Raw genomic sequence first — 57671 nt, 5'->3', positions numbered from 1 at the left:
TCTCACTAAGGGTCTATTGGAAACGGTACTGCAACAACAGATAAAAATAGTTGCGGAGATGCCATCGTTGATAAAAAAAACATTATACAGCATTCCATCGGATTCTGTTTATAAAAGAATGATGTTAGAGAGTGATAATTTTTTAGCAGAACAACTGTTAATTCTGTCCTCCTCTACGTTATCTGATACATTAAACAGTGGGACCGCAAGAAGATATGTATTGGAGCATTATTTGTCCGATTTAAAACAAGCACCTCGCTGGGTAGATGGATCGGGCCTTTCCCGATATAACTTATTTTCACCAGAATCCATGGTAGCGGTTCTCACCAAAATGGTAGAGGAGTTTCCACAAGATCGGATCTTACATCTTTTTCCTTTAGGAGGCGTTTCTGGAACACTAGAGGAAAGATTTCCTGGAAATCCAGGTCCCTATATTTACGCCAAATCGGGTTCCTTGGGAAATAATTATTGTTTAAGCGGCTATTTGATCACCAATTCTGGTAAAACCTTGATTTTTAGTTTTATGAACAATCATTTCATTAAAAGTGGTGCAGCAGTAAGGAGATCCATGCAACATATTTTTGAGCATCTAAGGGATAATTACTAATTGCTTATTTTGAATGATCCACAAAATTTTTGAATTTCTCTTGTAGCAATTTTAATTTAGGTGCGATATAAAGTTGACAAAAGGGTTTTTCTTTATCTCTTAGGTAGTAATTATGAAACATAGGATCCGAACTTTTAAACGCTACAAAAGGTAGTACTTTAGTAATTAGTTTGGCTTCAAAATGGATTTGAAAACGCTGAAGGGCTTTTGTAGCTCTATCGGCGTCCGCCACATTAAAAGTATAGATTGCAGACCTATATTTTTTACGCATACTATGGGAGCTAGTGGCATTATGGGTATGCAAATGGATTAGGATTAAATCTTCCAAATTTATTTTAGTATTAGAATACGCTACTATTACGGCTTCAGAAAATGTATTGGCCTCCCCTGCCGAGGCTACAAATCCCTGCTTTACGTAGGCGACACCTTTTAAGGCTTGGAATACAGCTTCAGTACACCAATGACAGCCACCACCAAAAGCAATTTCACTTGTTTTCGCCATACTATATTGGTCGTATTATCAATAAGGACATAACGAATTAATTTGGGCGTACTGCAGCAATAAGATAGTTTTTGCGTCTTTTATCTCCCCTGAGGCTATCATTTCTAAGGCGGTATTAAAAGGCACTTCTAAGACCTCAATATTCTCGGTTTCATCTTCGGCTCCTCCCCCTTCACCTACTTTCATATCCTCATCATATTCACCTATAAAATAGTGAAGAATTTCTGTAACAGAACCAGGTGACATATAGGATTCAAAGACCTTTTCTACCTTTTTTAACTTATAACCCGTTTCTTCCTCCGCCTCTTTCTTACTACAGGTTTCTGGAGAATCCCCTTCTAAAACTCCAGCACAGACTTCTATCATCATACCATCATCGTTGCCATTTAAATAGGTAGGCATCCTAAACTGTTTGGTTAGGATTACTGTTCCTTTTTTGGGGTTATACAAAAGTATGGCAGCACCATTTCCTCTATCGTAAGCTTCTCTTATTTGCTTTTCCCATGTGCCGTCCTTTTTTTTATATTCAAAGGTTAATTTATTTAGGGTATACCAATTGTCGGAAAGAACTTCCTTTTTTATATTTCTTACGTTCTCGTTTTTCAAAATATTTCTGTATTGTGGTCCAACACAAAACTATAAAATATAAGGCGATATTTCTGTATTCCTTTTCTAGACCGTAATTGCTTTGTTTAAGTACCTCCTGAAGGGTAGCATTTCTTGGTAGACTTTAACGAGTTTCTCCTTAAAGTCTGGCGCCAAAATGTCTTCCCGATTTAGCGGATGCATTACAGCAAAAGTTTTATTCCTAAGCAATTCTATATGAGGATGAGCCTTAGAAAACCCTTTGGGCGCTGTTTTAAGTCGGCCATCCTCTACAAGCCCCCCAAATGTTTGCATAAAACTGCTTTTATTTAATATTTTTTGCAATTCCTCTCCATCGTAGTCTATGGCTTCCCTAATACTTCGCAAGGTATTTGCATTTGGCCTCCATATACCCCCAGCTAGCATGGATTGACTCCATCCTATTTCTATATAAAAGTCGCCGCTATTTGGAGCTTTGTCCAAACCGGCGCCAAAATGATCCTTATAAATGGGCTTATTGGGATGAAACATCAAATTATTATTAATACGATTTATAGCCTTCTTTCCAGATGTTGGGTAGTAACCATTATCTAGACTAGCCAAAAGGTGATCTATTTCATCCAGCCATTTTATATATTGATCCCTAACTTCTTTATACCATTTCCTATTTTGATCCATCCACTCCTTGGAGTTATTTTGGTTAAGCTCTGTAAGAAATTGAAAGAGTGCATTAAAATCCATAGTTAAAATATATGTATAATTGAATTTGAGGTAGTTACAACAGAAAGCATCATATTAAATACTGATATCCCTGATTTAGAAATTAAAAATAGTTATCCAATAATATATAATAAGTTAAAAACGATTATCCCCATCCAAAAGGTCTCCTAATCCGCCCAGAACACTTCCTTCTCCTTTTTTCTTCCCTCCTCTTGGTATGGATGCCAAAACGCGGCCTGCTAGTCGACTAAAAGGTAGGGATTGGATGTAGACGGTGCCAGGGCCTCTAAGTGTCGCATAAAAGAGCCCTTCCCCACCAAAGACCGTATTTTTAATGCCTCCAACAAATTCTATATCATAATCTACATCCTGCGTAAAGCCAATAATACACCCAGTATCTACTTTTAGAACTTCTCCTGCAGCAAGTGTTTTCTTAGCAGTGGTTCCACCAGCGTGGACAAAAGCAATCCCATCACCTTCCAGCTTTTGCATTATAAACCCCTCTCCTCCAAAGAGTCCGCGGCCCAATTTTTTTGAAAATTCTATCCCTACGGAAACGCCTTTGGCAGCACATAAGAAGGCATCTTTTTGACAGATAAATTTCCCTCTAAATTCAGTGAGGTCAATGGGGATAATCTTTCCTGGATAGGGAGATGCAAAACTCACATGTTTTTTACCTTGTCCAACATTTAAAAAAACGGTCATAAACAAACTCTCCCCAGTTAGCAAACGCTTCCCCGCAGAAAACAACTTTCCCAAAACTCCCGTATCCTGATTAGAACCATCACCAAATATAGTATCCATTTTTATATCGGTTTCCATCATCATAAAGCTACCTGCCTCAGCTACGACCGCTTCTTGAGGATCCAATTCGATTTCTACATATTGCATTTCTTCCCCGTAAATGTGATAATCTATTTCATTTGCATTCATAATATCTGGATTTATTGGTTTTATTGTTTTATGGTTTTTATCTTATAAGCAAGTGCAAATAATATTGCTTACCCTAAAGTAAATTACCATTTGATCTTTTGATTAGGGCATTATAATTCTTGAAATAAGTAATAAAAAAGTACTATTTGTTACAATTTAATTTAAGAAAAAGTGAATTTATAGATTCAAGGTCTTGAACCATTGGCTGTATGCTACAGGCAAAAACACCTATTGTGAAATTAACACATTTTAAAATTATCAAATTAATTTTTCACCTTTACAGTCCACTCAAAATTAAAGGTAGACACCACTATTCCCTCCTCATTTACACCTATTGATTTCATCCATACTGTCTGCCCCTCCCCTGAAGACAAAGTTTTACTTATGGCTTCTTTAATAAGATGACCGTCCTCACAAGTAAAAGTGATTTTACCTGTAGCCTTTTTAGAGAAATTGGCATTGTTATTGGCTACCAACATGGAAATTTTTTTTCCACTTTTCCTAATCTGACCCATTACCATGGCTCCTGTAGATAATTCTGCTGCCATACCCTGTACCGCCCAAAACATGGATTTAAATGGATTTTGGTTAACCCATCGATATCTTACGGTAACCACCGCCTTTTGCTCATCAATGTACCGTAAACGTACTCCCGTCCACCATGCAGCTGGCAATTTAAAAAAACAAAATGTATTTATTTTACTAGTCTCAGATGCCATATGGGAAGGTTTAATTTGAGCTAAAGTAACTAAAAATGATGAATCAACGAATGTTAAAGTTTTCTTAATATATAGTACTTTGCTTTGCATAGTACCTTCCTTTAGACATATATTTGCATAAGAAACTAGTATGCCATGACAGAAACACTCAGCAAACACCAGAAAAATATATCGGCAATTATCCATGCTTCCACATTTTCCAAATATTGTATCCCCTTTGGTAATCTTATTTTACCATTAGTTCTTTGGACGTTGAAGAGATCCGATCATCCATTTATAGACTCAAATGGGAAACAAGCGCTTAACTTTCAGATCAGCCTATTATTATACTCTATTTGTATTGGCATTTTAACGATACCGTTTGTCCTTGTTTTTATACCTGATATATTCCATATGGGATTATTAAACTTCTCCTCTATAAATGACTTTAATGGCATTGATCTGGGTTTTACGTTCAATCCCGTGAAGTTGGGGAGGATATTATGGCCCATCCTTTTAGCAGGTTCAGCACAGATTGTGCTTTTTATAGTGAATATTGTTTATACCATATTGGCTACCATTCGTACTAGCGAAGGGAATAATTTTAAATATCCATTAACCATCAATTTTATAACTTAAAAGGAACAGAAGTGCTCATCACACTAATTCTGGAGTTTATTCATCAATCAAATCAATCCTCCGTCTGTAGAGAATCAGCGGGAAAAACGTACAGTTAACTTATTATAATCATGCGACTATGAACGTTGAAAATACAAAAGCGCAAATGCGAAAGGGCGTTTTGGAATATTGTATCCTTTCTATTTTAGATGGAAAGGACAAATACACCTCCGAAATCCTGGACACCTTAAAAGACGCTAAAATGCTAGTGGTAGAGGGTACAATTTATCCTTTACTAACAAGATTAAAGAATGCGGGACTCCTCAATTATCGTTGGGAAGAATCTCCCTCTGGCCCCCCAAGAAAATATTATACGCTAACCGAGAAAGGCAAATTATTCCTCAAGGAACTAGATACTACCTGGGAAGAATTAAGAAATGCGACAAACCTCGTAACCAAATCAAAAAACAACTAAAATGAACAAGACAATAAATATAAATCTGGCCAATTTATTCTTTCATATAGACGAAGAAGCCTACTCTAAACTAAAACTATATTTAGAGGCCATAAAACGCTCCTTTGCCAATACCCATGGTAGTGATGAAATTATAGCGGATATAGAAGCTAGGATTGCCGAACTATTCCATGAAAAAATGGAAAATGATCGTCAGGTGATTACCCAAAAAGAAGTGGACGAGGTTATTAGCATCATGGGACAGCCCGAAGATTATATGGTGGATGAGGATATTTTTGAGGACCAACCCAAATCTACCCCTAAATCCAGTAGTGTAAAGAAGTTATATAGGGACACGGACAATAAATACATTGGTGGTGTCTCCTCCGGATTGGGCCATTATTTTAGAATAGATGCATTATGGGTACGATCTTTATGGGTCTTATTGACCATATTTAGCTGGGGCGGCTTTATCTTTATATATGTACTGTTATGGATACTGACCCCAGAAGCTGTTACAACTGCCCAAAAACTAGCAATGAGAGGGGAAACCATCAATATTAGTAATATTGAAAAAAAAGTTAAAGAAGGATTTGATGATGTAGCCGAAAAAGTTAAGAATGTCAACTATGAAAAAGTAGGCAATCGTGTAAAGAACGGTAGCAAAAGTATTTTTAACTCCATTGCCGACATCATTATGTTCCTTTTTAAAATTATAGGGAAGATTATCGGTATTATTCTAATTATCACAGGAGCAGCGGGAATCGTTTCTCTTATTATCGGACTCTTTACGGTAGGCATTTTGGATATCATCCATATACCTGGCATGGAATATTACCATATGGTAAACGCTACCGATATCCCTGTGTGGTTGGTTTCTCTATTTGTATTCTTCGCCATAGGCATTCCCTTTTTCTTTTTAATGTATCTAGGCTTAAAAATATTAGTGAACAATCTAAAATCTATTGGGAAAGTTGCGAAGTTCAGTTTACTAGGGCTTTGGTTAATCTCTATTATTCTATTAAGCGTATTTGGCATTAGTCAAGCAGCTGCCCATGCTTACACTGGCAATGTTACCGTTGAAAAAGTCCTGCCATTGGAAAACCCCAATCAACTTATTAACGTAAAGTTGAAATCTTCTAAATGGCAGGAACAAGATAATACTTTAGGGTTTAACGGGTTAATTTTAGATTACACTGAAGATGGAGAGGAAGTTTTAATATTTGATGATATTCGATTTTATATTAAAAGCTCAAAAGATTCCCTAGCGCATATAGAAATACGCAAAAAAGCGAACGGCAGCTCCTTGCGGGATGCTACGGAAACTGCAGGGAAAATAAACTATTCCTATTTGTTGCAGGATAACACCCTTTTATTGGATGATTTTTTAACCACTGCAAAAAATAATAAGTTTAGGGACCAAGAGATTAGGATAAACCTTTTTTTGCCCATTGGAGCTATGGTAAAATTTGAAAACTTTCCTAAGCGCTGTTGGATGTTGAGAACGGATAATGATCAAGATATGAACGGATGTGAAATAACAGAACACCTGTGGATTATGGCTAAAAATGGAGTGTTGGAATGCCAAGATTGTGAACACAACAAGAATAAGGAAGAAAATTCTGATAGAGACGGAAAAATAATAATCAATCAGAATGGAGTGGATATCGATATTAAGGATGGTGAAGATTCCTTTAAAATGAAGATAGGAAAAGAGGGAGTACAAATTAAATCCGGAGAAAATAAATCGGAGAATACAGCGGTAGATACAATTCAGTAGTAGATAGGCACAGTTGAGTAATAGCGAGAATAACAATTTAAGTGAAAACGTATACTTTTAAGCAATAAACCAATTCAGTTAAATCAGATTCAGATCCTTTTCTTTTAAAATTAGGTGCTATTGGATCACAACAACAACCATCATGACAACACTGGCAAGAATAACGATTACACTAATCCTTGTCCTTCTATTTTCATCCTGCGGTTTTGATATTAATATCGGCCAAGGCGAAAAGGGTAACGGGAATGTACAGGAAGATATGCGAACAGTTAAAGGGGATTTTTCCGCTATCTCGGCTTCAGAGGGCTTAAACGTATATGTTACACAAGGTGAAGATTATGACATTTTGGTAGAAGCGGATGAGAACATTATAGAGCTAATTGCTACCGATTTAAGAAGTGGGGTTTTACGGATCCACACTGTTGAAAATATTGGAAGGGCTACAAAGAAGATCTACGTAACCTTGCCTAAAATCACTGTTTTAAAAACTTCTAGTGGAGCAGACCTTATAGCAAACAGCGTTATTAAATCAGAAACCATTGAATTAAATGCCAGTAGTGGATCTAATCTAACTATAGAAGACCTAAATGCGGATAAGGTAAGTGCGAATACTAGTAGCGGGGCAAACATTTCAATAGCTGGTCAGTCTAACACATTTAATGGTAATGCCAGCAGTGGTTCAGGCATAAAAGCTCACAACCTTACTACTGCTGTTTGCAGGGCCAATGCCAGTAGCGGCGCCAACATTTCCATAAATGTCACAGAATCTCTTTTTGCAGAAGCAAGCAGTGGAGCGGATATAAAATATTCGGGCAACCCTAAAGTAGAGGGTAAAAAATCTAGCTCTGGAAGCGTTAGTCAATTATAAGTTTTCGCTTCAAAGCATTTTATTTCATTCCTAATAGCCAAGGTCCATTGTAATTTCAATGGGCCTTAGCTTATTATATACCACATCTTTCTTTATATTCGTCTAACTAATTACCTACTAAAATAAACATCAGAATAACCTTATGAAATTAAATATTAAAAAATATATTCTCCCACTGAAGCACACCTTTAGCATTTCGCGGGAATCCCGCGATTTTCAAGACTCTATGATTATTAGTCTAGAATTGGATGGGAAAATTGGCTATGGAGAAGCCACCGCTAATCCTTACTACGGCGTTACTTTTGAGACTATGCAGTGCGAGATAGAGGATATTAGACAGGAGATAGAACAGTTTAATTTACAAACACCCGAGGCTTTTCATGCTTTTTTATCTTCTAAAAACTTGAGCAATTTTGCTGTATGTGCCTTAGATCTGGCTGCCAACGACCTTTATGGAAAACTAATGGGCAAACCATTGTACCAGTTATGGCAAACGGATAATAGTACTTATCCCATTACCAACTACACCATAGGTATTGGAACCATTGAAAAAATGGTAGCTAAAATGAAGGAGGTTCCATGGCCCATCTACAAAATAAAACTGGGTACTGAGCACGATGTTGAAATAGTTCGCGAACTACGCAAGCATACCGATGCTATTTTTAGGGTGGATGCCAATTGTGCGTGGAATGCAGATCAGACTATTGAGTACGCACCTCAATTGAAGGAATTGGGAGTGGAATTTCTTGAGCAACCCCTTAAAGCTGAAGACTGGGTGGGTATGAAGAAAGTACTCCAGCACAGTGTACTGCCCACTATAGCGGATGAAAGTTGTATTGTGGAGGGCGATGTAGAAAAATGTGGATCGCATTTTTCCGGAATCAATATAAAACTGACAAAGTGCGGCGGCTTAACCCCGGCCAGACGAATGATCACTAAAGCCAAGTCTATGGGATTGAAAGTTATGGTAGGCTGTATGACAGAATCTACTGTGGGCATCTCTGCCATTGCACAGCTTATCCCACAGTTAGATTATGTAGATATGGATGGGGCCATGTTATTAAGGGAAGATATTGCTGACGGAGTAATTATAGGAGAACATGGAAAGGTAATTTTCCCAAGTTTAGGTGGAAGCGGAATAACATTACGTTAATGAATTATTATGTAGATCATTTTCCTGGAAGGGAAATAGAATTAAATGGGGAAAAATTCTTGTATTTTGGTGGAACATCTTATTTAGGTCTTCAGACGGATACGGTTTTTCAGCAACTCTATATTTCCAACATCCTAAGATATGGAACCAACTACGGAGCTTCTAGAAAAGCCAATCTTAAACTCGCTGTTTATGAAGAAGCAGAAGGCTTATTGACCCAATGGGTAGGTACTGAAAGTAGTACTACGGTTTCTTCAGGGTATTTAGCAGGACAACTAGTAAGGCAAGCATTGGATTCTAAGGAGCATAAATTATTCTATGCCCCTAACACCCATTCTGCTTTATATGTAATGCAACATGGTACACGTTTAAAACCGTTTATCTCCTTTACCGCTCTGGATATTGCTATTAGAGATCATTTAAGGAAAAATAAGGAGGTAACCCCGGTGGTTTTCTTGGATGCGATTGATTTTTCGGGTTACAACTACCCCGATTTTGTGGGACTAAAAAAATTACCGTTAGAGAAGATTATTTTAGTGGTAGACGATTCCCATGGTATCGGTATAGTTGGGGATAATGGTAGCGGGGTATATAAAAGCCTACAACTATTAAATCCAAAAGAGTTGATAATTTGTTGCTCTTTAGGAAAAGGTTATGGAATCCAAGCCGGAGCTATTTTTGGTTCCAATAAACGTATAACACAATTAACCGATACCGCTTTCTTTGGTGGAGCTAGTCCCGCCGCCCCTGCCGCCATGGCCTCACTCACAAAAGGAGGTGAAATTTTCGCAGAAAAAAGGGCTATCCTCAAAGACAACATTGCGTTATTTAGAGCCAATAATAATCTAGAAAAGTTTAAGTGGATGGATGGACATCCCTCCTTTAGCTTTAGAGATGCTAGTCTCACCCAATACTTAGAGCAACATAAAATAGTGGTGACCAGCTTTAAGTACCCCGATGAGGATTCGCCATTAATGAGCAGAATAGTTCTAAGCGCACACCACACCAAAGAAGATGTTTTATATCTCACACATGCCTTAAATTCATATTCTCAATAATTGCATGTGAATTATTCATAACCTTGTATTTTTTAACATTTTAATTGACCATGTCCTTTTTATTTCGTAACTTTTTTGTAATCATTTAATTTAATGTATTACCCCTAAACACCAGCACTATTATGAAAAAATTATTAGGATTGGTTTTCTTGATGTTAATTTTGGTAGCAGGTACTGAACTTTCATCACCTGAGCCACAAAACAATAACACGCTTGAAGGAACTTGGGAACTAGTTAGCTTTAACAACTACGATGGCAACAATGAGGTAACCACCTTACCCGCTACAGAGGGTTATCGGCAGATTAAGATGTACTATAATGGAAAAGTGATGTGGACAAGATATGTTCCTACAGATTCTATTGAATGGTTTGGATATGGCTCCTACATTGCTACCGACAGTACACTCACCGAAAAACTGGAGTACATGTCCGCCTCTATGCGTAAAATCGCAAATGAAAATATGGAATGGCAAATGGAACTCGTATTTGATGGAGACAAATACAGTCAGATTTTTACTGATGAAGAAGGAAACCGGATCAATTCGGAAAATTATAAGCGTATTGATTAAGCTCTTCCTCTAAAAAAAACTCAAAATTATTTCCTGAACAAAAATATAGCCCGATAGTGTATTCACCATCGGGCTATAGTATATTGAGTAAATAATACGTAAAAGCTCCTCCCAATGAAATACGTGGAATTTAAGTAATTGGGAATACTTTTTTATTGGGTAGATACCTCTTCCGGAGATTCTATAGTTGCCAAATATCGCTCTGCATCCAAAGCTGCCATACATCCTGTTCCTGCAGCTGTAACAGCCTGCCTATATTCTTTATCCTGTACGTCTCCACTTGCGAAGACACCTGGCTTACTAGTTTTGGTAGACTTCCCTTTGGTTATTAAATAACCAGTATCATCCATTTCCAATTGCCCTTTAAAGATATCTGTATTAGGCTTATGTCCTATGGCAACAAATAGACCGGTTATAGCGATCTCTTCTTTTTCCCCAGTAAGATTGTTAACCATACGTAAACCTTCTACTACTAGGTCTCCTAATACCTCATCTACCTCCGTATTATAACGAATCTCGATATTCTTAAGGCTGTTTACCCTATGTTGCATTGCTTTGGAGGCACGCATATGGTCTTTTCTTACTAACATGGTAACCTTGCTACAGATATTAGCCAAATAAGACGCTTCTTCAGCAGCGGTATCCCCTGCTCCAACGATAGCCACATCCTGACCTTTGTAAAAAAACCCATCACATACAGCACATGCTGACACACCACCTCCTCGAAGCTTCTGCTCACTAGGTATCCCGAGGTATTTTGCCGTAGCTCCTGTTGAAATAATAACAGTCTCTGCCTCTATAACCTTATCATTATCAATAGTTACCTTGTGTATTCCGCCAACCTCATCACTAAATTCAACTGCAGTTGCCATCCCCATTCTAACATCAGTCCCAAATCTTTCGGCCTGCTTCTGCAAATCTATCATCATGGATGGTCCATCTACACCTTCTGGATATCCAGGAAAGTTATCAACTTCGGTTGTAGTAGTCAACTGACCACCAGGTTCCATTCCAGTATATACAACGGGTTTCAAATCGGCTCTTGCCGCATATATAGCTGCTGTATAACCAGCAGGTCCCGAACCAATAATCAATGTCTTTAATCGTTCTACTTTATCTGCCATAATCAAAATCTTCAATACATTTTATAAAACAAAAGTAGGATTTTAACCAAAACCATCCCTTCAAAAGTTATAAAAAGTTATTATGGGGCAAGTTACCAAAACTATTGCATATAATTCTGCATTTCTATACACAGTGCATACATCTAACAATAGCGTGTACAATTTAAACACACAACCTCTCTAACACCTAAATTACAAGGAAATACTCTCTATTCCAAAAGATGGTACGGTAATACCAAAAAAGGAATTGTAGTGTGAAAACCTATTTGGTTAATCACGGGTTTTAAAAATAGGTTTTCCAAAAAGCTGTGCTTATTCTTAACCATAACTAAAAAGTTGGTCTTAAAATCAGCTTGTTTGTTATTTATTGCCTCAATAATGCCTTGATCGGGAACCTCATGAAAATGATGGTTAGTTCCACTGAGCAATTTTTCCAATTTAGTTTTATTAGCTTCTTGTAGTGGACTCAACTCTTGACTATTGGAAATATGCATCACATCTATCTTTGCACTATAGCTCTTTGCCATAATAAGAAGTTCTTTAACAAGCGCGTTATTATATTCTATTTCATAGTCTGTAGGAAAGAGTATATTCTTGGGCGACTCAAACTTATAATCAAATGGAACAACCAATATTGGACCTTTCGAACGCTTTATGGCGTGCACCGTATTACTTCCTAAAAATATTTCTTTGGCACCAGTTGCCCCTTGGGTTCCCATAATAATTAAATCTATATTCTTCTCCTCTAGCAGTTCATCTATAGCTTCCATAAGAATATTAAAGGCACTATGGGTTTCAAAGTGATGTTTTGGATTTTGATATTCCACTAAAATAGTTTGCTTTAATTCATTTAAGCGTTTTTCGGAATCTAATCTATAGATATCACCAAGACCTACTTGTCCTGGACTATGTAGTAAAAACTCCGACTGATATATAGCAGGGGTATAGGTATGCAGTAAGTGAAATGTGCATTCCTCATTCTCCAACATTTGTACTGCATAAGCTATGGCACCGTAGGAGTTATCAGAAAAATCGGTAGGTATAAGAACACTTTTCATATCTTGTAATTTAAGTGATTGCGATAAGAGGATTTAAAAAATTACCTTAAATTTAAGGAATTAAACTGGCAATCATTATAATGGATGTCAGCTAAAAAAGTGATCATAAAACTTATATTTTTATTCACCACTTTAATAAAAATTAAAAAAAAAGAAAATGAAAAGTAGCTTCAACGATATTATAAATTCCGAAACTCCTGTATTAATCGACTTTTTCGCCACATGGTGCGGACCCTGTAAAATGCTGGCTCCTATTTTGGAATCGGTAAAGAAAGAACTGGGAGATGCGGTGAAAATCATTAAGATAGACGTGGACACCAATGCTCCTTTAGCGGCCCAATATCAAGTTCGCGGGGTACCTACCATGATATTATTTAAAAATGGAAAACAACTTTGGAGAGAATCCGGTGTTTTACAGCAGGCAGAAATTGTTAGCGTCATCCGTACCCATTCCTAGTCTTAGGACTGCTCACAAGACGTAGGATACCTAATCGTGAGACGCACATACAGAGCAAGTTATCAAATTCATTAACAATGCATAAATATTATTCAAGTGAAGTTTATTGATTATTATAAAATTCTGGGATTGGATAAAAACGCGGACCAGAGCCAAGTTAAAAAGGCATACCGTAAGATGGCCCGTAAATACCATCCGGATATTAATCCTAACGACAAGGAGGCGGAGCATAAATTTAAGGAGGTTAATGAGGCCAATGAAGTATTGGGCGACCCAGAAAAGCGCAAAAAATATGACAAATACGGTAAGGATTGGGAACATGCCGAAGAGTTTGAAAAAGCCCAACGATCTGGTCGTACATCCTCTGGCCATAGAAGGCAATCCCGTTCGCAACAATTTGAAGGAGCTGATTTTTCGGAATTTTTCGAATCCATGTTTGGTGGCAGTGGTGGTTTCCATAGTGCAAGAGGCACTCGATTTAGAGGACAGGATTATAATGCCGAACTAAAATTGCACTTGCGCGATGTATATAACACGCACAAACAAACACTTACCGTAAACAACAAAAACATCCGGATAACAGTCCCCGCTGGAATTGAAAATGGGCAGACCATTAAAATTAGCGGACATGGGGGTCCGGGACAACAAGGGGGGCCAAATGGAGATCTCTATATTACTTTTTCCATTGTAAATGATACTCCGTTTAAGCGAGATGGAAATGACCTCTACTCCACCGTAGATTTGGATCTGTACACCGCTTTGTTAGGGGGTGATATTACGGTTGATACATTTGATGGTCAGGTTAAACTAAAAATAAAACCAGAAACCCAAAATGGCACCAAGGTAAAGCTTAGAAGTAAGGGCTTTCCCGTGTACAAAAAAGAGGGGACTTATGGTGATTTGTTTATTACCTATAATATTAAGACCCCTACCGGATTAACAACAAAAGAAAAAGAACTGCTTAAAGAGCTTGCAGAATTAAGAAAGTAAAAATAAACCCTATGAAACAGGATAAGTATATCGCCATAGAAGACTTTTGTACTTCCCACAATATTGCATCCGATTTTATGATGGAACTTTATGAAATGGGCCTTGTAGATGTAGTGTTCCAAGAAAACTTACAGTATTTACCCATTAAACAATTGCCCAAGGCAGAGAAGATAGTCCGACTCCACCTGGATCTTGATATTAATTTAGAGGGTATTGGGGTAGTTACGGAACTATTAGATCGCATACAGACGATGCAGGATGAAATAACCGCTTTACACAATAAGCTTAGGCGCTACGAATGATCTAAAAGGGAATGGAATGCCAATGCAGCCGGACCTAATATTGCATGGGCACTTGGTGCTGTGGATATCTTCACCTTTATTTTCCCCTTATACGCTATAAATAAATTTTTCTCCATACTGGCAATGGTAGGATTTAGTAAAAGATCTCCTGCCTTCCCTAGTCCGCCTGCAAGGATAAATGCCTCCGGGTCTAGATGTGCGGCTGAATCAGCCATTTTACTACCTAGCACCTCACCAGTCAATTCAAATGCCTTTAAAGCAATAGGATCACCATTGTGTGCCGCTTCGGCAATCATTACTCCTGTTAGGTGATTAAAACTAATATCTTTAAGAGATGATGCTTCAGGCATTTCGGAAATAAGCTCAAAAACAGTACGTTTTAAACCGGTTACCGAAGCGTAATTCTCCAAACAACCTGTTAATCCACAATTGCATTTACGCCCGTAGGGATCTACGTTTACGTGACCTAATTCACCGGCCATGCCATTCTCCCCAGTCAGAAGCTTTCCGTTAATTACAATTCCACTCCCCAAGCCAGTCCCTAAGGTAAGTACCACGAAATTCTTCATTCCCTTAGCCATTCCATAGGTCATTTCTCCAATTGCAGCAGCATTTGCATCATTTGCTATAGTAGTTGGCAAGTTGCAGATCTCTTCTATGGATTTGGCCAAAGGCACTCTCTCTCCCCAACTAAAATTAGGCGGATTTTCCATTTCTCCGGTGTTCACATTGGCATTAGGGGCTCCTACCCCAGCCGCAACAACATCAATATCTTTACCATGGGTACGTAACAATTCACCTACCACATTTTCCAATTTAGTTAAGAAATTTTTATAGGGCAGTTTAGCACCGGTATCATATACTTTTTCACCTATAATATCACCTGTCCTATTCACCAAACCGACTTTGGTAAAGGTTCCTCCTAAATCTATTGCTAACACCCATTTTTCCATGTTTAAACAAGTTTAAAATTTACAACAAAATAATACAAATTTTATCTAATATCCCATGATGCTTCCAACTAATCAGTTGCTAATAAAAGATGGGAGGCTTTCATACGTGGGTTGGCAATAGGCTGAAGATAAGTAACAGTGAACAATTAGCAATTAACATTGTGCATCTTTTAAATTAGACTTCATTGGTCCTACTACGCTTCATTGACTCTAGCAGATAGATGTATTAGCGGAGTTGAAGTCACTTAACAGATTAGCACTAATACTCATTCTTCGAAAGAAATATAGGTTCCCGAACTCGGTCGGACTTCAAAAGCATCTAAGGCTATATTAAAACGGGATTTATATGCTTTGGTCACTTCCGTAATATAGTGATCAACATCATCTTCGTGCACTATATGCAATACACATCCTCCAAATCCACCACCCACTTGCCTTGCCCCAAGAACAGAATCGTACTGTTTAGAAAAATCGACCATGAAATCGGACTCTGGACAGCTAACCTCGTATAGCTCACTTATTCCTTGGTGCGCCTCATACAAGAGCTTCCCAAATAGCTCAAGGTTGTTTTCTTGCAATGCTTTAGCAGTAGCTAGCACCCTCTCATTTTCACTAATGATAAACAAACACCTATTATAAATGGTCTTAGACATTTCTGTGGCAGATGCCTCTAACATAGAAAGTGTAGCGTCTCTTAGGGACATTACTTCTGGATACTTTTTTTGGAATATACGCACCCCATCTTCACATTCCTTTTTTCGGGTATTGTATTCGCTCGATGCCAGATTATGGGATACCTTGGTATTAAGCATAATCATTTTATAAGGAGCAATAGAAATAGGAATTTGAGTATGTTTCAATGTCTTACAATCCAAAAGGAGCACATGGCCCTTTTGACTCATAACCGATGCAAATTGATCCATTATACCGCATTGAGTTCCCACATAAGTATGTTCTGCGGTTTGAGACAGCTGAACAATATCCATATTGGAAATACCAAGATCAAATAGCTTATTTAACCCAAATGCAAGTCCACATTCCAGTGCTGCCGAAGAGCTCAATCCAGAGCCAATAGGCAATTTACTTTCTATAATACAATCGAATCCACGTAATTTATCGGTCCTTTTTAAAAGTTCGTTTAAAACCCCAAGGAGGTAATTTTCCCATTCCACCTCACTTCTGGAAATAGTATTCAGGTCTAGCTTAAATCCTACATTATATCCAAGACTGTAAAGATTACATTGTGTAGAAGAGTTGTTCTTTCTAAATTTAAAGGTGATTCTTTTTTCTATCGCCGTCGGCAAAACATAACCAAGATTATAATCTGTATGTTCCCCTATAAGATTAATTCTCCCTGGGGATTCTACTATAAGCTCTGGCGTAAAATTCTCTATAAACAACATAGGTAGCTATTGATACCTCAAAAATAACAATTCTCAGTTAATAAACGTAAAAAATACGCTTATAGAGAAGATAGTGTTCAGTGAACAGTTAGCAATAAACAATGTACGTCACTGATATAGGTTGACCACTGTTAAGTAAACTACCTCGGAGCAAGCCCGCCTGAATTCTACGGGCAGGCCTCGGAGCATTGCAATCTCGATTATCCCCTAGAAAAAATTAATCACCTCCTTTCAATAGAGGAAGGTGGTTTGCAATGATATTTTATAATTGCTAAAAATATCATTATTCTCTTAATTAAGCGGGGTATATTAATAAGTCGAGACCATCTGTGAAGACCTCTTATCAATAGCATTTACCTGACTCGCGAACTCCTACTAAGCATTAATCTTACTACTCAGTATCATGTCCAAATTTTCTAATTAACCAATTGTTACATTGGTAAATTAATTCATTGATACATTAACATATTACTCCTTTAACATATCAACTGTAGCTACTGTTCTAAAGCCCAAATGCTCCAAGGACGAATCTAAACTGGAGGCCATTCTTGATGACACCCTATAACTAGCACAATAGGAAGCGTTACATAGAAAAGACCCTCCTTTCATTACCTTTTCCTTAGCATAGGGCATATTGGGGTTGTAAGGCGTATTAGCACCGGTAGGATTTACCTCAATAGTATTTTTAGCTGCAACTTCTTTATAATAATTCGTATTGTACCAATCACTTGTCCATTCCCATACGTTGCCTGCCATGTCGTACAATCCAAAATCATTAGGGGGATAGGATTTTACTTGAGCTCTTGTTTCAAATCCGTCTGCCATGGAGTTTGTCACAGGAAATTCGCCTTCCCAAGTATTTGCCATTTGTGATAGAACCGTATCGTTATCGCCCCAAAAATAAATGCTTCCCTCTTTCTTTCCACGGGCAGCTCTCTCCCACTCTGCCTCGGTAGGTAGACGTCTTCCGGCCCATTCGCAATAAGCCAATGCATCTTCATAGGCCACTTGTACCACGGGATAATGTTCTTTCCCTTTTATGGAACTACTTGGACCGTTTGGATGTTTCCAATTGGCACCAATAGTCCAATGCCACCATTGTGAAAAATCGTACAGATTAGGCACTGAGGTCTTTGTTTTTTTAAAGGTAAGTGCACCAGGTTGTAAAATGGAATCATGTGGTTTTGGGGTACCTTCTGGTACTTGTTTCTTCATTTCCTCCCAATCTATAGTCCTTTCCGCCACAGTTACATACCCAGTTTCCTTTACAAATTCTGCAAATTGAGCATTGGTCACTTCGGTAATATCCATAAAAAAACCGTCTAATCTAACCTTATGGGAAGGCTTTTCATGATGCATTGCAATTTCATCTTGAGGCACAGCCCCTTGAGTAAATTCCCCTCCAGGGATCCACACCATACCTTTTGGTGTTTTCACCTTTTCGGGCTGCTCTATCAAGAGTTCTACTTTATCTTCCCTAGAAGGAGTATTTTCCACTACTACTGCGCTTTCCTCTTCTTTGGTGATTGCACTCTTATTATTTTCCTTGCATTGGATGATGCTTGCCACTACTAAAAAAACACCTATCAACTTTATATATTTCATTATGCTATTCTTATCAATAATTAGATTTAATGGATTCCTTACTACTCTAGTTATAGCAGTCTGTATACCAAAATTATGTTGCTCACTAATCTTGATAAATAAACTCCATCTTATAGTCACTTCCAGCTACCGCCATAATAGCATTGTAGATATACTCACTTACTAATTTCTGTCCCTCAAAATTAATATGCTCCACTGTATCTTCTGGCGTATGGTACTGAGGGTGCCCCCCTGTGTGGATACCGAGTACGGAAATATCTTTTTTATAAAATGAAACATGGTCAGACCCTCCTACGGAGCCCGCATGAACAATAGGAGACAGCCCCAATGGAGGTGCCAATTCCTTCATTAGCTCCATCCCGCCAGGAAAGGTCCCAGCCCCCCCCATATAAACGTGGTTTTCATTGTTTAACCTACCCACCATATCCATATTGATCATCAATTTTATTTGCGATAGTGGGACCACGGAATTTTCCACAAAATACCTACTTCCGACCAATCCTTGCTCTTCGGCACCAAAAGCCACTAAAAGAATAGAACGTTTTAAGTCCGATTTATTTGCCATTAGTTTTTCTGCAATTTCCAATAAGGCGGATGTTCCACTAGCATTATCATCTGCTCCGTAATGGATAGCGATATTATCGGATTTAGAAGATGGTCCTCCCCCCATACCCAGGTGATCGTAATGTGCACCTAGTACTATATATTCATTTTTTAAAATAGGCTCATTCCCTTCTATTAAACCAATAACATTCCATGTCTTCACCTCTTTCTTGGGCTCCTCCCCTTCCTTTACCCGCAATTTTGTTTTAAAAGTCTGCTTATAAGAACGGTTAAATGCAGGTATTCCTGATTTTTTAAAGTCCCTTATGATATAGGAAACGATTTTTCTATTAACTTTTCCCCCAGGATAACGACCTAATTTATTTTCAGAGGTCAGGAAAATAATATGATCTTCTAGTTCTTTTTCTGTGATATCGGCCTGAGCAGTTGAAAAATTAACTCCTAATACGACAATCATTAAGGTGATACAGCACCTTCTCTTAAAAAACTCCATAACCATTTAATTCATTTTTTATAAGTGGGTAAAATTAGCACTATTTCCACTTTTAAAGGCATATTTCTCCGCTCTAAGTAGGGATTTAACCCATAGCACCCTATTACATTTACACATTAGCACCTTGGTAAAATGTTACATTTTAAAATTAGCCCTATTCCAAACCTTTAAATTAACCAATTGCTACATTTTTTAATTAACATATTGGCACATTAATTCATGGGTACATTGATTTATTGGTTCAATGGTACATTTGTCATTCCTTCTTTTAAACCTGGAATTTTAAATCTATCGTTATCCGGTTCGGTATGTTCCTGTTCTACTATTTCAGCTGCTCGTGCAATTATATCAGGATGTTCTGACGCTATATTCTTAGTCTCCCCAATATCTGTTTTAAGGTTGTACAGTTCCAGTGTCGATTCCCTTTTAGGGTCTTTCAAGCCTGTTCTAACTACTTTGTAATCCCCCATACGTATAGCCAACTGTCCGCCATACTCAGGAAATTCCCAGTACAGAAATTCGTGCTGATTTTGGTTAGCATTAGACAACAAGGTAGGCATAAAGCTAATTCCATCTGAATGCGCAGGACTATCATATCCTGCAATATCTCCTAGGGTAGCCATTACATCATAATGAACAGAAATATGGTCTGTTGTACTTCCCGGTTTTATACGTCCTGGCCATGAAGCAATCATAGGCACACGAATTCCGCCCTCATATACAAACCCTTTTCCTCTACCAAGTTCACTTTTAAATGGATGTGCACTATTGAACCATGGGGAGTCTGTTCCTCCGTTAAAAGTAGGACCATTATCGGAAGTAAATACAATTAAGGTATTATCATAAATACCTTCCTCCTTCAATTGATTTACCAACTTTCCAATGTTTTCATCCAAATACGAAATCATTGCGGCATAACCTGCACGCGGATTTTGATGTGGAAAATACCCCTTCTCTCCTAAATAAGGCTCTTCTCCTCCAAATTTTTTCACATAATAATCCACCCATTTTTGTGGGGCTTGGATTGGCGCATGGGGAACGGGAGTTGCCCAATACACAAAAAACGGATTCTCCTTGTTATTAACTACAAAACTGCTAAGTTCATTGAAAATAAGATCAGGAGCATATTCATTTAGCGTGTAGTTTGTATAACTATTAGGATCATTGATATCTGCCCCTTTTGCCAACTTTGTATTAGGCGCAATGGTATCGTTGTTTAGATGCACTCTATTTTCATTCTTGTATAAATGCAGAGGATAATAGGTATGTGCCTGTCGCTGACAGTTATATCCAAAAAAATAATCGAATCCCATTTTTGTAGGGATAGAATTAGTATGCGGGGCTCCAAGTCCCCATTTGCCAAAAATACCGGTCTTATAACCTACCTCCTTTAATTTCTTTGCTATAGTAATGGTACTATCTGGCATGGGACGCTGACCTTCTAAAGTAGCGTCTTTGGCCATTGCAGTATAGTTCCACACCTCACCCCTTGCTCCCCATTCGTCATTTCCCCTAATATGGGCCTTTCCAGAATGGGTACCCGTAAGTAACATGTATCTGGCAGGCGCACAAACAGGTGCACTGGTATAATGTTGGGTAAATAACATTCCTTCCTTTGCCAAGGCATCTATATTGGGCGTCTCAATTTTCTCCTGTCCGTAGGCTCCTATCTCAGCGTAACCAAGATCATCGGCCAAAATATAAATGATATTGGGTCTGGAATCACTAATTACTTCGTTCTTATTATCCTTATTGTTGTTGACATCCTTACAGGAAAATAGCAGAAGGGATATTACTAAAATAAAAATTGACTTGTTCATGGTTATCTAGGTTGTGGTTTTGTATTCCGTTTTTAGTGGGTTGCAAACCCAATGTATAATTTTACATTTATTAAAAATGAAATTAACACATCAAATCATCAAACTAACGTATTACTATGTTTGCACATTGGCCCATTGTTACATATCCCGCTTGAATCATTCTTCCATTGTTACATTTTCACATTAATTCATTTTTACATTAATCTTCTTCCAACGTTGACCGATTGCGACTCCGACGACCTGACGGCAGTCAAGCTCAATCTCCGAATCAGTTCATTGCTCTATTATTAGATCGATACATTAATTATTTACAGCTTTTCCAGCGAAGAAAAATCTATTATTGGTCGGACTCCATTTGCCGTTCTCTCATGAAAGGTGTCTATAGTAGTCATTTCATCAAAAAAACCGCAGTTTTTCATAAAAAAGATATTCCTCTTAGCCCCACCGGCATAATCGTCCCTAGACCCTTTTCTTGCAGTTGCATCTGCTGTGAATTTCGCATTGGTTAGCTCATGCCAGTCCCCATTGGTATCCATTATCCATTGGTTGCCATACTGGGCCATCCTGGATACGGGGCCCATTTCGGTCCTGAAATTCTCTAAAAATGAGTGTGGCCTTTTTAGATAAGTACTCGTATGCGGTCTCCTAAATCCGGCGATTAAATTCCACTCTTCCGTTTCAGTATCATAAAAATAGGCAGTATAGTCGGTTGAATTATTCTCTGAAGGTTCCCCTTTCAATAAAAATCGATAGGTATTTCCCGCTTTCCAATTAAACACCTTATAACTCTGTCCTCCAGAACCTTCGTTACCAAATTCCCCTGTAGTTACCCCCTCTCCTTTTCCTAACAAAATAATTTTATACTCATCAGGGATACTTTTAGGATCTTGGGTTTCATACGGACTCCATACGGAAAATAATATTCTTCTTTCCGTTGGGGAATTTACCTGAATTCCAAAATAACCTTCCGCAAATCCATTGGCCATATAGTAGGTCCCAACAACATCTTCCTCCTCAGGAACCGTAATTTCATTATAAAACCAAAGAATATCCTTCTTTTCTGGTACTTTGTAAGTTAAGTGAACTGAAGGCCCTCTACGTCCCCAATAAAAATCTTCTTTTACATAAGTAAGTTTCCCTTGCGTTGCAGCTCCACCTAAAAGCACATCATTAATCTCTGCAAAACGATCTCCTGATTTCTTCATTCCTTGTATTTCCACAAAATGATAACCAGGTTCCTCTATTTTAAAGGTACCAACTTCAACAGTTTCAAAATGGGCATTCGTCACTTCAATAGTTTTGGATACATCACCTACAGTAATTTTTAAGGTAGAAGTTCCTGAAGAAACTTTTAGATTTAGACCCACATTTAAATCTCCCGTTGCTTCCGTCTTAAAATAGGTCCTTATTATGTCATCCGAACTATTCCAAGTACGTATTCCCGCATCAGATATAACCTTATGATTTTGCTCCAAATCACTCACAATCCAACTGTTCCCTCCTGGCTTAATAGCAATTGGAAGATCTAAAGACTTAGTGGCAACATCTTGATTCTTATAATTCTTGGGCAGGGAGTTACAAGAGGTACCTAAAATAAAAATTGCGCTAACTGCTAATGGAACAAACTGCTTGCGTGATTTCACTAAAATAATGGAGTGCTTGAGTGGACTGAAGGTCATGGTTTTAAACATAAATTAGTTCCGTTTATTTTGGAATAGGATTCGTTAGGTCTTTATGCCTGAATTTCCGTGGCATATCTAATTTTCAAAACTAGCCAAAACCACCTCAAAAACATAGTGAAATTTTAATTAAACCAATTTTCACCAATAGCGTAGTTACTATCCGTACGAAAGTAAAATATCTATAGTTAACAATTTATTGTTTCGCAAAAGATGAAGAGAAATAGCAGATAAAAAAACATACTGTCTCTCCACAAACTTATTTAGAGGCAAAATCGGATGGATTTATCAATTCCGTTTTACCCTTATATTTTCCAGGAGTTACGCCATACTCCTTTTTAAAGGCTTTAGAGAAATACTTAGAATCGTTAAATCCTACCAAGAAAGCAGTTTCAGATACCGAGTAATTACACTGGGCAAGCAAAATTGCTGCTTTTTTTAAGCGCATGGTTCTTACAAAATCCACGATCTTTTTACCAGTTAAACTCTGAAATTTCCTATATATAGAGGAATAACTCATATTAAGCTTAGCAGAAAGTTCTTCCAGTTTAAAATCTGGGTTGCTAATTTCTTCTTCTATCAATCCCACCAATTTTTCCAAAAAGATCTCATCCTGGGATTTGTTAGGTCCCTCCTTAGGGGTGCTTATTAAATCGTTTTTATACTTTAAAACTAGACGGTCATTTTTTGTGACTATATTATTCACTTTCAGGATCAATTCATTTGTTTTAAAAGGTTTCCCTATAAATTCTATAGCTCCTGCACGTAAGCCCTTCAACTTACTTTGTTCTGTCTTTTTTGCCGTCAACATTATTATTGGAATATGGGCGGTTGTCTCGTTTTGCTGTAAATTGCTACTCATTTCTATACCATCCATTTGGGGCATCATCACATCCGTGATAACAATATTTGGTTGATGCTGCATTGCCAATTGTAGGCCTTCTTCCCCATTTTCAGCTAAAATCACATTGTAATACCCAATAAATATATCGCGCAAGGAAATTTGCAATTCGTAGTTATCCTCTACGATCAGAATTGTTTTATTCAGTTTCTTAGGATGCTCTTCTGATTCTACAATAGTAAGATCAAGCATTTCTTTAGCTATAGGATATTTCCACTCTTTCTCAGGGCCTTCAATTGCCGATGTAATTGCCTCTCCTTTAATTATGGGTAAATAAACACTGAAGCAAGCACCTTTATCAATTTCCGACTTAACATCAATTTTCCCATTGTGCAGACCAACGAGCTCTTTAATCAAAGCAAGTCCTATTCCGGTACCCATTCTCTCCTTCCCAGAATCGGCCTGATAGAATAATTGAAAAATATTTTCCAATTCATGCTGAGGGATACCCGGGCCAGAATCTGCAACGCTAATTTTAACAATCTCCTCTCCTTTTTCTACCTCTACCTTAAACAAAATGGTTCCCGCTTTGGGCGTAAATTTAAAGGCGTTGGATAAAAGGTTAAATACAATATGCTCCAATTTATCCCTATCATACCACATCACCAGGTCTTCTTTAGGATAACTACATTCATAACTGATTCCTTTAAATCTAGCCTGATCATTAAAGGCACTTGCAAATTCTTTTAAATCGGCAACTATATTAAATTGTCTAGGCCTGAGTGTTAATTTATCTAATTCTTTATCCCTTAAAGAAGTAAGTTCAAAAACAATGCGCGACAACCTTTTAGCATTGTTCGATATTAACCGGAGCCGCTGTTGCAACAATTCATTCCCACTACTTACGGCACGTGCCATCATATCTTCCAACGGAATTAAAATCAATGTTAATGGCGTTTGGATCTCGTGCGACATTTTTGCAAAGAAATTCAGTTTTAGAGCATAGAGTTCTTTCTCGTGATGGTGCTGCAACTCTTCCGCCTGTAAGCGATTTCTAAATTTAATCCATAAAAATATTCCGTAAAGCACTCCCATAACTAGTATTGCATAAAATAGATGTGCCCACCCAGTATTCCAGAAAGGTTCTGAAATATGAATGGCAACTGACTTTTGACCTATATCCCAATTTCCGGTCTTGGTCCCCGCCCTTACCTCAAACGTATAATCACCAGGGGGAATATTAGTATAGGTAGCTAAACGTTCCTTCCCCGCAAAAATCCATGAATCGTTAAAACCTTTCAGTCGGTAAGCATAATTATAATTAGGAAAAAGAATATTATCCATCGCCAAAAAGCGAAAAGAAAAAGAAGACTGATTATAATTAAGTGACAATTGTTTTATATTCTCGATACCCTCTTGTAGTTGTTCTGGAACTACCTCAATAGCAGGTTGGTTTAATATCTCCATTCCTTCTATGAACAATTCAGCAGAATAGTGTTCCTTCTCCAACATTTCAGGTTTAAAGTAGTTAACTCCGTTTAAGCCTCCAAAATAAAAATACCCATCGCTTCCTTTGTGCGCACTCCGCTGCATAAAAAAATCATTCTGTAAGCCATCCCTCTCTTGGTAGACTCTGGTAATGGAATCTGATATATTATAATGCCATAGGCCTGTAGTAGAACCCAACCATATATTATTTTCATCGTTTTGCAGCACAGATCTAAAAACGGGCGCCTTAGGAGTTTTATCAAAATTATCATCGGTGGAGTTTTGCAGGTTCACCAATTCAAATTCTTCTATATTAATATCAAATTTAGCCAATCGTCCATTGAACGATACCAGCCAAATAGTCTTATCCCCAACACAGGACATTGCCAAGATATCATTGTTTTTATTCGTCAATTCCTCCTCACTCAATCGTGTGTACCGTCTAAACGTAGATCTGGAAATATCTGACTTGTTCTCATTAAATCTAAACAAGCCACCCCCATTGGTAGCAACCCATATAACCCCTTTCGCATCTTCAACAATACTTTGCGAAATATTGCCCACCAACCCATTTGAGTTATTTTTAAACTTTGTCAAGAGGGTTTGGCTATCCAAAAAAACATATAAGCCCTGATCCGTAGTTACCCACATCCTTTTTTTGGAATCTCGAAATATAAATCGGACATCTTGCACACTATGTCCATCTGCATCCATCAAGGGCTTTTTCTGAAAACTTTTTTGCCTACTATTATAAATGTGCAGTCCGTTCTGATACGTTCCTACCCAAATATCATTATTCCCATCTTCATTTATTGAGTGGATATAGAAACCTTTATGGTTTAACGTATTCTCGAAAAAATGTTTGCTAGGCCCATTCGAAGTTACTTTTGCAAGTCCTTCCCCATCGGTACCAATCCACAAGACTCCATCGCTCGCCCTAAAGGAGGATAAAATGCGCGCTGGTTTTAAACTGACCGTTCCAGGGTGATAAAATAAATGATTATCCGTTTTCCTAAGCACATTTATATTACCGTAATTGGTTAGCACCCACAAATTATTTCTTAGATCCTCATTTATATTTATTACGGTATTGGTACTTAATGAAAACTTATTCAGATCATTGTGCTTATAGGTAGTTAATTCTCCTGAAATTGGATCTACCCTATATAGTCCGTTCCCATCTGTGCCCAACCAAACATAACCGTCCACATCACAGTACATGGAACTGAACAGCTCGTTAATCTGTCCATTAGGATGGTTTTTAAAAAGGGTATTCTGGACAAATACCTCATTTTTGAAATCATAAACTAAAATCCCCAAGCTAACATAGGACGATCCAATCCATAATCTATCTTGCTTATCCAACATCAACAAGGTATTGTCGGACAAGGAGTAATTGTACGGGAAATCTAATATCTCTTTATTTTTTGATTCGAGGTCGAAGGTATAAATTGGTCCCTTGTAGGTGCTTAGGATTATCTGCTTGGACTGCCTTACCGCCATAGAGCTTATACCATATCTACCATGCCCGGAAACTGGAATACTGGTTATACTGTCCATTGTGCCATTGATATGGTCATAAGAATACACTTCACCGGTTTTAGTAGCCATCCAAATTTTATCACCTTCAGGATATACCACCTCTATAGGATAGTTCTTTACAAAACCTTCTATCTGTTCATTAATAGATATAAAAGTCCCGTTCCTTTGTAAAAAAGAAAGGTCGCCATTCAGAGAAAGTGCCCAAATAACGCCACGACCATCCCTGAATACTGATTTTACTTCATCCGAAGAATTGGTGTTGTTAAAAATTCGATCTCTGGGAATAAACTCAAAATTATAACCGTCGTATTTAGATATTCCGAAGGCATGAGCCAACCAGATATATCCCATATCGTCCTGAACGGAATGCGTAACCTTAACGCTTTGGTTATCTATATTAAAAGGTAGGCTAACAAAATTGGATGGATTCTGCGCAAAGAGAAAGATCGCATTCAAGTGCATTAATACCACTGCAAAACACCATTTCCATTTAAACAAAACCGCTGTATTTTGCATCATAAATATTTCTTAAATATAGGAAATTCCACTCTCTTAAAACTTCCTAACAAATGAATCCTAGTAGGAGGGTAAATTCAGCAAAAAGGGGTCTTTTTTTAACATATCCCCTATAATTCCTAAAAAACACCCCTAGAACGCGAAAATAAGACACTTTACTATTTAACACAATATTAATATTTGTAAAGTACTATTTAGTTGAACCAATTAAGATAACATGAACCAGAGAAGAAACTTTATCAAAAAAACAGCCATTACCTCTGCTGGCATAGCCCTCTTACCTACCCTATCCTGGGGAAATACAGGAAGGAAAGCTGTTCAAAAATTAAGGGTAGGTGTTATAGGGGTAGGCTTAAGGGGTACCAATCATTTGGTGAACCTATTAAGAAGAGATGATGTACTGGTTACTGCTATTTGTGATAAAGATCAAAACAGACTAACTATAGCACAAAATCATATAGAAAAGGCAGGACAAAAGAAGGCGAAAGCCTTTGGGAAGAACGATTTAGATTATAGGAACCTCCTGGCTTTGGAAGAAGTAGACGCGGTAGTAATAGCTACTCCATGGTTATGGCATACTAAAATGGCCGTGGATAGCATGAAGGCCGGAAAGTATACTGGCTTAGAAGTCTCTGCAGCTAACACTTTAGAAGAGTGTTGGGACTTAGTAAATACCCATGAAGAATCTGGTAGTCATTTAATGCTACTGGAAAATGTAAACTATAGAAGAGATGTTCTAGCCGTATTAAATATGGTGAAACATAAGGTATTTGGAGAATTATTACACTTCACCTGTGGTTATCAGCATGATTTAAGAGGCGTAAAATTCAACGATGGAAAAACCGCCTATGGCAAGGGAGCCGAATTTGGCGAAAAGGGAATCTCAGAATCCGCATGGCGAACCCAACATTCGTTACTTAGGAATGCAGATGTATATCCCACCCATGGGTTAGGACCTATTGCCGTTATGGCCGATGTAAATAGAGGCAATAGATTGCTCTCTTTAACCTCACATGCTACCAAAGGAGTTGGACTTAACAAATATATAGTGGAGACTGGCGGAAAAGATCACCCCAATGCTAAATTAAAATTCAAACAAGGAGATATTATTACCTCTACTGTTGAGACGGCAAATGGGGAGACTATAATTATAACCCATAATGTAAATAACCCCCACCCTTACTCATTAGGATTTAAGGTTCAGGGAGCACAGGGGTTAACGGATTTTGATGCCCACACCCAAAGAATACATATAGAAGGGGTTACGGAAGGCCATGGCTGGGAGAACATGGACAAATGGTTTGAGAAGTACGACCACCCCTTATGGAAAAAGTATGGTGATGGTGCTACCGAAGCCGGTCATGGAGGAATAGACTTCTTTGTGCTAAATGCTTTTGTAGAGTCTGCCAAAGAAAAAGTGGCTCCGCCTATGGATGTTTACGATGCAGCTGCGTGGAGTGCAGTAACACCACTTTCCGAACTCTCTATAGAAAACAATGGGGAACCACAAGATTTTCCTGATTTCACTAGAGGAAATTGGATTAAGAGGAAACCGTACAACTGGATAAAGGATACCTATTAGGCCTACTTAGCAATGAATAATAATGATGTGTTTAGTTTAAGTTAGTTTTTAATCGCCCATTTTATGCAAATGGAAAGGGCTTTTACACACCAACCTCAGCTTTAAAACACTAGAATAAAGAAAACCTAAAAACCCAATAAAAATCAATGAGAGCCTCTTTTCCCATTTAAGATTGACCACTAATTAAATTATACTGTAAAATGAAAAAAATATTTAAATGCTTATTATTACTCACCTTGGGTTTTTCACAATATGTCCTTGCCCAAGTTACTACGGTCCAAGGCACTATTTTTGACGAAAATGGTGTTGCTCTTCCAGGTGCATCCGTAGTAATAAAAGGAACTATCACCGGAACCCAATCCGATTTTGATGGAAATTTCTATATAGATGTAAAAAGTCCAGAAGCAGTTTTAGTCATCTCATTTGTAGGTTATAAAACACAAGAGATTACTATTGGAAATCAAACACAAATTAATATTTCCATGACCCCGGATATGACTCAATTGGACGATGTGGTCCTTATTGGATACCAAAAGGTTCATAAACGGGATGTCACAAGTGCTGTTTCTAGTATTAAAAGTGATGCCATTGAGGGAATTCCCGTCTTGGACGTATCGGGATTAATTGCTACACAGGCAACTGGTATTCAAAGTGTAAACATGACTGGTGCCCCCGCAGGAAGAGGAGCCCTAGTTATTCGAGGAAATACAAGTATTGGAGGTAATATCGATGCGGATCTTGCTTACAGCAGCCCCTTATATGTAATTGACGGGGTCCAAACAAGTCTTGAGGATTTAGCGGGCTACGGAGTTTCAAATATTGACTTTTTAGCCTCACTTAACCCTAATGACATAGCTAGTATTGACGTTTTAAAAGATGCCTCCGCTGCAGCTATTTACGGATCTAGGGGCGCTAATGGAGTTATCATTATCGAAACTAAAAAAGGAGCGGCCCTAGATAAACCAGAATTTTCATTTTCTACCAGTCTAGGGCTACAACCAAAACCAGAATTGGTACCAATGTTAGTTGGTGCAGCCGAACGCCGAGCTAAAATGGATATGCTAAATAAATGGTGGAAGCCCAGTGAGTTACAATCAGGGGAAACCCCTATTATGTTGACAGATAGTTTAAATCCGGCTTTTAACAATAATGTAGATTACCAAGGCTTGTTCTATAAAACTGGTATTGCCCAACAATACGATTTTAGCGTACGAGGGGGAAGTGAAAAAACAAACTATAGAATGTCCCTAGGGTACGACAACCAGGAAGGTGTTATTAAAGGAACTGGAGTAGACAGAATTACTTTTTCCACTAGCCTGAATTTTACTGCGGGTGACAAGTTTAGAAACCAAATAATTACTAGATTTACACATACCGATTTGCAAACTGGTCAAGGGAACCCATACAGATCAAGCTATAGTCTTAACACCGCTCTTCCGGTAAACCCGGCGGGATTACAATCTTCGCTCTTTTATATTACGGATGCCAGAAAACAATCATTAAATGGGAATTTGGAAGGAAAATTGAACCAAGATAAAACGGTCAACTTCACCATTTCTAACTTTGCCACCTATGATTTATTAGATTTCCTAAGTCTTAACTCTCAGTTGAGCTTTGTATATGATAGCAACAAGAAAAATTATTACGAACCCTCTTCTATTAGAACGGAGCGTGATGGTTTTGCCAGCTATTCTTTGTACAACCGTAAAAATATAACGGCAGAAACATACTTAAGTCTTTTTAAAACCCTAGGTATAAATAATGATCATGAAGTTACAGGGGTTTTGGGAAATAGGATAGATTACAATCAATATGAGGACATGGCACTTTCAGCGATTGGTTTTGGAAGTGATGCTATTCAAACGATCAACGATCGGTATACTAAAGATCAAATCAGTGGTTATACGGATATAAGCGCCAATGCTTTGGTTTCTTATTTTGGACGTGTTAGCTATAAATTTAAGAACAGATATATGATAGGAGGAAACTTTAGTATTGACGGTTCCTCTAGGTTTGGTAAAGATGTACGTTGGGCAAAATTCCCATCCCTAAATGCCGGTTGGGTCATTTCCGATGAGCCTTTTATTCAGCCTCATATATCCAGTTTTATTGACTATCTTAAAATAAGAGGTAGTTGGGGTGTTAACGGAAAACAATTTCCAGAGAACTATTTGCGTTTTGGGAAATACAATCTAGGCTATGGTGGAAACGTTTATTGGGGCAATCAGATGAATGTTTCTAGTTATGGAGGAACTACTGGTGTTATTCCTAATTATGATCAAATTGGGAACGCATCATTATCTTGGGAGGAGACAGAGCAATGGAACATTGGTTTTGATCTTGATATGTTCAGCAGAAGGGTAAGCTTAACCTTTGATGCCTATAACAAAAACACGGATAAACTCTTTTTTGACGTAGCCTTTCCAGCCTATTCAGGTTATAATTCGGCACCAACAAACGTAGCGGGAGTAATAAACTACGGCTGGGAGTCCATGCTCAGGTACCACGTTTTTCCAAGAACAAATGATTTACGCATAGAGTTGATGGTAGGATTTGCTCAGAACAAGAATTTTGTTTCCAAATTACCTAACGGAAATCAGGATTATCTTGGCGGCGATTATGGTTATGTAGTTGGCAGACCTCTTAACCTGTACAAAATGTTCATTAACGATTATATTATTGACGACTTAGATCAACTACCAGTAAACCCCTTCACCGGACAGCCATTAAGGGGAAAAGATGCATGGGCGTCTATTAGACCAGGTTTTCCTATTTGGAAGGATCTGAACGGAGATTATTTGTTAAACGAGGATCACGATTATAAATTAACTACGGATTTTTCCCCTATTCCAGATATTACCGGGTCCTTCAATATAAACCTTCAATATAAAAAATGGTACTTTCAAGCTTATAGTCAGTTCTCCTTTGGAGCCGACATAAAAAATACTGTCTTAAACAGCTATATGGATTCTTATGACAGAGGAGGCGATGGCTGGGCAAGAAGAGGTTTGGCCGATCTTAGCGAATATACTTTTTGGGAGAAACCAGGGGACGGTGCAGCGGGTGTAGATTTCCCTGCCCTTTACCCAACATCACCAAGTCTTGGCCCATTTTATGGTTTTAGAGGGAATCAAACCTTATGGATAGAAAGTGGGGATTACTGGAAAGTAAACAATGCTGCGATTGGTTACACTTTTGACCAAGGCGACAACTTCATGAAAAATACTGGATTATCGAGATTAAGGATTTACGGTGCGGTATTAAACCCCTACCAATGGCAGAGATCTAAAAAAGTGGTAGATGCCTCTATGGTAGATGCCAAAGGTCATACCTATGGAAACGGATACCCACAAGCCAGAACCATAACCATTGGAATTGACACTAAATTTTAATTTATAAAACTAGGAAACTAATGAAACGTTTTAAAATATACATCATAACATTGTGCCTACTTGGTAGCGCAAGTTGTTCCGATCTTCTAGATCAAGAACCAATCAGCATTACACATCCAGATGTTTTTTGGGACAGTCAAGCTAATGCAGAGCAAGCTGTTGCTGGGGCCTACGGTCTTTTTAAACAAGCAATTATGAACCAGTCCAATTTTCTTTATTGGGGAGAATGGACCGGAATGACCTTTATGAACAGTAGAAACTGGATTGTAGGTTATATTGAGGGAAGTGGAAATTACGTATTGGCCTATAGAGATGCATCCATTAACTGGAAGAATTTTTATAGAGCAGCCAATTGGGCCTACACAATTGAACAGTATGTAGACAAGATGCCTGTAGAGCTGTTTGATTCTCAAACTGAAAAGGACAGACTGCTTGGAGAAGCAGCGTTTATAAGGTCACTGACCTATTTTTACATGGCACGTATTTGGGGAGATGTTCCAATTGTTGAACAATCTATAGAAAGCTCAGATCAATTAATTACTGATGAAGGTTTTATTGTTACAAATCCTAGAGTAGACGAATTAAAAGTTTTGGATTACGCACTTGAAGCCGTAAATAAATCAATTGGTTTATTAAGGTATTCTACCCCAGGGGATTCTAAATGGGCAATTACCGCCAATAAAGCAAGCGCGGAAGCTTTAAAAGCTCATATTTCTCTTTGGTATGCTAGCCGGGATAATAATAACACCCAAATGATAGACCAAGCTATTGCTGCTACTACATCAGTTATTAACAATAGTGGGGCAAGTTTGATTGATTATGCCACTGAAGGCAAAGAAGGCTTTGATAAAATGTGCGTCGGACAATCTAAAACTGGACTCTTCGAAATAAATATCAGTTCTGGTATGAACGAGTCTTTTAGACTATCCCAAAATGATGACAACCATACCGGTCTTACCTTGAATTATCCAGTTTGGCCAAGTGTAAATACTGGAAGTAGTCCTTACCTAGATCCAGAGTTTTATGGAAATGAAATGATGGCTACAGATAGTGATAGAGCTACTGATATTCGTAAGGAGTTATTCTTTTACGAATATGGTACAGAGCCTGACTATGCATTCCTACTAAAATATTCACATTCTTCACAGGATTCTGCTTCAGAAGACGCCTATGCTCAGTTCTCAGAATCAAATATCTTAATTTTCCGTCTGGCGGATATGTATCTATTACGAGCGGAGGCTAATGCACGAATAGGTAATTCTGGTCCCGCCATTTCTGATTTAAATACCATAAGAAGCAAGGCCAATGTACCAGATTATACTGGAGCAACCGATGAAGAAGCTCTTATAAAAGCCATATTTGATGAACGGGCTATCGAGTTTGTTGGAGAAGCTCAATCTGGTTATGATAGGATCAGAATGAATTATTTTGATGGTGTTCCTTGGGTAAATCAAGCGAGAAACACAAAAAAAGGATATTTCTGGCCAGTCCATCCCTCGATAATATCAGTAAATCCTTCCATTCTTCAAACCGAATATTGGAGAGGTAAACTTTAGGTTAATTTAAAAATAAGCACGATGAAAAACATAGTAATCATATTAATTACCGTTGTTGTTCTTTATTCTTGTGATAAGGATGGCAACTACCTAACCGATGGTGGCCTAAGTAATCCCGAAGTAGGAACAACTACCATGGAATTTTTTAAATCGCATGAGCAGCTAGATACTTTGGCCCTTCTTATTGAGAGGGCAGGTATGATCGATGAGTTCAACGGAAATAATACCGTTTTCGCTCCGAATAATCTTTCTATTAGAAACTTCCTTAATAGTAGGTTGGAAGAATTAAGGCGAAGCGATCCACAAGCAGAATATTCCATTAATGACATACCACTAGATACCCTAACAAAATATATGGGGGGATACATCATTTCAGGGAAAATAAAGCGCGAGGATATGAAAAAAGAACAAGGTAAAATCTATACTGCTGTTAATGGTGAAGAAAGAAGAATTTCATTGGAACCTACAGCTAATTATGGTGGAGAACTTGATTCTAGACCAGAATATGTGTATTTCACCTATAAACAAGGTGACGATTGGGATAAATGGGACGATATAAAGGACGATAATAAAGTAGTGGTAAAAACCTCTAATTTAATTTCCACCAATGGCGTAATCCATGTATTGCAAGGAGGACATACCTTGTTTAATTACAAGAAATCCAAGTAATATATAATTTTCTAGGGAACTGTAATCTTTAAAAATCAATTTGCATATATATGAAAGGTTCGGCTACGACTTCTTTAGCAACGCACTGCTCAGCAGAACCTTTCATTTTAAAAGAATATCAACTTATTAAAATAAAGCGATGAAAAAAATATTATATTCTATACTCATCATAATCGTAATGGTTGCATCATGCCAACCCCCAGAAGTGGGATATATCAGTGATAACATTCATGCTTTGGAGGACACCATATCTGTACCGCGAGGTGTCTTTAAAATAGGAGCAGCACCTGCCATTGAAGGATCTACATATCCCCTAAAATGGGAAATAACAGGAGTTACAGACGCACAAGGGAACACTACAAATGATTTGTTCGACGAATACGAACTACTTACATGGAAAGCAGCCTTTAATGCAGATACTGACACCACTTTAGCGCTAGTAGAAGAAAAACTGGAGCTAGGCAATTTCCCGACCATTCTTATAAATGAGGTAAGTGGTGAACTAGCATTTACTCAGGCTAGTAAATTTGTCACTGATAATGACATTTATAAAATAAATGTGAAGGCATCCAATATACGTGGCGAAAAACAATTAGATGAATTTGTAATTGTGAAATTACAGGATTTTCAACCTGTAGAATTTCCAACAGAGATGAGATCTAGATTACAATTGGGCAAAGGGAACGGCGCTTATGATATTGCATACACATCTACGATTATGAACGATTTTGATGATGGTGTTCCAGGTGTATTGGACGGAACCCATCCCTATATTACTGTAACAAAAATTTCTGAAGAACCAGCTTTGGGAGTTAAGGTGAAAATGATTATTTCAGATAGCTATGGTGCTGCTTTAAACCCTGAAAAAGTAGTGTTTTATCCTTCAGGAGCCGAATATCTTCAAAACTATCATGATAACTCCATAGAGACTACAGTTGACGCAACTGGCTCCACTTTTTCTTTGCCAGCCCCACCATTCCCCCAATTTGGAAGAACTTATGGATCTGGCACAAATTCCTATTTAATGTACTATCTCACTTCGGATGATGCCTTTACAGTTGATAAAGCTGCGTTTGAAGCAGATAATGGACCAAAAGACTGGACCCCTTATATAGATCCGGATACAGGAGAGATTAGAAATAGGGCTTATATCCGATGGGGTATTAAAATTAATGATTCAGGTACTTGGGAAATAAAAATGAAAATTCCGTACACCAAAATTAAAGAATAGGTAATTTATTTTAGTCTACTCAATATTAATTAAAATAATAATTCATCTCCCCCACTGGTTTAAGATGGTTGGGTATGACCGAGGTTTCTAATAACATTTATAGCCTTTATGTACAAACCACATGGGGTAATGAAGCCAGAATTGACACCGAGGTGGTTAACCCCTACAACAACTGTTACGAAAAGGCCTTTACAGAAATTTTAGCTAATAATCTTCCGCATGGTGAGCATGGAGATGTATTCTGTAAACTAGTACCCTTTTGGCAATTACAACTGTATTTCTCCAATGTATTGGGTAACGAAGATTTTTATAAGGACGTACACGAAAGAATTAGAGTAAGCGACAATCCATCTTCTCATGGGGTTGCTCAGGTGGAGTTTGCTAAAATATGTTCTGATATCGCAGAAACAGATTTAACGGAGTTCTTTATAGACTGGGGATTTCTTAAAGCAGTTAATGCAGACTTAGATGATTACGGACAGGGAACAATAAACGTTACACAGTCCATGGTAGACGATGCCATATCCGATATTAAAAGTAAAGGCTATCCAGCACCTGAGATGCAATTGCAATTTTTACATGAACAAAGTTTAAATACCTTTAAAAATAAAGCTGCTCTTAGTGTAGGAAAAGCATATGTATCTAATACAAAAATTACTATTTCTGGAACAAATAATGCTGCCGTTTATCAACAAGAACGAGATGGTAAGGTTATCCATATATCGCCAAGAGCTATTTTTACAGTTGCCAATTTTGAATCCAATGACAAAATATTTGCAGTTGGCTATGACGGGGAGCGTATAGAAATGTCCGTAAATTAAATGTCCAAAGAGACTACGTCTAGTTACTAAAGCAATTAGACGCTACCTCATTAAAAATTTAATGGTATGTGAAAGGAAATTCACCTTTCGCATACCATTTTTTTTATTCCAGAACTCATAGGAATTGCTACCTATTGCTTAAAAAGAGCCAGAACCAGAAAACCTTATAAAATTTAGTTAACCGAGAATTTAAGCAAAGAAGTCTTCTCAAAACAGGGTCAAAATAACGTATTAGAATTTGGTAAACATTGAAAAATTGTACAGCTTTACGACTTTTTTCTGTCAGAATTCATATCCCATTGCATAAAATGGGGGTGTATTTCTAAATCTAACTTAGTCCTGTATTTTTTGTAAACCATCAATAAAATCAATTATTAACAATGAAGAACACATCACTATTAATGAACACTTAAATTATTCACCTTTTAAAAATTGACACAAAATCAAATTAAACTAAACAATGAGAAAATTAATTAATAAAGGATTATTCCTACTTATGCTATCCTTCACCTTTACGGCTCAGGCTCAGGAAATTAGCATAACGGGAGTGGTTACAGACGCAAGTTCAGCCACTCCAATTCCAGGAGTTAATGTAGTTGAGAAAAACACAACCAATGGAGTTGCAACGGATTTTGACGGAAATTATTCCATCAATGTTACTAGCGGAAGCATATTGGAATTTAGCTCCCTTGGCTATTTATCTCAAGAAATTACTATTACAGATCAGACCAATCTCAATATTAACCTAGTTGAAGATGCAGCGCTATTAGATGAAGTAGTGGTTGTAGGATATAGCACTCAAAAAAGAGAAAGCCTAACCGGATCTTTACAAACCGTTAAAGGTGAGGAATTACGTAACGTCACTACACCTTCAGTTGAAAATATGCTAAATGGAAAGGCTCCCGGCGTATTTGTAGCGCCAGGATCAGGAAGACCTGGTTCTAGAGGTGGTGTAGTTATACGAGGACAGGCTACCCTAAGCGGAACTACTAGCCCCCTCTGGGTTATAGATGGTGTTATTGTTGGGTCTGGAGCAGGTGAACTGAACCCAGAAGATATTGAGTCCATGACCATTCTAAAAGATGCAGCTTCAACTTCTATTTACGGATCTCAGGGAGCAAATGGAGTAATTGTAGTAACTACCAAGAGAGCTAACTTGGGAAAAACAACAATAAATGTGTCCTCTAAATTAGGTTTCAGCCAACTTAACAATGGTAATGTCAAAATGATGAACGGGGCAGAATTGTACGATACATATGCATCCTTCTCCAATGCCGACCAAATATCCTTTCCTCGCTGGAACGCCGACTTGCGTAATAGCAATTTCGACTGGTGGAATCTTGCAACTCAAAGTGGTTTAACACGGAATTACAATGTTTCTATTGAAGGTGGTTCCGAAACACTACGCTCTTTTATGTCCGTAGGATTATATGATGAGCAAGGGGCCGTAAAAGGATATGATTATAAGCGTTACAATTTCCGCTTTAAAACAGAATACAAACCTTTCGATTGGTTAACCGTAAAACCCGCCTTGGTAGGATCGCTTCGCGATGTGGAAGACAAACAATATTCTACTACGGCTATGTACTCCAATTTGCCATGGGATAGTCCTTTCGACGAAAACGGTAACTTAGTTCCCCATCGTCATAATGGGTGGGTAAATAGTGCCAGTACCAACTACTTGTACGACCTTCAGTGGAATCACTCCGCCAATAAAAACTATGAATTTATGGGGAATTTTGATTTTGATATCAAATTGACCGACTGGTTAACTTTCTCATCTGTTAATAACATACGCTACAACAGTTACAAAGCAAAAGGATACACCGATCCCCGTTCTAACGGAGGCGAAAGCGTAGGCGGACGAATTACAGACTACAGATCGGAATACACCCGACAGTATACCAACCAGATTTTGCGATTCAATAAAAATTGGGATAAGCACTATCTAAACGGATTGGTTGCCTATGAATTTAATGATTACAGAAGTGAAACCCTAGATGTATATGGAACAGGGTTTATTCCTGGTTTTGAAGTGTTAGACGTAGCGTCCAAACCCGAACGTACCAAAGGTGGTATAAACGAGTGGGCTGTGCAGTCTGTACTTTTAAATGCGAATTATTCTTATGATAGTAAATACATGGGGCAAGTCTCCTTTCGTAGAGATGGAGCCTCAAATTTTGGTGACAATGCAAAGTATGGCAACTTCTTTTCTGTAAGTGGAGGATGGAATATAGACCAAGAAGAGTGGTTTAAAGCAGATTGGGTAGATGCGCTAAAATTACGTGTAGCTTACGGTTCCGTAGGTAACCGTCCAAGTTCCCTATATCCACAATATGACCTATATGCCGTTTCAACAGGGGCAGGATACAATGAAAATCCGGGTGCACTCATCAGTCAAATTGGAAACAAAGACCTAACCTGGGAGAAAACATTTACCAGTGGTGTTGGTGTTGACGCTAGATTTTTTAATGATCGTGCAAGACTTACGGTAGACTACTATGAGAAAAACACAGATAATATTCTGTACCAAGTTCCCGTTACTGGATTAACCGGGGTTACTAGTATTTGGCAGAACATTGGAGAAATGGAGAACAAAGGAATTGAGATTGCCTTTGGGGGTGATATTATCCGAACAGACGATCTTATCTGGAGCCTAGATGTGAACTTGGGCCACAACGCAAATAAACTAACAAAGCTATATAAGACAAAAGATGCTAACGGAAATTATGTTGTTAGACCTATAATCATTAGCGATGGCCTGGGAATTGCTGGTTCAGCACAGCGAATGTTAGAGCCTGGTCGTCCCGTAGATACCTATTATTTAAAAGAATGGGCAGGGGTAAATACGGAAAGCGGGTTACCAATGTGGTACAAAGTAGAAAGAGACAATGAAGGTAACGAACTGTCTAGAACTACCACTTCCAACTATTCCGAAGCTACCTTTGAAAAAACCGGAAAAGTTTCTCCCGATCTTTTTGGAGGTTTTACTACTGCATTATCTTATAAGCGATTCGATATCAACGCAGTATTCGGCTATTCTATCGGCGGAAAAATCTATAACTATTCCCGACAAGAATACGACTCAGACGGAACCTATACAGATCGTAACCAAATGCGACTTAGACCGGGATGGAGCCGTTGGGAAAAGCCTGGCGATATAGCTACGCATCCTATAGCGAGGTACAATAACCAAGATAAAGGAAATGCTACCTCCACCCGTTTTCTGGAGAAAAGTGATTTTTTAAAGATGCGCTCACTTACTTTGGGTTACAATCTTGATCTAAGCCAGTATAAAATTGAAAACTTACGTATTTCATTCACTGGGGAAAACTTATTCACTATCACCGATTATTCCGGGGTAGATCCTGAAATCCCAGTTAATGATAATGGAGCAATTATGGGATCCACAGGACCAGGGGTATATCCGGCGACACGTAAATTTATGCTTGGACTTAACTTGAAATTTTAAATAGAAACAACATGAAAAAAATAATTATAGCCATAGTAGCTTTCGCAGGACTTTCTGCCTGTGATATTGACCGCTATCCCTATGGAAGTATGGACTCAGAGACAATTGTTCAAGATCCTGATGCTTCCTTAGAATCATTACTAAACGGAATGTACGCTCAGTTAAAAGCATGGTCAGACCCTATGCATCGTATGGGGGAATATGCCGGAGATAATATGATGATACGTGGGTCCTCTACAGATGCATTTTACGAATTTATTTCCTATTCCCGTACACCAAATAACTATCGTTTAACCCAGTTTTGGAATTCGGGATATAAAGCTATTGCACAGGCGTCTAATATCATTGCTATGATTGACGAGGGACAGAGTCCAGAAATAGATAATAAAATAGGGGAATCTTACTACGTGCGTGGGATGATGTATTTTTACCTAACCCGTGCATTTGGTCGTCCTTATTATCAAAACCCAGAAACAAATTTAGGTGTACCTATTGTTAACGGTACTCCAGATGACGTAATTAATTTGGAGCTAGAGGATCGTGCTACTGTTAAGGAATCGTACGAGCAAGCCATCAGCGATCTAAAGAAGGCAGAAGAATTGCTCAATTTGGACAAAGTTCCCATATATGCTTCCAAAGAAGCGGCTCAGGCCATGCTTTCTCGTATTTATCTCTTTATGAGTGGTACCTATACATCACCAAATACAGCATATGCACAGCTTGCAGTTGACTATGCGGATAAAGTGATCAATTCTGGAAAGTATTCGTTATTGCCAAGGGAAGAGTTTATGAAGTACAATACTTTTATCCCTGAAAATAATGAAGAAACCATTTTCGCTATTAAACGTGTAGCTTCGGAATTTTCTGGATTCGATCACTACTATGGGGTTGGAGGAATGTATGCCAACCTAGGTGGTATGGGCTGGGGTGAAATGTACGCTAGTGCCAAATATATCGCTTTATTAAACGAAACTGGTCGAAATGATTGGCGTCCAGACAGCTACAATATGGTAGATGCACGTGCTGCCTTTATTGAGCCCACCTACTCAAAGGATGCCAACACAGGAGAATTTAAAGAGGTGTTCCGTTTCATCAAGGATGATAATGGAAGTTTAAATTACGTTCAAGCAGCGATTAGTCGTACCGCTGGCGTCATAAGCTGTAAAGAAGGAGACAACACCTATATCCTGACTCCTATTGATACCGAGCAGGAAATTTATTCCATTTTATATAAAGATGGAAAGACGTATAGGGGAGTTATTGATAACTTTATTACCCTTAATCGTGTGTATCCACAGTTCTACATCACCAAAGCATCTCGTGAAGGAGAGGAATCTCACTTGCATTCTCCGGTCATTAGCCGTTTGGGTGAAGTTTACCTGAACCGTGCTGAAGCATATGCTAAATTAGGAAATTATGAAGCTGCCCTAAATGATTTAAATATGATTAGGGAACGTGCTATTGAAAATGGTGGATATAATAGCCTAGATGCCACTAATGCAAGTACACGTATTGATAAAGAACGTCAATTAGAGCTAGCCTACCAGGCAGAAAGAAGTTATGATGTATTCCGTAATGGAAAAGAATTAACACGTCAATACCCAGGTCCCCACAATCAATTTGAGGACATTTCAGCTAATGACTTCCGAGTTATATACTATATCCCCCAAGATGCTATTAACTCATACCCTGGAACACTAACACAGAATCCAACTCAATAGTAGGTGATGCTAATTCTCAGCAAAATTTAATTTGCAAAAAGCCCTTACAAATAAAATACGTAAGGGCTTTTTACTTACTAATTCACAACCTCGTTTTAATGTAATTTACATTCTTTGGGTATAGTACTTATTTTTAAAAAAACTTAGTGTAGTTGTAATTCAACAATAAAATGACGCCATGCTAGCAATCGTACCATTTACCATAAAAAAATCCCAAGTCCTCTTAACTAATAAGAAACTTGGGATCTTAATTTTGTAGATTACTATATACTATATCACCACCGTCTTACCAGGGGTTGGAATATTATAAGTACCATCTGCATTGGGCTGCACTGGAGCTGGGGAATCCCATGTTAAATTATCTGGAACCAAAACAATATTAGATTCCATTGCCTCTTCCAATTTAATAATCTTTCCAGAATACGTAGCCATTCGCCCTATAATGGCGCTCATAGTACTCTTAGCACCGTTTTCGGCATCACTGATCACTCCTTTGTTCCTAATAGATTGAAATAGCTTTACATGTTCTACTTGATAGGGATTAGGATCGTCCTTTCCTCTATGGGTAAAGATATCGCCGCCCTCATAGTCTTTCACAAAGGTATTATCACCATAAGTCTCTATAGTACCCTTGGTACCTTGGAACACCTCCGCTACCCTACTCATTGTTTCGGGATGGTGCCTACACTGACTAGCAATTACCGCACCACTTGGATAGGTATATTCTACAAAGTGATGGTCATAAATCTCTCCATGATCCTTTCCGGTACGTACCTGTCTTCCCCCCATACCTTGAGCAGAAATAGGATATTCACCAATAAACCAGTTGGCTACATCAATATTGTGGATGTGCTGCTCCAAAATATGGTCTCCGCACAACCAGTTAAAATAATACCAGTTACGCATTTGGTATTCCAATTCGGATTGTCCGGGCTGTCTCTCCCTTACCCATACGCCACCACTGTTCCAATATACTTGTCCGGAAACAATTTTCCCGATCTTATTTTCCTTTATTTGCTGGAGTCCGGCCAAATAGTTGTCCTGGTAATGTCGCTGTAATCCCACAACAACATTTAACTTTTTCTCCTTGGCAACCTTTGCTGCAGCTAATACTTTACGCACCCCAGGCACATCTGTAGCTACCGGTTTTTCCATAAAGACGTGTTTCCCTGCATTTACGGCAAATTCAAAATGTTGAGGCCTAAATCCAGGAGGGGTTGCTAAAATAACAACATCGGCCAATGCCATTGCTTTTTCTGCCCCTTCAAATCCTACAAACTGATTTTCCTTGGGAACATTCACTCTTTTAGAACCGTCGAAAGCCTTTTTCACATTAATTAAACTTCCCTGTAGCCTATCCTCAAATGCATCGGCCATAGCTACCAGCTCCGTATTTGGATCAGCCTTTAATGCCTGTATAGCAGCTCCAGTACCACGGCCACCACAACCTACTAAGGCAATTTTTAACATTTTGTCGTTAGCTACATTTACCATAGCGTTCATTTGCATAGCTGGCAAGATCATAGCTCCCGTAACCAAAGCACTGCTCTTACAGAAATCCCTTCTGCTATTTTTTTTATTGGCAGTAGATTTTTTGGAATTGTCATCAATTTTCATTCGTAGAAGTTTAATTGTTTTTATATCAAGTTATATCAAGATTCCGCTTTATGGTTTACCTATAAAACCAATATGATTAAATACAAGCTGTTAAGATAAGTATTTAATGGCAACCGTACAATTTACATTTTAAATTTAAACATCTACGTGTTAGTGATCATAAAAAATTACACTATTCCTATTATCCATATTTTTAAAACCCTTCAAACGGTGACGTTTAGGTATTACTAAGTTATTTTTAATTGATAAAGAGTATCGGGATTACCACTTGAAAACATAAGATTTCTTAGTTGTCAAACAAATGTTATCTTTAGAGCCGAAAAAAATAAGCGGATTATTCCTTAATAAAGGGAAACTTCCCTTATAATCAAGAGCAAGCGTAGATGAAAAAAGATAAGCTAACAAAGGAAGAGAAGCGCTTAGAGGAAAACCTGGCCAATTCTAAAGATTGGCATAAATGGGGCCCTTATTTAAGTGAGCGTCAATGGGGTACAGTAAGGGAAGATTATAGCCCAGGCGGAGATGCATGGAATTATTTTTCCCATGATTCCTCACGCAGTAGAACCTATCGCTGGGGAGAAGATGGAATTGCAGGTATCTCGGACAGATATTGTAATATATGTTTTGGTGTGGCCCTATGGAACGGAAAAGATACTATTCTTAAGGAGCGCCTTTTTGGGCTTACCGGTCCACAGGGAAACCACGGGGAAGATGTAAAGGAACTTTATTACTATTTGGAAAATACCCCTTCCCATTCCTATATGAAACATCTTTATAAATACCCACAAAATGAATTCCCTTATAAAGAACTAGTAGAAGAGAATGGCAAGCGCAGTAAGGATGATCTGGAATATGAAATTTTAGATACCGGCATCTTCGACAATAACGAATATTTTGATATTTATACTGAGTATGCAAAAGCAGATGAGCAGGACATCCTAATAAAAATAACGGTAAGCAATAGGAGTGATAAACCAGCTCCTCTCTATTTATTACCCACCTTGTGGATACGAAATTTCTGGAGTTTTGTAGGAATGCCAGAAAAACCAAGCATAAAAAAAGAAGTTAAAAATGGAGTTCCCTATGTATCCATAGATCATATTTACGTTGGTAAATACAATATGTATTTTGAGGAGCCTTCCCAATTGCTCTTCACAGAAAATGAGACCAACATGGAGAAACTCTATTTACAACCCAATGACCATCCCTATAAAAAAGATTTTTTCCACGATACGGTAATCAAAGGCGATTTCACCAAAGCTAAAAAGAAACAAGAGGGTACCAAATTTGCTCCCATGTACAAAATGCAGCTTGATGCAGGCGAAACCAAAACCGTAAAATTAAGACTGACTAATGGCTCCTTAGAAAGCCCATTTGACGAAAACTTCGATTCTATATTTTCAGAACGAGTAAAAGAATCACAAGACTTTTTAGAGGCTACTTTTCCAGATTCCGATAACGAATCCTTGGAGATCCAAAGACAGGCTATCGCCGGACTTTTATGGTCTAAACAATACTATAATTATGAGGTAGAAAAGTGGTTGGAAGGTGACTTTAAAGAATTCCCACCTTCCCCTAGTCGATATCACGGTAGGAACAACCAGTGGCAAACACTAAGGATCCATGATATCCTTTCTATGCCGGACAAATGGGAATACCCTTGGTTTGCAGCATGGGACACCGCCTTTCACTGTGTTTCCATAGCGCTGGTAGATGCCAATTTTGCCAAGGAGCAGTTACTCTTATTTACAAAAGAATGGTATATGTCTCCCAGTGGACAAATCCCGGCATACGAATGGAATTTTAGCGATGTAAACCCTCCCGTACAGGCTTGGGCCTCACTACAGGTTTTTCAAATCGAAAAAAAGAAAACCGGTAAAGGTGATGTTCGATTTCTAAAAAGGATGTTTAACAAGTTGGCCCTGAATTTCACTTGGTGGGTAAACAGGGTAGACAGGGAAGAAAAAAATGTTTTTGAAGGCGGATTCTTAGGTCTAGATAATATTGGAGTTTTTGACCGAAGTAACGGGGTACCCGGAGGTGGAATATTGGAACAGGTAGATGGTACTTCTTGGATGGCCCTTTACTGCCTTAATATGTTAGAAATGGCCTTGGAAATCTCCTTGGAAGACGATTCTTTTGAAGATATGGCTATGAAATACTTTGGCCATTTTGTCTTTATTGCGGAAGCGTTAAATACCATGAAAGAAGGATATAAAGGTTCATGGGACCAGCACGATGGCTTTTTCTATGACAACCTAATCTTACCCAATGGTGAGGCGTTCCAAATAAAAGTAAGGTCTATTTCTGGATTATTGTCACTTGCGGCAGTGTTGAACATTAAGAAGGAATACTTAGAAAAACTCCCTCGCTTCCGTAAAAGTATGCAATGGTTTAGAACACACCGTATTCGGACGTCCAAGTACCAAGTAATGGAAGAGTTTAACGAAGGGGAAGACGTGCTCCTATCTCTAGTGCCAAAAGAACGTATTAACATATTGATGAATAGCATGTTAAGCGAGAAAGAGTTCTTGTCCCCACACGGTATACGGTCTCTTTCTAAAGTCCATGAAAAACCTTATAATATTAATATAGCAGGAACTAATTATAGTATTAATTATGAGCCCGCTGAGTCCTCTACTAGATTGTTTGGTGGCAACTCCAATTGGAGAGGCCCCATTTGGATGCCAATGAATTATTTATTTTTAGATTCGCTACGGGAATATCACAGTTATTTTGGAGACAAGTTTACGTTTAATTTTCCGACGGGGAACGATGAGAAGATGAACCTAAAAGATATCAGCGACGAAATAGGCACTCGACTCACCCATTTGTTTAAAAAAGACGCTAAAGGAAACCGCCCCATTCACAAGCTACATGAGGCGTACTACAAAGACCCCTATTTTAACGATCTAGTCCTCTTTTACGAGTATTTTGACGGAGATAACGGTCGAGGTGCCGGAGCGTCACACCAAACTGGCTGGACAGCACTAGTAGCCAATTTATTAGCAGATATAGAGTAAGACAAAACCCGCCACATGAGAAAAACTCCTCAAGTGGCGGGTTTATATGTATCTGCCTTTTAATCTCTTAATCATAAATTATAAACCATATATTTTATTCAATATATGCCACTAGCACATCACATTTGGGCCTAGGTACATTTAAAAATCAAAGCGCTAAGAACCAACATAGATTAAAGGGAGAAAAAACTCTTGGGTACCAAATGGAATCCCAAAGCGCTAACCTTTTTTTCTATATCGGTTACCTGTACCGCTTTTGAAGTGTGGACTTTAAACTCTTTGGGGAAACCTTCAATTAATATCACTTCTTTAATACCATCTAACTTCATTAATTCCTTCTGAATCAACTCCAAGTCCTTTAATTCCTTGGCATCCGTTCCAAAAATCTTTCCATAATTTCCGGGAATAACATTTTCCGATATATAACTCATACTTTCTATGCTTTATTTTTCCTGATTACGGTATGGGGAGAGACCAATTCTACCTAGATGCAGCATTTTTCCATTCAAACATGCTATATATAAATATACGAAAATAGGGAATACCATTTCCTTTGATGTTGCAGAATAATCCCAGCGCATTGAGAAATAAGTGCTGCAGAAATAAATATTCCCAGTAAAGTATATAAAGTAAAGGTAGGAGCTATCCCTATGAACTTTTCAAGATCTTACTGCGATAACCCTGTAAGGTTCGATTAAACAATCATCCTAACCTCACCTAATTCTTGAATTTTATGGGGAAACTTGTCACTAGGAGAACCTATAAACATGAAATTTGTGGGAATACTCCATCGCTTGGAGAACTCTTTAATTTTAGCGGGACCAAAAACTCCCTCCTCAACAATAAATTGAATATTGATCTTTGGATAGGCTCTATTCAGCACATCTATATCCTGTTTTAACCTGATAGGGATGGTATCGTTTTTATCTAACACAGCAACAATTTTCAGAATCTTGGTGGGTTCGTTCCGCGTAATATAAAGCATTACCTTGTTTAAGGTAGCTACATCGTCATGCTTGGTGAAAAAGACAAATTGCTGCTTATTTATTGTGGTAAGCATACGTTGGGTGCGTCGATGTAAAGTTTTAAAAAGAGGACCCCTATCTGGAAATACATAGGTTAAAACCACCAAAATAATTTTAAATATAGCGGTCCGGTACAACATAAAGAATACCACAAATAAGGTTGGAATTAGATATTCCGCAAAAATCATCAAATAATAAGGATTTAGGATAATATTCCCTAGCATAGCAACCATAACAGCAGAAATAGCCAAAATTAATCCTGGCCAGCTTGCTCTTTCAGGACGAGGTAATTTGGAACGATTGATCTTCAGCAACATATTTCCGATCCCAAAAAGAACCATTACGGACAGAAAGGCAATAGTATATACCCCAGCCAGTTTTGCGAGGTTGCCTTTAGTCACCAATAAGATAGAAACACATAATATAAAGAATATAATATATATCATATAGGGGCTACTCCTCTGGTTTCTTTTTAACATAAATTTTGGCAAAATTCTATCCAAGGCCATGCGCTCCATTAGTCCGCCTACCCCTACAAAGGAAGTAAGAACCGCTCCACTTAAAACCAATGCCGCATCGATACCAATCAGCAGGGAAAGCCAATTGCCTCCCGACACACCGCCTAAATACGATAATAAGGCATCTTGATTAGAACTGATGTTGGCCATCGGCACAATTGCCAATGCCAAAAAAGCAATCAACGGATTAAAAACAGTAACTACGATCCACATATTACGCAGTGTTTTAGGAAACACCCCCTCTTGTTGCTCCTCCACATAATTGGCCGAACTTTCAAAGCCACTTATCCCCAACATGGCCGCTGAAAACCCTAAGAACAACGCATTTAAAACACTTCCTTCTATCGGAGTTCTAAAATTTGACAAAAGAATATCCACTCCGTTTTCTATAAAAAATAGGATACAGTAGGCACATAAGAGGGTCAAGGAAAAAAGATGAAAAACAAATATTATAATGGCAACTTTAGAAGATTCCCCGATTCCAATAATGACCAATCCCATAAAGACTGCCAATAGTCCTATAGTTACGGGGACTACAGGAAACACAGACCAAATGCTATAGGCGTATTTTACCGCCTCACTGGCAGATATAACTGCGGTGGCCATATAAGAAAGCACGGTTAAGGAAGCTGCCAACGAAGCCGTAGATTTTTTGGTGGTATTCAAAAGCGCATTGTAGGCACCCCCATTTAATGGGAGCGCACCCACTACCTCTCCATAGACCCCTCTAAACAGATATAATACCCCTGCTACAATTAAAAGAGATATCCAAGCATATTGTCCCGCATAGACAATAGCCAATGCAGACACATATAAACAAGAAGAGCTTATATCATTACCGCAAATTGCGGTAGCTTCCAGTTGATTCAATTTTTTCTTCATCTACCAACTAATTAGAGAAAAGAAATCCTACTTAAAGGTACGGGTAAATCGGTGATATTAAGTTTATTCGGACTTAAAAATGAATTACTTTTAAGGTATAAATCATTGAGTTATAATATTAGTGTGACCAAACACTTGTCGCAAATAAAAAAAACAAGAAATGCGAAGCGCACCCGCCTGAACCACGTAGTCGGGCAGGTAGGGCCGTTAAAAAACAATAAAAGTTTACCTATGAAAACATTTATCAGTGCAATTTCCCAAAAGGAATATCCCATCAGCGAGCAGGCTCCAGCAAAAACGATCAGAAAATCGATATACGATTTAATTAAAAAAGAACATCCCATACTTAGTAATAAAAGTACTATTTCTGTATCCGAACTGAATCAATACCGACAAAAATACCTTTCTGAATATCTCATCCGTGAGGTGGGGGAACTCACCACTTTAGAAGAAGACGTGCTGCAAACTATCCACAACGAAAAAACTATTTCCACCAAAAGGGACGTGTTAGAAGAACAGGAAAACAACACCGTTGGACAACGTTTGGCAGATAAGGTTGCAAGCTTCGGAGGGAGTTGGAAGTTTATAATCCTCTTTGGAATATTCATTCTTATTTGGATGATGATCAATATAATATTCTTGTTCAATAAGGGATTTGATCCCTACCCCTTTATCCTATTAAATTTAATTCTATCCTGTTTAGCTGCCCTTCAAGCTCCTGTAATAATGATGAGTCAGAACAGACAGGAAGAAAAAGACAGGGATCGTGCAAAACAAGATTATATGATCAATTTAAAATCAGAATTGGAAATACGAATACTGCATGAAAAAATAGACCACCTCATCATTCACCAACAGCAAGAGTTATTGACCATCCAGCAGATACAAATAGAAATGATGGACGACATAATGGCCCAAATTAAAGAACTTCACAATAATAAGTAGGAAGTACCCCGTATTTCATTTTTTGCTATCTTTAAACGGTTGCACCACGATTCCCGTTGCAACAATCAAACTTTAAATATTATATCTAAGCACTTACCAACTAGGTAAAAGAGCAATAAAATCTGAAAACCATGGATCAAAAAATATTCAATATCAATAGGAGAAATTTTATAAAAGGGGCCACTGCTTCCATGGTACTCTCATCTTTTGGCGCCTATGGATTTGATTTGATGCACCGCAATAGGCCATGGCGCGTAGGACTCATTGGAACTGGCTGGTACGGTAAGAGCGACCTATTTAGGCTGATGCAGGTGACACAGGTAAACGTGGTTTCTATTTGCGATGTAGATAATAAACTACTAACTGAAGCGGCCGCCTTAATCAGTCAGCGCCAACAATCTAAAAAGACGCCTAGAATGTATAGGGATTATAGAAAAATGCTCGCAGAAAGGGATTTGGATATCGTAATTATTGGTACTCCTGACCATTGGCATGCGCTACAGACCATAGAGGCCCTGAAATCCGGTGCCCATGTTTACGTACAAAAACCCATAAGCACCGATGTGGTAGAAGGCGAGGCTATGGTGGCTGCAGCTCGTAAATATAATAGGATTGTACAGGTAGGTACGCAAAGGAAAAGCACACCCCACCTTATAGAGGCAAAAAAGAATATTGTGGATGCGGGCTTATTGGGAAAGGTATCCCATGTAGAAATGTGCTGTTACTACCACATGAGAGCTAATGATAACCCTCCCTTACAACCCATCCCCGATTTTTTGGATTATGAAATGTGGACAGGTCCGGCTCCCCTTAGACCGTATGACGGCCTCCCGCATAGAAGATGGTGGCGTGCGTTTATGGAATACGGAAATGGCATAACGGGCGATATGTGTGTGCATATGCTAGACACTGTGCGCTGGATGCTAGAGTTGGACTGGCCAAAGAAAATAAGCGCTACAGGAGGCATCTATGTGCAGAAAGAGGGAAAATCCAATATTGCCGATACACAAACCGCTATTTTTGAATTTGAAGAACTAAACTGCGTATGGCAACACCGTACATGGGGCACTCCAGCAGATCCCGAATATCCGTGGGCGTTTAAACTCTACGGCGAAAAAGGAACACTCATGGGCAGTACCATGAAATACGATTTTATTCCTCATGGCGATGGAGAGAAAATACATAGGGATGTAATCTATGAGAAGGAGAAGTACCCAGAAGACCTTACCGAAAAGGATATTGAATTAAATGCGGCTCCGGCTACACGACTTCACATGTTGGATTTCCTTGCGGCTATAGACCAGAATACGTTGCCTATTGCCGATATCCGAGAAGGACATATTTCTACCGCAAGTTGTATTTTGGCTAACCTATCCATGGCCACTGGTAGGCCGTTGATCTATGACCCCAACAAAATTATAGTAGTAAACGATGAGGAAGCTACCGCCCTTTTGCAACGGGAGTATCGGGCACCTTGGACACATCCACATCCTAAGGATTTTTTATAGATTATGGTGAGAAGATGGGAAAAGGTAAAAAGCAAACCACCTCGGGGCAAGCCTACAAGGCATTAAAAGGAGAAAAACGTATTGATTTTGAGGCCCGCCTAAATGGATATGGGCAGGCAAGACTCCGAGCATTCAAATCTCGATTATCGAGTGAAAAAATGTTGGAAAAGCTACCCTAAGAAAAAAAAGGACGTTCTCCATATTTTTTTTACAGATAGCACTTATAGTGGAAATCCTAATCCATCTGCAATGCTAAATCAAAATCTATACTGATAGTATCGTGAACTACAATGAGTCCCAACATTTTTTTAGGGGCCTTAAGTTTAAAGTCGCCCAAACTTAAATTCAGTGTTCCAGAAACACTACTAAGACCACCTTCTGATAGGTTTACGGGAATAGTATACGAATTTGTATGGCCAGAAATTTTTATATCCACAGTAACATTTATCGGAGAGTCATTATAGAGGTTTCCTTCTATCTGTTTAAGCTTTAATACTATTTGTGGATACGCTTCCGATTGTAACAGCTCATGAAAGTCACTATTTATTCCTTTGCTCCCACAATTAAAACCTGAGTTGTTCAAGACTAGGGTAGCTTTTTTAAAAATATACTTCCCGCCTACTTTTTCGTAATAAATTGGAACGGATTTTTCCAATCTATCCATATCAAAATCACAACTAAAAGTATTGACATTGGTAGTTCCAGAAATCATTAATCTGCTCTGCGGAGCGATATAAACCGTGGTATGGTTTATTATTGAATCTTTGTTAGTAAAGGCCAGTAGTAAAAATAATGTAGCGAAGTACAAGATCTTCTTCATCTGTATTGTTTTAATGGCTATTTTTTTAAGCTTATTAATAGGCCCGAGCGACAATAACCGATCGCGCTCGGGCCAATTAATTTTAATCTTTAAATTTAAAAACTAATAACCGCCTCTAGCATCAAACCTTTAAACTCACCATCATTTAGGATATTAGTAGTTGGGTATCCACTATATTGCTGGTTAACATATTCTACTTTGGCAAGAATATTTTTTGTCATAAACCAACCAGCTCCCAATTGGAATCTTGATATTTCTATGTCATCGCCACTCATTTCCTCTCCATTTACCACATTATATCTTCCTCCTAAGAAATAATTCTCATCATGGCCAAATCGGTATACCAATTCTCCAGCATATTGGGTTGCTGTTCTTTTGGAAGTCTCGGTATTCGCTTTTCCGCTGGTATGCTCAAAAGTTCCGAAAAACTCCAATCCCCTATATTTTACAAATGGATTGATCATAAAAGCTGTTATTTGGTTCCTCATGTCTGGATTATATCTTCCTGACCTGAAATTACCGCTAGTAGAAGCGTTTTCATCTTCCATTACAAAATAGTATCTAGATCCAGCACGGTCTGCGTTATACAAATAAGAGTTTGGCACATATCCAGTAGTGTATACCGATCCAGTGATTCGGTATCTTAAATCTTCTGTTCTCTGTTTATCATACCCTAATTTTGCCAAGAAAGAGGCTCCACCTGTTGATCCATCCACTTCATTAACAGCCTGATTCAGTTTACCATTGGAAATTCCTACCATACTTATAAATCCATTCTTTTGGAAGTAAACTTCCCCTCCTACCTCAGTAGTAAAGGCATCCATAATAAGGTTTCCTACAAAAGGATTGTACATTGCCTGGGCATTATCCGTTCTTCTAAAGTGGGCATCTCCATAGTTATTTTCCATATGTCCCACCTTAATGGTTACATACTTCATTACTTCTTCCATAAATCCTTCACGGATAAAATCTAGTTTGTCTATCTGGAAATATCCTCCTTTAACATATGGTTCAGGATGGTGTCTGGATGACAGATAGGTTCTTAAATGCATTCTTATCCCATCAAACAAAGCTACATCCAAATCGAGGTTCGCTGTTGCCAAATTAAAATTGTATCCAATATCTTTAAGGGCTACAGCTCCAGAATTGCTATGATCTACTGCCTGATACTGTAAGGTAGACGATCCCCCAATTCTTACTTTCAATCCATCGAAATTGGAAACTGAATCTTTTGGCGCCTCAAAAACATTTATTCCCCTCTTATCGGGCTGTCTATAATTGTCTAAGTTTCTATCTTGTGCATTTAAGCCTAATCCGGCTAAAACTAGTGTGGCACAAACCGCGTTTTTAATAATTGATCTCATATTTCTATCTTTAATTAATTATAATTCTATTTAGTTAATACGGTGTTGAATTTTATGGTGATGTCATCACCTGTGGTAATGGTACCTAACAAAGCCTTAGGAGGGTCGATTTTAAAATCGGTCATTTTTAACTTTTTAGTTCCGTTAAGCGTTGCCTTGTTACCAATAAGCACCAAATCCAAATCTAGCGATATAGCCTTCTTTACCCCTGCAATAGTTAGGTCTCCTGAAGTTTTCATTTTGAATTTTCCAGTACCATTCTGTTTAACCTCCTTTACCTCGGATAGCTTGAACAAAATTGTTTTATGGTTGTTGGTATTTAAGGCTTTATAGGTGTTTTTATCCATTGCCGACTTTCCGCTTTTTAGGCTTTCTGCAATCACCTCAATACTTAGCTGTCCTAACGCTCCAGTTTCTGCATTGGTAACGACCAATAGGCCTGTTTGCTTTTCGGCAGTAACCTCCCAATCGTGTAAACTAGAAGTACCTAATACAACTAGTGATGACTCCCCGTTTACTAGGTTGTATTTCTGGGCTGTAAGCGTATTGGAAAAAAGTAGGACCATAAATAACATTCCGGTAACGATCCTATTGACATTAAATTTTCTCATAATAATTTGCTTTAATAATATGCTTTAATAATATGCAGCAAAACTCCAGATTTTAAAACCTTAAAAGAATGAGATTTGTCAGGTTTTGGTCAGGAAAAACATATAGCTATTAAATTCAGCTCAATTATTGATAGGGATTCAATTAGGTGTTACACCTAATACCTTATCACTCACCACCTAACCAATAAAACCCTTATTGAGAATAATTTTGTCCCAGTCAACTAAAAAAGATCAATCCGATTTAATTTTAGGAAAGGGAAAGAAAAATCATAAAAAAAATCGTGAATACATCATAAAACTTGGTGATGCCTACTAAAATATAGAAGAAAAACTACGAAGGAAAATTGTTCAAGAGCATTTTCTTATAGCGAAATCCTAAAAAAATCGTATACCTTAAATGCCCCTTTAATCAAAAAAACTCCTTCCCTATACAAAGGAAGGAGTTTAATCATACTAGTTCAGGGGAATTTTACCCCAATACCTTTTTTATATCATTTAATTCAGATTCAGAAAAACTTAAATTTTTTAATGACTCAATATTATCAAGTAATTGTTCTTCTCTACTTACCCCTACAAGTACGGTAGAGATCCGTTCATCCTTTAACAACCATGCTATCGCCATTTGAGCAAGACTCTGCCCCCTATTATTAGCAATGGCATTTAGTTGGGCTACCTGCTCCAATAAACTTGGTGTTATTTGCTCTTCTTTAAGATAACGCCCATCTTTTTTAGCGCGACTATCTTTTGGGATGCCATTTAAATACTTATTGGTAAGTATACCTTGTTCTAATGGGGAAAAGGCAATTGAACCCATTCCCTGGTTTTCCAACTCCTGTAGCAATCCATCCTCTACCCAACGGTCTAACATATTATACCTAGGCTGATGAATTAATAAGGGCGTTCCCAGGTCCTTCATAATTTTTGCCGCTTTTGCAGTTAACGCTGCTGGATATTGTGAAATACCAGCATAAAGTGCTTTCCCACTTTGCACCAAATGATGTAGAGCTCCCATAGTTTCCTCTAAGGGAGTGTCTGGATCGGGCCTATGATGGTAAAAAATATCCACATATTCTAGCCCCATTCGCTCAAGACTCTGATTACAAGATGCTACCAAATATTTTCGGGATCCATAATTTCCGTACGGCCCGGGCCACATATCCCAACCAGCTTTACTAGAAATTAAAAGCTCATCCCGATAAGGCTTAAAATCTTCTTTAAAGAGTCGGCCAAAATTTTCTTCGGCAGCACCATAAGGGGGACCGTAATTATTGGCCAAATCAAAATGGGTTATACCATTATCAAAAGCGCAACGCAATAGTCCGCGTCCAGTCTCCAAGTCATTCGTGTGACCAAAATTATGCCATAGACCCAAGGAAATAAGGGGCATAAGAATACCACTATTGCCACAACGGCGGTATTGCATACTATCATAACGGGTATCGTTCGCCTTATAAGGTCTAGGACCAAAAGAATCGTTTACTTTCATTATATTAATTTTTCATTTATAGGTTCATCAATTGAATATTGCTCTTTACGATATCCAAACAATCCCCTAAGATAAAAAAACTTTAATGGAGAAGATCACTGTTCACAATCATCTAGCTTTGGAAGTACCGTAAAAATATAAGACGCAGTATTACAAATGAAAAAAGAATAATTAAAATCAAGGTTATAACTAGGTTGTGCTTTACTATTACCCTACTTTTCTCAACCTTAAATTTATTAGTTTAGCCACCTTAGAACATGGATAGCTTAACATCTTACATACTAGTCATTCTTTTCGTTGCCACCTTAGTCCGTTCCACCTTTGGGTTTGGAGAATCTTTAGTTGCAGTCCCCTTACTTATTTTTTTTATACCTATTGAAGTTGCTGTTCCACTTTCCGTACTCGCATCCGTTTTAATTGCAACGGTTGTAGTGGTACAAGATCGAAAACAAATACATTTTAAAAGTGCAAAATGGCTGACTATTTTCGCATTTATAGGCATTCCATTAGGGTTGTTTTTACTTATTTATGGAAATGAAAATCTGGTTAAATCAGGTTTGGGCATTCTCATTATCCTATATTCTCTATACGCTCTTTTATCAAAGAATAATTTTAAGTTAAGGTCAGACAATAAGCTTTGGCTATTTTTATGCGGATTTTTCTCAGGTGTTTTAGGGGGAGCATATGGATTAAACGGCCCACCAATTGTAATGTATGGAAATATGCGTAATTGGTCTGCCAAACAGTTTAGAGCTACGTTACAAGCCTATTTTCTACCCGCAAGTATTTTTGGAATGGTTGGTTATTGGTACCAAGGACTATGGAACTCCACCGTAACTTATTATTTTTTAATTTCTATCCCAATAATTCTCCCTACCATTTTCCTAGGTAGATATTTAAACCATCAATTACAAGATGGCGCTTTTTTAAAATATGTATATATAGGATTAATCGGCATCGGCATACTATTACTAACGCAATCTTTAAAGTACTTATTTTAAACAGTCACTAATCCAATTGTGTCCATAATGTTATTATTTGACCTTTCTGAATAATCGATAATATTAAATTCTAGAGCACAATTTAATCTTAAAACAGTGATTTTTGTTTAACATCATACAACATTAAGACTTAATCAATCAGGGCTTAATATTATACCTTATTTTCATATTTCAACGTATTTATGTACTTTCATTCGGTTTTATATTTTATAGACCCTATAAGATGTGTTTTTCTTTATCATTTCAATTCAAATTGTGTTACTATGAAGTTCAAAAGTTGTTTGCTGGCATTAGCTATCCTATTTATTAGTAGTGGATTTACATCCCCGATCGAAACCAATTCTGATCCCATTCCGCGTCCAAAATTAGTGGTCGGAATTATGATAGATCAGATGCGATGGGATTACTTATATCTATTTCACGAGAGATATGGTTCGGATGGTTTTAAAAGAATACTGAAGGAGGGCTTTTCTAACGAAAACACTTATATAGACTACATTCCAACGGTTACAGGAATTGGTCATAGTACCGTTTATACGGGATCTGTTCCTGCTATTCATGGTATAACAGGGAATAGCATTACTTTTAATACTACCGGGGAAACGGTGAATTGCGTAGGAGATGCATCGGTAGAGAGCGTAGGGACCACTTCGGATCATGGGAAGCGATCTCCGGTGAATATGTTATCTAACACCATTGGGGATGAACTAAAATTGGCTACCAACTTTAGATCAAAAGTTATTGGGATTTCTTTAAAAGATAGGGGGGCTATATTACCTGCTGGCCATGCCGCAGATGCCGCCTATTGGTTTGAAGCCAAGACCGGAAAATGGGTTTCCAGTACGTATTATATGGAGGAACTTCCAAAATGGGTAGATAATTTTAACGGTAGAAACTACGCGTCCAAATATTTAAAAAAGGATTGGAATACCCTATATGACATTAAAACTTATACCCAGAGCACTGCCGATAACAAACCCTATGAAGGAACGCTCAAGGGTCAAGACGAAGCCGTTTTCCCAGTAAAAACCTCAAAATTGTTCACTA

At 38.1% G+C, this 57671-nt stretch carries 46 protein-coding genes (2 of these 46 cut by a window edge); 25 read left to right on the top strand and 21 right to left on the bottom strand.

Annotated elements, in window-relative coordinates; translation table 11 throughout:
- Positions 1-607, top strand: partial view of a D-alanyl-D-alanine carboxypeptidase/D-alanyl-D-alanine-endopeptidase gene (locus tag G466_RS0105880; RefSeq protein ID WP_026812827.1) — the final stretch only. Its footprint begins 674 nt before the window's first position; 607 of the gene's 1281 nt are visible here — the last part of the coding sequence; the start codon falls outside the window, past its left edge; it ends in the stop codon at positions 605-607.
- 4 nt (positions 608-611) lie between these two features.
- Here G466_RS0105880 and G466_RS0105875 read toward each other — a convergent pair whose 3' ends face one another.
- From G466_RS0105875 to G466_RS0105855, 5 genes are all read right to left on the bottom strand, one after another.
- Entirely contained in the window at positions 612-1109 is a 498-nt protein-coding gene (locus G466_RS0105875; RefSeq protein WP_026812826.1) for a peptide-methionine (S)-S-oxide reductase, read from the bottom strand.
- An 18-nt stretch (positions 1110-1127) separates the two neighbouring features.
- Complete coding sequence (gene nudK / locus G466_RS0105870; RefSeq protein WP_026812825.1) at positions 1128-1715, bottom strand: GDP-mannose pyrophosphatase NudK; 588 nt, start codon at positions 1713-1715, stop codon at positions 1128-1130.
- 66 nt (positions 1716-1781) lie between these two features.
- Positions 1782-2435, bottom strand: a complete 654-nt coding sequence (locus tag G466_RS0105865; protein ID WP_026812824.1) for a DUF2461 domain-containing protein — start codon at positions 2433-2435, stop codon at positions 1782-1784.
- 114 nt (positions 2436-2549) lie between these two features.
- Entirely contained in the window at positions 2550-3347 is a 798-nt protein-coding gene (locus tag G466_RS0105860) for a TIGR00266 family protein (RefSeq protein WP_026812823.1), read from the bottom strand.
- A gap of 263 nt (positions 3348-3610) precedes the next feature.
- Complete coding sequence (locus G466_RS0105855; protein WP_026812822.1) at positions 3611-4066, bottom strand: DUF4442 domain-containing protein; 456 nt, start codon at positions 4064-4066, stop codon at positions 3611-3613.
- A 135-nt stretch (positions 4067-4201) separates the two neighbouring features.
- On the opposite strand from G466_RS0105855, the gene G466_RS0105850 reads away from it, so the two are divergent.
- The 7 genes from G466_RS0105850 (at position 4202) to G466_RS0105820 (ending at position 10545) form a co-directional block, all read left to right on the top strand.
- Positions 4202-4684: a DUF4870 domain-containing protein gene (locus G466_RS0105850; RefSeq protein ID WP_026812821.1), complete on the top strand. Its 483-nt coding sequence runs from the start codon at positions 4202-4204 to the stop codon at positions 4682-4684.
- Between the two features lie 118 nt (positions 4685-4802).
- Complete coding sequence (locus G466_RS0105845; protein ID WP_026811438.1) at positions 4803-5138, top strand: PadR family transcriptional regulator; 336 nt, start codon at positions 4803-4805, stop codon at positions 5136-5138.
- 1 nt (position 5139) lies between these two features.
- Positions 5140-6897 carry a PspC domain-containing protein gene (locus G466_RS0105840; protein ID WP_026812820.1) on the top strand — a complete coding sequence of 586 codons (1758 nt, stop codon included), beginning with the start codon at positions 5140-5142 and terminating at the stop codon, positions 6895-6897.
- Positions 6898-7039: 142 nt separating this feature from the next.
- Entirely contained in the window at positions 7040-7765 is a 726-nt protein-coding gene (locus G466_RS0105835) for a head GIN domain-containing protein (protein ID WP_026812819.1), read from the top strand.
- A gap of 142 nt (positions 7766-7907) precedes the next feature.
- Positions 7908-8918 carry a dipeptide epimerase gene (locus tag G466_RS0105830; RefSeq protein ID WP_026812818.1) on the top strand — a complete coding sequence of 337 codons (1011 nt, stop codon included), beginning with the start codon at positions 7908-7910 and terminating at the stop codon, positions 8916-8918.
- Complete coding sequence (locus tag G466_RS0105825; protein ID WP_026812817.1) at positions 8918-9976, top strand: pyridoxal phosphate-dependent aminotransferase family protein; 1059 nt, start codon at positions 8918-8920, stop codon at positions 9974-9976. Before G466_RS0105830 ends, G466_RS0105825 begins: the two co-directional genes overlap by 1 nt.
- A 122-nt stretch (positions 9977-10098) precedes the next feature.
- Positions 10099-10545 carry a hypothetical protein gene (locus tag G466_RS0105820; protein ID WP_026812816.1) on the top strand — a complete coding sequence of 149 codons (447 nt, stop codon included), beginning with the start codon at positions 10099-10101 and terminating at the stop codon, positions 10543-10545.
- 152 nt (positions 10546-10697) lie between these two features.
- On the opposite strand, the gene trxB is transcribed toward G466_RS0105820, so the two are convergent.
- Positions 10698-11669, bottom strand: a complete 972-nt coding sequence (trxB, locus tag G466_RS0105815; protein ID WP_026812815.1) for a thioredoxin-disulfide reductase — start codon at positions 11667-11669, stop codon at positions 10698-10700.
- Between the two features lie 209 nt (positions 11670-11878).
- Positions 11879-12727, bottom strand: a complete 849-nt coding sequence (locus G466_RS0105810) for a universal stress protein (protein WP_026812814.1) — start codon at positions 12725-12727, stop codon at positions 11879-11881.
- Positions 12728-12884: 157 nt separating this feature from the next.
- Here G466_RS0105810 and trxA point away from each other — a divergent pair, with 157 nt between their 5' ends.
- The 3 genes from trxA to G466_RS0105790 all read left to right on the top strand — a co-directional run bounded on the left by trxA (position 12885) and on the right by G466_RS0105790 (position 14476).
- Positions 12885-13184, top strand: coding sequence for a thioredoxin (gene trxA / locus G466_RS0105800; RefSeq protein WP_026812813.1), 300 nt, complete (start codon positions 12885-12887; stop codon positions 13182-13184).
- Between the two features lie 96 nt (positions 13185-13280).
- Positions 13281-14174, top strand: coding sequence for a DnaJ C-terminal domain-containing protein (locus G466_RS0105795; protein WP_026812812.1), 894 nt, complete (start codon positions 13281-13283; stop codon positions 14172-14174).
- A gap of 11 nt (positions 14175-14185) precedes the next feature.
- Positions 14186-14476 carry a chaperone modulator CbpM gene (locus G466_RS0105790; RefSeq protein WP_026812811.1) on the top strand — a complete coding sequence of 97 codons (291 nt, stop codon included), beginning with the start codon at positions 14186-14188 and terminating at the stop codon, positions 14474-14476.
- Here G466_RS0105790 and G466_RS0105785 read toward each other — a convergent pair.
- The 7 genes from G466_RS0105785 to G466_RS0105755 form a co-directional block, all read right to left on the bottom strand.
- Positions 14467-15429, bottom strand: a complete 963-nt coding sequence (locus tag G466_RS0105785; RefSeq protein ID WP_026812810.1) for an ROK family protein — start codon at positions 15427-15429, stop codon at positions 14467-14469. The two genes, G466_RS0105790 and G466_RS0105785, sit on opposite strands and share 10 nt — an antisense overlap.
- Before the next feature lie 266 nt (positions 15430-15695).
- Positions 15696-16832, bottom strand: a complete 1137-nt coding sequence (gene galK / locus G466_RS0105780; RefSeq protein WP_026812809.1) for a galactokinase — start codon at positions 16830-16832, stop codon at positions 15696-15698.
- A gap of 468 nt (positions 16833-17300) precedes the next feature.
- The gene (locus tag G466_RS0105775; protein WP_026812808.1) at positions 17301-18437 is read right to left on the bottom strand and encodes a formylglycine-generating enzyme family protein; all 1137 of its coding nucleotides are present in this window, start codon (positions 18435-18437) and stop codon (positions 17301-17303) included.
- 85 nt (positions 18438-18522) lie between these two features.
- The gene (locus tag G466_RS0105770; protein WP_084418754.1) at positions 18523-19494 is read right to left on the bottom strand and encodes a M28 family metallopeptidase; all 972 of its coding nucleotides are present in this window, start codon (positions 19492-19494) and stop codon (positions 18523-18525) included.
- A 233-nt stretch (positions 19495-19727) separates the two neighbouring features.
- A complete protein-coding gene (locus tag G466_RS0105765) occupies positions 19728-21314 on the bottom strand; it encodes an arylsulfatase (protein ID WP_026812806.1) in 1587 nt (528 codons plus the stop codon).
- 308 nt (positions 21315-21622) lie between these two features.
- On the bottom strand, positions 21623-22993 hold the full coding sequence (locus G466_RS0105760; protein WP_051315538.1) for a DUF3472 domain-containing protein: 1371 nt from the start codon (positions 22991-22993) through the stop codon (positions 21623-21625).
- A 259-nt stretch (positions 22994-23252) separates the two neighbouring features.
- Complete coding sequence (locus G466_RS0105755) at positions 23253-27383, bottom strand: hybrid sensor histidine kinase/response regulator transcription factor (RefSeq protein WP_026812804.1); 4131 nt, start codon at positions 27381-27383, stop codon at positions 23253-23255.
- 214 nt (positions 27384-27597) lie between these two features.
- Here G466_RS0105755 and G466_RS0105750 point away from each other — a divergent pair, with 214 nt between their 5' ends.
- From G466_RS0105750 to G466_RS0105715, 8 genes are all read left to right on the top strand, one after another.
- Positions 27598-28962, top strand: a complete 1365-nt coding sequence (locus tag G466_RS0105750) for a Gfo/Idh/MocA family protein (protein WP_026812803.1) — start codon at positions 27598-27600, stop codon at positions 28960-28962.
- Between the two features lie 200 nt (positions 28963-29162).
- Positions 29163-32354 (top strand): SusC/RagA family TonB-linked outer membrane protein, encoded by a 3192-nt coding sequence (locus G466_RS0105745; RefSeq protein ID WP_026812802.1) that lies wholly within the window; start codon positions 29163-29165, stop codon positions 32352-32354.
- A 20-nt stretch (positions 32355-32374) separates the two neighbouring features.
- A complete protein-coding gene (locus tag G466_RS0105740; protein WP_026812801.1) occupies positions 32375-33910 on the top strand; it encodes a RagB/SusD family nutrient uptake outer membrane protein in 1536 nt (511 codons plus the stop codon).
- A 21-nt stretch (positions 33911-33931) separates the two neighbouring features.
- Positions 33932-34579, top strand: a complete 648-nt coding sequence (locus tag G466_RS0105735) for a fasciclin domain-containing protein (RefSeq protein ID WP_026812800.1) — start codon at positions 33932-33934, stop codon at positions 34577-34579.
- Between the two features lie 139 nt (positions 34580-34718).
- Complete coding sequence (locus G466_RS0105730) at positions 34719-35810, top strand: DUF5007 domain-containing protein (RefSeq protein ID WP_026812799.1); 1092 nt, start codon at positions 34719-34721, stop codon at positions 35808-35810.
- A gap of 68 nt (positions 35811-35878) precedes the next feature.
- Positions 35879-36631 (top strand): M60 family metallopeptidase, encoded by a 753-nt coding sequence (locus G466_RS0105725; RefSeq protein ID WP_262482314.1) that lies wholly within the window; start codon positions 35879-35881, stop codon positions 36629-36631.
- Between the two features lie 460 nt (positions 36632-37091).
- Positions 37092-40103: a SusC/RagA family TonB-linked outer membrane protein gene (locus G466_RS0105720; RefSeq protein ID WP_084418750.1), complete on the top strand. Its 3012-nt coding sequence runs from the start codon at positions 37092-37094 to the stop codon at positions 40101-40103.
- An 11-nt stretch (positions 40104-40114) separates the two neighbouring features.
- Positions 40115-41824 carry a RagB/SusD family nutrient uptake outer membrane protein gene (locus G466_RS0105715; protein WP_026812796.1) on the top strand — a complete coding sequence of 570 codons (1710 nt, stop codon included), beginning with the start codon at positions 40115-40117 and terminating at the stop codon, positions 41822-41824.
- A gap of 270 nt (positions 41825-42094) precedes the next feature.
- On the opposite strand, the gene G466_RS0105710 is transcribed toward G466_RS0105715, so the two are convergent.
- Positions 42095-43441 (bottom strand): Gfo/Idh/MocA family protein, encoded by a 1347-nt coding sequence (locus G466_RS0105710; RefSeq protein ID WP_026812795.1) that lies wholly within the window; start codon positions 43439-43441, stop codon positions 42095-42097.
- Between the two features lie 383 nt (positions 43442-43824).
- Between G466_RS0105710 and G466_RS0105705 the strand changes: the two genes are divergently transcribed.
- Complete coding sequence (locus G466_RS0105705) at positions 43825-46464, top strand: MGH1-like glycoside hydrolase domain-containing protein (protein ID WP_026812794.1); 2640 nt, start codon at positions 43825-43827, stop codon at positions 46462-46464.
- Positions 46465-46637: 173 nt separating this feature from the next.
- Here the strand turns inward: G466_RS0105705 and G466_RS0105700 are convergent, their stop codons facing one another.
- Entirely contained in the window at positions 46638-46895 is a 258-nt protein-coding gene (locus G466_RS0105700; RefSeq protein WP_026812793.1) for a hypothetical protein, read from the bottom strand.
- A gap of 263 nt (positions 46896-47158) precedes the next feature.
- Positions 47159-48889, bottom strand: a complete 1731-nt coding sequence (locus tag G466_RS0105695) for an APC family permease (RefSeq protein WP_026812792.1) — start codon at positions 48887-48889, stop codon at positions 47159-47161.
- A 231-nt stretch (positions 48890-49120) separates the two neighbouring features.
- On the opposite strand from G466_RS0105695, the gene G466_RS0105690 reads away from it, so the two are divergent.
- From G466_RS0105690 to G466_RS23765, 3 genes are all read left to right on the top strand, one after another.
- Positions 49121-49834, top strand: a complete 714-nt coding sequence (locus tag G466_RS0105690; RefSeq protein WP_026812791.1) for a DUF1003 domain-containing protein — start codon at positions 49121-49123, stop codon at positions 49832-49834.
- Between the two features lie 131 nt (positions 49835-49965).
- Positions 49966-51342: a Gfo/Idh/MocA family protein gene (locus G466_RS0105685; protein WP_026812790.1), complete on the top strand. Its 1377-nt coding sequence runs from the start codon at positions 49966-49968 to the stop codon at positions 51340-51342.
- A 14-nt stretch (positions 51343-51356) separates the two neighbouring features.
- Positions 51357-51521: a hypothetical protein gene (locus G466_RS23765; RefSeq protein ID WP_157373811.1), complete on the top strand. Its 165-nt coding sequence runs from the start codon at positions 51357-51359 to the stop codon at positions 51519-51521.
- 56 nt (positions 51522-51577) lie between these two features.
- Here G466_RS23765 and G466_RS0105675 read toward each other — a convergent pair whose 3' ends face one another.
- From G466_RS0105675 to mgrA, 4 genes are all read right to left on the bottom strand, one after another.
- Complete coding sequence (locus G466_RS0105675) at positions 51578-52162, bottom strand: YceI family protein (RefSeq protein WP_026812789.1); 585 nt, start codon at positions 52160-52162, stop codon at positions 51578-51580.
- 95 nt (positions 52163-52257) lie between these two features.
- Positions 52258-53526, bottom strand: a complete 1269-nt coding sequence (locus G466_RS0105670) for a hypothetical protein (RefSeq protein ID WP_026812788.1) — start codon at positions 53524-53526, stop codon at positions 52258-52260.
- Positions 53527-53552: 26 nt separating this feature from the next.
- Positions 53553-54137, bottom strand: coding sequence for a YceI family protein (locus tag G466_RS0105665; RefSeq protein ID WP_026812787.1), 585 nt, complete (start codon positions 54135-54137; stop codon positions 53553-53555).
- Between the two features lie 469 nt (positions 54138-54606).
- Positions 54607-55623: an L-glyceraldehyde 3-phosphate reductase gene (mgrA, locus tag G466_RS0105660; RefSeq protein WP_026812786.1), complete on the bottom strand. Its 1017-nt coding sequence runs from the start codon at positions 55621-55623 to the stop codon at positions 54607-54609.
- A 257-nt stretch (positions 55624-55880) separates the two neighbouring features.
- Here mgrA and G466_RS0105655 point away from each other — a divergent pair, with 257 nt between their 5' ends.
- Entirely contained in the window at positions 55881-56624 is a 744-nt protein-coding gene (locus tag G466_RS0105655) for a sulfite exporter TauE/SafE family protein (RefSeq protein ID WP_026812785.1), read from the top strand.
- A gap of 263 nt (positions 56625-56887) precedes the next feature.
- Positions 56888-57671, top strand: the start of a protein-coding gene (gene pafA / locus G466_RS0105650) for an alkaline phosphatase PafA (protein ID WP_026812784.1). Its footprint extends 866 nt past the window's final position; 784 of the gene's 1650 nt are visible here — the first part of the coding sequence; its start codon is at positions 56888-56890; its stop codon lies beyond the right edge, outside the window.

The sequence above is a fragment of the Arenibacter certesii DSM 19833 genome, assembly GCF_000429545.1.
Taxonomy (GTDB): Bacteria; Bacteroidota; Bacteroidia; order Flavobacteriales; family Flavobacteriaceae; genus Arenibacter; species Arenibacter certesii.
The sequence above is the reverse complement of the archived record's forward strand: the minus strand, read 5'-3'. Positions and strand labels throughout refer to the sequence as shown.

Coding starts and splice junctions, on each gene's coding strand:
- trxA (WP_026812813.1), top strand. CDS start 12,885: ATGAAAAGTAGCTTCAACGATATTATAAATTCCGAAACTCCTGTATTA.
- G466_RS0105685 (WP_026812790.1), top strand. CDS start 49,966: ATGGATCAAAAAATATTCAATATCAATAGGAGAAATTTTATAAAAGGG.
- G466_RS0105810 (WP_026812814.1), bottom strand. CDS start 12,727: ATGAAAAGTGTTCTTATACCTACCGATTTTTCTGATAACTCCTACGGT.
- G466_RS0105690 (WP_026812791.1), top strand. CDS start 49,121: ATGAAAACATTTATCAGTGCAATTTCCCAAAAGGAATATCCCATCAGC.
- G466_RS0105875 (WP_026812826.1), bottom strand. CDS start 1,109: ATGGCGAAAACAAGTGAAATTGCTTTTGGTGGTGGCTGTCATTGGTGT.
- G466_RS0105770 (WP_084418754.1), bottom strand. CDS start 19,494: ATGGAGTTTTTTAAGAGAAGGTGCTGTATCACCTTAATGATTGTCGTA.
- G466_RS0105665 (WP_026812787.1), bottom strand. CDS start 54,137: ATGAGAAAATTTAATGTCAATAGGATCGTTACCGGAATGTTATTTATG.
- G466_RS0105855 (WP_026812822.1), bottom strand. CDS start 4,066: ATGGCATCTGAGACTAGTAAAATAAATACATTTTGTTTTTTTAAATTG.
- G466_RS0105735 (WP_026812800.1), top strand. CDS start 33,932: ATGAAAAACATAGTAATCATATTAATTACCGTTGTTGTTCTTTATTCT.
- G466_RS0105710 (WP_026812795.1), bottom strand. CDS start 43,441: ATGAAAATTGATGACAATTCCAAAAAATCTACTGCCAATAAAAAAAAT.
- galK (WP_026812809.1), bottom strand. CDS start 16,832: ATGTTGTTTATAGAGAATTTTACGCCAGAGCTTATAGTAGAATCCCCA.
- G466_RS0105820 (WP_026812816.1), top strand. CDS start 10,099: ATGAAAAAATTATTAGGATTGGTTTTCTTGATGTTAATTTTGGTAGCA.
- G466_RS0105720 (WP_084418750.1), top strand. CDS start 37,092: ATGAGAAAATTAATTAATAAAGGATTATTCCTACTTATGCTATCCTTC.
- G466_RS0105850 (WP_026812821.1), top strand. CDS start 4,202: ATGACAGAAACACTCAGCAAACACCAGAAAAATATATCGGCAATTATC.
- G466_RS0105755 (WP_026812804.1), bottom strand. CDS start 27,383: ATGATGCAAAATACAGCGGTTTTGTTTAAATGGAAATGGTGTTTTGCA.
- G466_RS0105745 (WP_026812802.1), top strand. CDS start 29,163: ATGAAAAAAATATTTAAATGCTTATTATTACTCACCTTGGGTTTTTCA.
- G466_RS0105695 (WP_026812792.1), bottom strand. CDS start 48,889: ATGAAGAAAAAATTGAATCAACTGGAAGCTACCGCAATTTGCGGTAAT.
- G466_RS0105750 (WP_026812803.1), top strand. CDS start 27,598: ATGAACCAGAGAAGAAACTTTATCAAAAAAACAGCCATTACCTCTGCT.
- G466_RS0105860 (WP_026812823.1), bottom strand. CDS start 3,347: ATGAATGCAAATGAAATAGATTATCACATTTACGGGGAAGAAATGCAA.
- G466_RS0105835 (WP_026812819.1), top strand. CDS start 7,040: ATGACAACACTGGCAAGAATAACGATTACACTAATCCTTGTCCTTCTA.
- G466_RS0105825 (WP_026812817.1), top strand. CDS start 8,918: ATGAATTATTATGTAGATCATTTTCCTGGAAGGGAAATAGAATTAAAT.
- G466_RS0105655 (WP_026812785.1), top strand. CDS start 55,881: ATGGATAGCTTAACATCTTACATACTAGTCATTCTTTTCGTTGCCACC.
- G466_RS0105765 (WP_026812806.1), bottom strand. CDS start 21,314: ATGAACAAGTCAATTTTTATTTTAGTAATATCCCTTCTGCTATTTTCC.
- G466_RS23765 (WP_157373811.1), top strand. CDS start 51,357: ATGGGAAAAGGTAAAAAGCAAACCACCTCGGGGCAAGCCTACAAGGCA.
- G466_RS0105715 (WP_026812796.1), top strand. CDS start 40,115: ATGAAAAAAATAATTATAGCCATAGTAGCTTTCGCAGGACTTTCTGCC.
- G466_RS0105865 (WP_026812824.1), bottom strand. CDS start 2,435: ATGGATTTTAATGCACTCTTTCAATTTCTTACAGAGCTTAACCAAAAT.
- G466_RS0105785 (WP_026812810.1), bottom strand. CDS start 15,429: ATGGAAAAATGGGTGTTAGCAATAGATTTAGGAGGAACCTTTACCAAA.
- G466_RS0105840 (WP_026812820.1), top strand. CDS start 5,140: ATGAACAAGACAATAAATATAAATCTGGCCAATTTATTCTTTCATATA.
- G466_RS0105845 (WP_026811438.1), top strand. CDS start 4,803: ATGAACGTTGAAAATACAAAAGCGCAAATGCGAAAGGGCGTTTTGGAA.
- G466_RS0105700 (WP_026812793.1), bottom strand. CDS start 46,895: ATGAGTTATATATCGGAAAATGTTATTCCCGGAAATTATGGAAAGATT.
- G466_RS0105775 (WP_026812808.1), bottom strand. CDS start 18,437: ATGAAATATATAAAGTTGATAGGTGTTTTTTTAGTAGTGGCAAGCATC.
- G466_RS0105675 (WP_026812789.1), bottom strand. CDS start 52,162: ATGAAGAAGATCTTGTACTTCGCTACATTATTTTTACTACTGGCCTTT.
- G466_RS0105740 (WP_026812801.1), top strand. CDS start 32,375: ATGAAACGTTTTAAAATATACATCATAACATTGTGCCTACTTGGTAGC.
- G466_RS0105830 (WP_026812818.1), top strand. CDS start 7,908: ATGAAATTAAATATTAAAAAATATATTCTCCCACTGAAGCACACCTTT.
- G466_RS0105730 (WP_026812799.1), top strand. CDS start 34,719: ATGAAAAAAATATTATATTCTATACTCATCATAATCGTAATGGTTGCA.
- trxB (WP_026812815.1), bottom strand. CDS start 11,669: ATGGCAGATAAAGTAGAACGATTAAAGACATTGATTATTGGTTCGGGA.
- G466_RS0105705 (WP_026812794.1), top strand. CDS start 43,825: ATGAAAAAAGATAAGCTAACAAAGGAAGAGAAGCGCTTAGAGGAAAAC.
- mgrA (WP_026812786.1), bottom strand. CDS start 55,623: ATGAAAGTAAACGATTCTTTTGGTCCTAGACCTTATAAGGCGAACGAT.
- G466_RS0105670 (WP_026812788.1), bottom strand. CDS start 53,526: ATGAGATCAATTATTAAAAACGCGGTTTGTGCCACACTAGTTTTAGCC.
- G466_RS0105790 (WP_026812811.1), top strand. CDS start 14,186: ATGAAACAGGATAAGTATATCGCCATAGAAGACTTTTGTACTTCCCAC.
- G466_RS0105760 (WP_051315538.1), bottom strand. CDS start 22,993: ATGACCTTCAGTCCACTCAAGCACTCCATTATTTTAGTGAAATCACGC.